The 57,019-nt window shown below is 63.2% G+C and carries 52 protein-coding genes and 1 pseudogene (2 of these 53 cut by a window edge); 34 read left to right on the top strand and 19 right to left on the bottom strand.

From position 1 onward, the window contains the following. The 3 genes from BMW49_RS06860 to adhP all read right to left on the bottom strand — a co-directional run. Positions 1 to 178, bottom strand: partial view of an AraC family transcriptional regulator gene (locus tag BMW49_RS06860; protein ID WP_069516586.1) — the 5' end (the start) only. Its footprint begins 815 nt before the window's first position; the window shows 178 of its 993 coding nt (coding positions 1–178); the start codon lies at positions 176 to 178; its stop codon lies off the left edge, out of view. 84 nt (positions 179 to 262) lie between these two features. Next, positions 263 to 1,057 carry a hypothetical protein gene (locus BMW49_RS06855; protein WP_069516585.1) on the bottom strand — a complete coding sequence of 265 codons (795 nt, stop codon included), beginning with the start codon at positions 1,055 to 1,057 and terminating at the stop codon, positions 263 to 265. A gap of 399 nt (positions 1,058 to 1,456) precedes the next feature. Continuing rightward, positions 1,457 to 2,479: an alcohol dehydrogenase AdhP gene (adhP, locus tag BMW49_RS06850; protein ID WP_069516584.1), complete on the bottom strand. Its 1,023-nt coding sequence runs from the start codon at positions 2,477 to 2,479 to the stop codon at positions 1,457 to 1,459. A gap of 253 nt (positions 2,480 to 2,732) precedes the next feature. Here adhP and purE point away from each other — a divergent pair, with 253 nt between their 5' ends. The 6 genes from purE (at position 2,733) to BMW49_RS06820 (ending at position 6,672) form a co-directional block, all read left to right on the top strand. After that, positions 2,733 to 3,221 (top strand): 5-(carboxyamino)imidazole ribonucleotide mutase, encoded by a 489-nt coding sequence (purE, locus tag BMW49_RS06845; protein ID WP_069516583.1) that lies wholly within the window; start codon positions 2,733 to 2,735, stop codon positions 3,219 to 3,221. 44 nt (positions 3,222 to 3,265) lie between these two features. After that, complete coding sequence (locus BMW49_RS06840) at positions 3,266 to 4,351, top strand: 5-(carboxyamino)imidazole ribonucleotide synthase (RefSeq protein ID WP_069516582.1); 1,086 nt, start codon at positions 3,266 to 3,268, stop codon at positions 4,349 to 4,351. A 68-nt stretch (positions 4,352 to 4,419) separates the two neighbouring features. Beyond that, on the top strand, positions 4,420 to 5,184 hold the full coding sequence (locus BMW49_RS06835; protein WP_069516581.1) for a substrate-binding periplasmic protein: 765 nt from the start codon (positions 4,420 to 4,422) through the stop codon (positions 5,182 to 5,184). A gap of 123 nt (positions 5,185 to 5,307) precedes the next feature. Next, entirely contained in the window at positions 5,308 to 5,556 is a 249-nt protein-coding gene (locus BMW49_RS06830; RefSeq protein ID WP_069516580.1) for a GlsB/YeaQ/YmgE family stress response membrane protein, read from the top strand. 76 nt (positions 5,557 to 5,632) lie between these two features. Further along, positions 5,633 to 6,166: a DUF3299 domain-containing protein gene (locus BMW49_RS06825; RefSeq protein WP_069516579.1), complete on the top strand. Its 534-nt coding sequence runs from the start codon at positions 5,633 to 5,635 to the stop codon at positions 6,164 to 6,166. 35 nt (positions 6,167 to 6,201) lie between these two features. Further along, entirely contained in the window at positions 6,202 to 6,672 is a 471-nt protein-coding gene (locus BMW49_RS06820; RefSeq protein WP_244168312.1) for an FAD/FMN-containing dehydrogenase, read from the top strand. Here BMW49_RS06820 and BMW49_RS25560 read toward each other — a convergent pair. The 4 genes and pseudogenes from BMW49_RS25560 to BMW49_RS06805 all read right to left on the bottom strand — a co-directional run. Beyond that, positions 6,672 to 6,970: pseudogene (locus BMW49_RS25560) on the bottom strand (type VI secretion system tip protein VgrG); the annotation flags it as partial. The gene BMW49_RS06820 and the pseudogene BMW49_RS25560 sit on opposite strands and share 1 nt — an antisense overlap. Next, positions 6,971 to 7,873: a D-hexose-6-phosphate mutarotase gene (locus BMW49_RS06815; protein WP_069516578.1), complete on the bottom strand. Its 903-nt coding sequence runs from the start codon at positions 7,871 to 7,873 to the stop codon at positions 6,971 to 6,973. Positions 7,874 to 7,990: 117 nt separating this feature from the next. Then, positions 7,991 to 9,367 (bottom strand): TRAP transporter large permease, encoded by a 1,377-nt coding sequence (locus tag BMW49_RS06810; RefSeq protein ID WP_069516577.1) that lies wholly within the window; start codon positions 9,365 to 9,367, stop codon positions 7,991 to 7,993. Next, positions 9,360 to 9,905: a TRAP transporter small permease subunit gene (locus BMW49_RS06805; protein WP_069516576.1), complete on the bottom strand. Its 546-nt coding sequence runs from the start codon at positions 9,903 to 9,905 to the stop codon at positions 9,360 to 9,362. The genes BMW49_RS06810 and BMW49_RS06805 overlap by 8 nt, the downstream gene beginning before the upstream one ends. Before the next feature lie 459 nt (positions 9,906 to 10,364). Between BMW49_RS06805 and BMW49_RS06800 the strand changes: the two genes are divergently transcribed. Further along, positions 10,365 to 11,468: a TRAP transporter substrate-binding protein gene (locus BMW49_RS06800; RefSeq protein WP_069516575.1), complete on the top strand. Its 1,104-nt coding sequence runs from the start codon at positions 10,365 to 10,367 to the stop codon at positions 11,466 to 11,468. 75 nt (positions 11,469 to 11,543) lie between these two features. On the opposite strand, the gene BMW49_RS06795 is transcribed toward BMW49_RS06800, so the two are convergent. After that, complete coding sequence (locus tag BMW49_RS06795; RefSeq protein ID WP_069516574.1) at positions 11,544 to 11,945, bottom strand: acyl-CoA thioesterase; 402 nt, start codon at positions 11,943 to 11,945, stop codon at positions 11,544 to 11,546. Between the two features lie 277 nt (positions 11,946 to 12,222). Here BMW49_RS06795 and BMW49_RS06790 point away from each other — a divergent pair, with 277 nt between their 5' ends. The 14 genes from BMW49_RS06790 (at position 12,223) to BMW49_RS06725 (ending at position 28,125) form a co-directional block, all read left to right on the top strand. Continuing rightward, positions 12,223 to 13,191: a PstS family phosphate ABC transporter substrate-binding protein gene (locus tag BMW49_RS06790; RefSeq protein WP_069516573.1), complete on the top strand. Its 969-nt coding sequence runs from the start codon at positions 12,223 to 12,225 to the stop codon at positions 13,189 to 13,191. 193 nt (positions 13,192 to 13,384) lie between these two features. After that, on the top strand, positions 13,385 to 15,673 hold the full coding sequence (locus tag BMW49_RS06785; protein WP_069516572.1) for an ABC transporter permease subunit: 2,289 nt from the start codon (positions 13,385 to 13,387) through the stop codon (positions 15,671 to 15,673). 15 nt (positions 15,674 to 15,688) lie between these two features. Then, the gene (gene pstA, locus BMW49_RS06780; RefSeq protein WP_167362780.1) at positions 15,689 to 17,365 is read left to right on the top strand and encodes a phosphate ABC transporter permease PstA; all 1,677 of its coding nucleotides are present in this window, start codon (positions 15,689 to 15,691) and stop codon (positions 17,363 to 17,365) included. Between the two features lie 89 nt (positions 17,366 to 17,454). Further along, on the top strand, positions 17,455 to 18,288 hold the full coding sequence (pstB, locus tag BMW49_RS06775) for a phosphate ABC transporter ATP-binding protein PstB (protein ID WP_069516571.1): 834 nt from the start codon (positions 17,455 to 17,457) through the stop codon (positions 18,286 to 18,288). A gap of 100 nt (positions 18,289 to 18,388) precedes the next feature. Next, positions 18,389 to 19,120, top strand: coding sequence for a phosphate signaling complex protein PhoU (gene phoU / locus BMW49_RS06770; RefSeq protein ID WP_069516570.1), 732 nt, complete (start codon positions 18,389 to 18,391; stop codon positions 19,118 to 19,120). A gap of 87 nt (positions 19,121 to 19,207) precedes the next feature. Beyond that, on the top strand, positions 19,208 to 20,116 hold the full coding sequence (locus BMW49_RS06765; RefSeq protein WP_069516569.1) for a response regulator: 909 nt from the start codon (positions 19,208 to 19,210) through the stop codon (positions 20,114 to 20,116). Next, the gene (locus BMW49_RS06760; protein ID WP_279627079.1) at positions 20,109 to 21,230 is read left to right on the top strand and encodes a DUF1615 domain-containing protein; all 1,122 of its coding nucleotides are present in this window, start codon (positions 20,109 to 20,111) and stop codon (positions 21,228 to 21,230) included. The genes BMW49_RS06765 and BMW49_RS06760 overlap by 8 nt, the downstream gene beginning before the upstream one ends. A gap of 328 nt (positions 21,231 to 21,558) precedes the next feature. Then, a complete protein-coding gene (locus BMW49_RS06755; RefSeq protein WP_256539300.1) occupies positions 21,559 to 22,443 on the top strand; it encodes a peptidoglycan DD-metalloendopeptidase family protein in 885 nt (294 codons plus the stop codon). A gap of 186 nt (positions 22,444 to 22,629) precedes the next feature. After that, complete coding sequence (locus tag BMW49_RS06750) at positions 22,630 to 23,988, top strand: flavin-containing monooxygenase (protein WP_069516568.1); 1,359 nt, start codon at positions 22,630 to 22,632, stop codon at positions 23,986 to 23,988. After that, positions 23,988 to 24,422 (top strand): RidA family protein, encoded by a 435-nt coding sequence (locus tag BMW49_RS06745; protein ID WP_069516567.1) that lies wholly within the window; start codon positions 23,988 to 23,990, stop codon positions 24,420 to 24,422. Before BMW49_RS06750 ends, BMW49_RS06745 begins: the two co-directional genes overlap by 1 nt. Beyond that, the gene (locus tag BMW49_RS06740; protein ID WP_069516566.1) at positions 24,419 to 25,093 is read left to right on the top strand and encodes a DUF1028 domain-containing protein; all 675 of its coding nucleotides are present in this window, start codon (positions 24,419 to 24,421) and stop codon (positions 25,091 to 25,093) included. The genes BMW49_RS06745 and BMW49_RS06740 overlap by 4 nt, the downstream gene beginning before the upstream one ends. A gap of 156 nt (positions 25,094 to 25,249) precedes the next feature. Next, positions 25,250 to 26,407 carry an acetylornithine deacetylase gene (argE, locus tag BMW49_RS06735; RefSeq protein ID WP_069516565.1) on the top strand — a complete coding sequence of 386 codons (1,158 nt, stop codon included), beginning with the start codon at positions 25,250 to 25,252 and terminating at the stop codon, positions 26,405 to 26,407. A gap of 440 nt (positions 26,408 to 26,847) precedes the next feature. Further along, complete coding sequence (locus tag BMW49_RS06730) at positions 26,848 to 27,402, top strand: cysteine hydrolase family protein (RefSeq protein ID WP_069516564.1); 555 nt, start codon at positions 26,848 to 26,850, stop codon at positions 27,400 to 27,402. Positions 27,403 to 27,492: 90 nt separating this feature from the next. Next, entirely contained in the window at positions 27,493 to 28,125 is a 633-nt protein-coding gene (locus BMW49_RS06725; RefSeq protein ID WP_069516563.1) for a LysE family translocator, read from the top strand. 88 nt (positions 28,126 to 28,213) lie between these two features. On the opposite strand, the gene BMW49_RS06720 is transcribed toward BMW49_RS06725, so the two are convergent. The 4 genes from BMW49_RS06720 to BMW49_RS06710 form a co-directional block, all read right to left on the bottom strand. Beyond that, positions 28,214 to 28,981, bottom strand: coding sequence for an endonuclease/exonuclease/phosphatase family protein (locus tag BMW49_RS06720; protein ID WP_167362779.1), 768 nt, complete (start codon positions 28,979 to 28,981; stop codon positions 28,214 to 28,216). Positions 28,982 to 29,243: 262 nt separating this feature from the next. Next, complete coding sequence (locus BMW49_RS24460; RefSeq protein ID WP_139133787.1) at positions 29,244 to 29,903, bottom strand: hypothetical protein; 660 nt, start codon at positions 29,901 to 29,903, stop codon at positions 29,244 to 29,246. 324 nt (positions 29,904 to 30,227) lie between these two features. Further along, a complete protein-coding gene (locus BMW49_RS06715) occupies positions 30,228 to 30,971 on the bottom strand; it encodes an AAA family ATPase (protein ID WP_069516561.1) in 744 nt (247 codons plus the stop codon). 1,183 nt (positions 30,972 to 32,154) lie between these two features. Then, on the bottom strand, positions 32,155 to 33,102 hold the full coding sequence (locus BMW49_RS06710; RefSeq protein ID WP_069516560.1) for a LysR family transcriptional regulator: 948 nt from the start codon (positions 33,100 to 33,102) through the stop codon (positions 32,155 to 32,157). 170 nt (positions 33,103 to 33,272) lie between these two features. Here BMW49_RS06710 and BMW49_RS06705 point away from each other — a divergent pair, with 170 nt between their 5' ends. The 7 genes from BMW49_RS06705 to BMW49_RS06675 all read left to right on the top strand — a co-directional run bounded on the left by BMW49_RS06705 (position 33,273) and on the right by BMW49_RS06675 (position 41,800). Next, the gene (locus BMW49_RS06705) at positions 33,273 to 34,073 is read left to right on the top strand and encodes a carbon-nitrogen hydrolase family protein (RefSeq protein ID WP_069516559.1); all 801 of its coding nucleotides are present in this window, start codon (positions 33,273 to 33,275) and stop codon (positions 34,071 to 34,073) included. 223 nt (positions 34,074 to 34,296) lie between these two features. Continuing rightward, complete coding sequence (locus tag BMW49_RS06700) at positions 34,297 to 35,787, top strand: aldehyde dehydrogenase (RefSeq protein ID WP_069516558.1); 1,491 nt, start codon at positions 34,297 to 34,299, stop codon at positions 35,785 to 35,787. Between the two features lie 57 nt (positions 35,788 to 35,844). Then, entirely contained in the window at positions 35,845 to 37,218 is a 1,374-nt protein-coding gene (locus tag BMW49_RS06695) for an aspartate aminotransferase family protein (RefSeq protein ID WP_069516557.1), read from the top strand. 225 nt (positions 37,219 to 37,443) lie between these two features. Next, positions 37,444 to 38,430 carry an ABC transporter substrate-binding protein gene (locus tag BMW49_RS06690; RefSeq protein WP_069516556.1) on the top strand — a complete coding sequence of 329 codons (987 nt, stop codon included), beginning with the start codon at positions 37,444 to 37,446 and terminating at the stop codon, positions 38,428 to 38,430. A 148-nt stretch (positions 38,431 to 38,578) separates the two neighbouring features. Continuing rightward, positions 38,579 to 39,382, top strand: a complete 804-nt coding sequence (locus BMW49_RS06685; protein ID WP_069516555.1) for an ABC transporter permease — start codon at positions 38,579 to 38,581, stop codon at positions 39,380 to 39,382. Then, complete coding sequence (locus BMW49_RS06680) at positions 39,370 to 40,203, top strand: ABC transporter ATP-binding protein (protein WP_069516554.1); 834 nt, start codon at positions 39,370 to 39,372, stop codon at positions 40,201 to 40,203. Before BMW49_RS06685 ends, BMW49_RS06680 begins: the two co-directional genes overlap by 13 nt. A 1-nt stretch (position 40,204) precedes the next feature. Next, positions 40,205 to 41,800, top strand: a complete 1,596-nt coding sequence (locus BMW49_RS06675; protein ID WP_069516553.1) for a GMC family oxidoreductase — start codon at positions 40,205 to 40,207, stop codon at positions 41,798 to 41,800. Between the two features lie 19 nt (positions 41,801 to 41,819). On the opposite strand, the gene BMW49_RS06670 is transcribed toward BMW49_RS06675, so the two are convergent. From BMW49_RS06670 to glcC, 7 genes are all read right to left on the bottom strand, one after another. Further along, positions 41,820 to 42,581 carry an outer membrane protein gene (locus tag BMW49_RS06670; RefSeq protein ID WP_069516552.1) on the bottom strand — a complete coding sequence of 254 codons (762 nt, stop codon included), beginning with the start codon at positions 42,579 to 42,581 and terminating at the stop codon, positions 41,820 to 41,822. 323 nt (positions 42,582 to 42,904) lie between these two features. Further along, complete coding sequence (locus BMW49_RS06665) at positions 42,905 to 44,245, bottom strand: hemolysin family protein (RefSeq protein ID WP_069516551.1); 1,341 nt, start codon at positions 44,243 to 44,245, stop codon at positions 42,905 to 42,907. A 177-nt stretch (positions 44,246 to 44,422) separates the two neighbouring features. After that, positions 44,423 to 45,727: a phosphate regulon sensor histidine kinase PhoR gene (phoR, locus tag BMW49_RS06660; protein ID WP_069516550.1), complete on the bottom strand. Its 1,305-nt coding sequence runs from the start codon at positions 45,725 to 45,727 to the stop codon at positions 44,423 to 44,425. 76 nt (positions 45,728 to 45,803) lie between these two features. Then, positions 45,804 to 46,493 carry a phosphate regulon transcriptional regulator PhoB gene (gene phoB / locus BMW49_RS06655; RefSeq protein ID WP_069516549.1) on the bottom strand — a complete coding sequence of 230 codons (690 nt, stop codon included), beginning with the start codon at positions 46,491 to 46,493 and terminating at the stop codon, positions 45,804 to 45,806. A 232-nt stretch (positions 46,494 to 46,725) separates the two neighbouring features. Further along, positions 46,726 to 47,619 (bottom strand): 4-hydroxybenzoate octaprenyltransferase, encoded by an 894-nt coding sequence (gene ubiA / locus BMW49_RS06650; RefSeq protein ID WP_069516548.1) that lies wholly within the window; start codon positions 47,617 to 47,619, stop codon positions 46,726 to 46,728. Between the two features lie 200 nt (positions 47,620 to 47,819). Further along, positions 47,820 to 48,371, bottom strand: a complete 552-nt coding sequence (locus BMW49_RS06645) for a chorismate--pyruvate lyase family protein (RefSeq protein ID WP_069516547.1) — start codon at positions 48,369 to 48,371, stop codon at positions 47,820 to 47,822. Between the two features lie 107 nt (positions 48,372 to 48,478). Then, positions 48,479 to 49,252 carry a transcriptional regulator GlcC gene (glcC, locus tag BMW49_RS06640; protein WP_069516546.1) on the bottom strand — a complete coding sequence of 258 codons (774 nt, stop codon included), beginning with the start codon at positions 49,250 to 49,252 and terminating at the stop codon, positions 48,479 to 48,481. Positions 49,253 to 49,501: 249 nt separating this feature from the next. Between glcC and glcD the strand changes: the two genes are divergently transcribed. From glcD to BMW49_RS06610, 6 genes are all read left to right on the top strand, one after another. Continuing rightward, positions 49,502 to 51,001: a glycolate oxidase subunit GlcD gene (gene glcD / locus BMW49_RS06635; protein WP_069516545.1), complete on the top strand. Its 1,500-nt coding sequence runs from the start codon at positions 49,502 to 49,504 to the stop codon at positions 50,999 to 51,001. Continuing rightward, positions 51,001 to 52,077 (top strand): glycolate oxidase subunit GlcE, encoded by a 1,077-nt coding sequence (glcE, locus tag BMW49_RS06630; RefSeq protein ID WP_069516544.1) that lies wholly within the window; start codon positions 51,001 to 51,003, stop codon positions 52,075 to 52,077. Before glcD ends, glcE begins: the two co-directional genes overlap by 1 nt. Before the next feature lie 3 nt (positions 52,078 to 52,080). Beyond that, the gene (glcF, locus tag BMW49_RS06625) at positions 52,081 to 53,298 is read left to right on the top strand and encodes a glycolate oxidase subunit GlcF (protein WP_069516543.1); all 1,218 of its coding nucleotides are present in this window, start codon (positions 52,081 to 52,083) and stop codon (positions 53,296 to 53,298) included. Positions 53,299 to 53,325: 27 nt separating this feature from the next. Further along, positions 53,326 to 53,724, top strand: a complete 399-nt coding sequence (locus BMW49_RS06620) for a heme-binding protein (protein WP_069516542.1) — start codon at positions 53,326 to 53,328, stop codon at positions 53,722 to 53,724. 222 nt (positions 53,725 to 53,946) lie between these two features. Continuing rightward, positions 53,947 to 56,124, top strand: a complete 2,178-nt coding sequence (locus BMW49_RS06615) for a malate synthase G (protein WP_069516541.1) — start codon at positions 53,947 to 53,949, stop codon at positions 56,122 to 56,124. 347 nt (positions 56,125 to 56,471) lie between these two features. Beyond that, positions 56,472 to 57,019, top strand: the 5' portion of a protein-coding gene (locus BMW49_RS06610; RefSeq protein ID WP_069516540.1) for an L-lactate permease. 1,153 nt of this gene lie beyond the right edge of the window; 548 of the gene's 1,701 nt are visible here — the first part of the coding sequence; its start codon is at positions 56,472 to 56,474; its stop codon lies off the right edge, out of view.

Below are 57,019 nucleotides of genomic sequence, written 5' to 3'. Positions count from 1 at the left end.
GGGCATTGGCACACACCTGCAGCTCCTGCTCGCGGGTGATGCGGGTATCGGGGCACGTCAGGTCAGCGCTGCTGATGCCGCTCGCGGCGAGCAATTGTGGCCTGAGCGCCGGCTGCTCGGCGAAGCGTTGCAGGATCAGCGTCACCACATGCAGGGTGGTCAGAGGGGCGTGCAACATGGGGCGTTCCGGTTGGTCCAGGTGGCCGTTAGAACGCAAGAAATATGCCGCGGCGCGCAGGTTCTGCGGCCGCGGCAACAGCCATCAGCGATTGCGCAGGATGGCGTTGATGAAATCGCCCTGATTGGCTTCATCCTGGCGCGTGCTGAAGCGCAGGGTGCCGTCTTTCTCGTGCAGTTTCATGGCATCGCCGAACTGGCAGTCGACGCCCTTGATGGTGCGGGCCTCGGCTTTGTAGGTGTCGGCACGCCCACAGAGGTTGGCCATCTGGCTGACCACTTCGCCGCAGAAGCTCGGCACGCTCAGGCTGATCAGTTGCTCGTCGGTGACGGCGCTCCAATCCACGCGGGTGACCAGGGGCGTGTCGCAAGCCTCGGAGGCTTCGCTGTCCATCTGGTGCAGGCGGCTGCTGTACTGCGCCACGCGTTTCTCGCGGTCAAAGGTGGCCAGCCGTGCTTGTACGCCGGCACTTTCCTGGCGTTGATAGAGCGCCAGCAGATCGCTTTGCTTGAGTGCCTTGGTCTTTTCTTCGTTGTAGCCCAACTCAACCCCTTGGGTATCTGGCAGGTTGAGCTGGAAGCTCTCGCCACTCCACGCACGGCGCTTGTTCAGCAGGTTGTAGGCGCGGCCGTCGAGCAGGATGCTGTAGTCGCGCTGTTCGTTACCCAATTCGCGAACCTGGGTGAGGAACACCACTTCGTCGAGCGGATGGTTGATGCCGCTGACCTGGACTAAGGCCTGGCTACCATCGGCGGTGGGCGCAAGGGCCAGGCTGACGCCCTGACCGGCATCGAATACTTGCGAGTGTTTGGCCAGCTCCACGGCAGCGGCCTGAAAGGAGAGCAGGGCAAGAGCGGCGAGCGAAAGGTATTGTTTCATGACAACACGTCCTTGTTTGGATGAAGACCGCAGAGTATAGACCGCAGCCAGGCTGCGGTCTGTGGTGTGGTCCTCGGTTCATTAGGGTCTGTTGCCGTTTCGGCGCGGCCGCGAACGAAATGGCAGCAGACCCTAGGGTCTGTTCCCGTTTCGTCGCAAGCCGCGTTGCCGCGAAAAATCTCGCCAGGCTAGGCGGAGGACGCCGGTAATGGTTGTTCCCTTGCCAAGTCCTCCAACAACGCATGGCGAGATTTTGCGCGCAACCCGAAGGGCCGGGCCCGTTTTAGCGCGATGCGGCGTTTCTCGATGGCTCATTTAGCCCACTAAACTTCGCATCTCGTGCCTTGCTCCGCGCTAAAACTGGCTCCGGCGCGGCCGCGAACGAAATGGCAACAGACCCTAGAGCTGCATGACCACCCGACCTTCGATCTGCCCGGCGCGCATCTGGTCAAGGATGCTGTTGATATTCTCCAGTTTGTCGGTGTGGTAGGTGGTCTTGACCAGGCCCTCGGCGGCGAAGTCCAGCGCCTCCTGCAGGTCGGCGCGGGTGCCGACGATGGAGCCGGTGATGCTGATGGCCTTGAGCACCACGTCGAAGATCGGCGTAGGGAAATCACCTGGCGGCAGGCCGACCAGGGCCACGGTGCCATGCCGGCGCGCCATGCCGATGGCCTGGCCGAACGCGCTGTTGGACACCGCAGTGACCAACACGCCATGGGCGCCGCCGATGTCGCGCTGGATCACCTCGACCGGGTTTTCCTTCAGGGCGTTGATGGTCAGGCTGGCGCCGAGCTTTTTCGCCAGGGCCAGTTTGCTGTCATCGACGTCGATGGCCGCCACGTGCAGGCCCATGGCCTTGGCGTACTGCACCGCAACATGACCCAGCCCGCCGATGCCGGAGATCGCCACCCACTGGCCGGGGCGTGCGCCTGTGACTTTCAGGCCTTTGTAGACGGTGACGCCGGCACAGAGAATCGGCGCAATCTCGGCGAATTCGATATTTTTCGGCAGGATGCCGACGAAGTTCGGGTCAGCCAGCACGTATTCGGCGTAGCCGCCGTTGATCGAGTAGCCGGTGTTCTGCTGGTCTGCGCAGAGGGTTTCCCAGCCGGTCAGGCAGTGCTCGCAGCAGCCGCAGGCGGTGTACAGCCAGGGCACACCGACGCGGTCGCCTTCCTTGACGCGGGTTACGCCGCTGCCGACTGCGGCGACATAGCCGACACCTTCATGACCGGGAATAAACGGCAGGCTCGGTTTGACCGGCCAGTCGCCTTCGGCGGCGTGCAGGTCGGTGTGGCACACGCCACTGGCTTCGATCTTCACCAGAATCTGGCCGTGGCCGGGCAGCGGCACCTTGACCTCTTCGATGCGCAGCGGCTGGCCAAAGGCGTGAACGACGGCGGCTTTCATGGTCCGGTGCATGGGGTGATCCTCGCAGTGGATGAACACCCACTGTGCGCTTATGCGCGCGGCCGGTGTTGTCGCAGGTCAACCTCAGCGCAGATGCTGGACGAACGGTGCAGGGGGCTGCGCGTCTTACGTAGCTTTACGGTATACTGCGCGGCCTTTTTCGCACACAAGCCACGCCGGTCCTCCCGCGTGGCTTGTTGGTTTTTGCCGCGCCCGCAGGCGCATGATCGAGATGGCGCCCTGCGCCCCACAGAGAGGCACGACGATGAGCGTACTGGTTGGCGTGATCATGGGCTCCAAGTCCGATTGGTCCACCCTGAGTCACACCGCGGAGATGCTCGACAAGCTCGGCATCCCCCACGAGGTCAAGGTGGTCTCGGCGCACCGCACCCCGGACCTGCTCTTTCAGTATGCCGAAGAGGCCGAAGGCCGCGGCATTCAGGTGATCATCGCGGGTGCCGGCGGCGCCGCGCACCTGCCGGGTATGTGCGCCGCCAAGACCCACCTGCCGGTGCTCGGCGTGCCGGTGCAGTCGTCCATGCTCTCGGGCGTCGACTCGCTGCTGTCGATCGTGCAGATGCCGGCCGGTATTCCGGTCGCCACCCTGGCCATCGGCAAGGCCGGTGCGATCAACGCGGCCCTGCTGGCCGCCAGTATCCTCGGCCACCAGCACCCGCAGTTCCACGCCGCGCTCAAACAGTTCCGCCAGGAGCAAACCGAGACCGTGCTGGATAACCCGGACCCGCGCGGCTGAGCGCGCTCGCCGCAGCCCCCCGTGCATCAGGAGCAGATCGACCCATGAAAATCGGTGTAATCGGTGGCGGCCAACTGGGCCGCATGCTGGCCCTGGCGGGTACTCCGCTGGGCATGGACTTCGCCTTTCTCGACCCGGCGCCGGATGCCTGCGCCCAGGCGTTGGGTGAGCATATCCGCGCCGATTACGGCGACCAGGCGCACCTGCGCCAACTGGCTGATGAAGTCGACCTGGTGACCTTCGAGTTCGAGAGCGTGCCGGCCGAGACGGTGGCATTCCTCTCGCAGTTCGTGCCGGTCTATCCGTCGGCTGAAGCCCTGCGCATCGCTCGTGACCGCTGGTTCGAGAAGTCGATGTTCAAGGCCCTGGGCATTCCCACGCCGGAATTCGCTGACATCCAGTCCCAGGCCGACCTGGACGCCGCGGTGGCCAGCATCGGCCTGCCGGCGGTGATGAAGACCCGTACCCTGGGCTATGACGGCAAGGGCCAGAAGGTCCTGCGCAAGCCCGAAGACGTGACCGGCGCCTTCGCCGAGCTGGGCAGCGTGCCCTGCATTCTTGAAGGCTTCGTGCCCTTTAGTGGTGAAGTGTCGCTGATCGCCGTGCGTGGCCGTAATGGCGAAACGCGCTTCTACCCGCTGGTGCACAACACCCACGACAGCGGCATTCTCAGCCTGTCCGTGGCCAGCACCGCGCACCCGCTGCAGGGCCTGGCCGAAGACTACGTTGGCCGGGTGCTGCGCGAGCTCGACTATGTCGGCGTGCTGGCGTTCGAGTTCTTCGAGGTCGACGGTGGCCTGAAGGCCAACGAGATCGCCCCGCGTGTGCACAACTCCGGGCACTGGACCATCGAAGGCGCGGTCTGCAGTCAGTTCGACAATCACCTGCGTGCCATCGCCGGCTTGCCGCTGGGCTCCACGGCCAAGGTGGGCGAGAGCGCCATGCTCAACTTCATCGGCAGTGTGCCACCAGTGAATCAGGTGGTGGCCATCGAGGATTGCTACCTGCACCACTACGGCAAGGCCTTCAAGGCTGGACGCAAGGTCGGCCACGCCACCCTGCGCTGTGCTGACCGGGCCACCCTGGATAGCCGTATTGCCGCTGTGCAAGCGTTGATCGCTTCCACTTAAGTTCAGCATCACGGGGGACGAATTGCAGCTACGCTCTAGCCTATGGGCCACCACAAGAGCCTACTGCCATGAGTCCTCTGTTTGCTCTGCCACTACTGCTGGTTGTCGCCTGGGCCAATGCCGAGACCGTTCTGCGCGCCGATTACCGTGATCGGCCACCGGAAATGCAAAGCGTCGACGGCACGCCCGTTGGCCCACTGATCGATATTCTCAACCAGGCCGCCCGGCATGTTGGTGCTCGCGTCGAATGGCGCCATGCGCCCTTTATCCGCAGTATCGAAGACCTCAAGAGCGGGCGCATCGACCTGGTGCCGCGGGTGCTCGATACGGCAGAGCGGCATGCCTATATCCACTACTTGCCGAGCATCGGTGTGCAACAGCTGTCCGTGCGCTTTATCGTGCCGCCGGGGCAAGAGCAGCGTATTGGTGACTATGCCGATCTGCAGGGCCTGACCATCGGTACCAAGCGGGGTACTGCCTACTTCGAGCCGTTTGACAGCGATGGGCTGCTCAGCAAGGTCGTCGTGACCGACGATTACCTGCTCGCTGGGATGTTCCGCGCCGGGCGCCTGGATGTGATGGCCGTGCTCGACGCACCGGCGATAGAAGTACAGTTCAAGGCCCTGGGTTTCGACGACTATCGTTACGCGGCCTATCGGCACGATCAGTCGATCCTCAATTACTACGGCGCATCCCTGGCGCTGTACCAAGGCGAGCGCGGCCTACTCTACGAGCGCCTGGGGCAAGAGCTGGCGCGTATGCGCGACAGTGGCGAAATCGCGGCCATCTACCGCCAGCATGAGCTGCCATCCCCTGTGCCCTCGGTACCTTGAAGGCTGTCACCGGCACGGCTTGTTACAGCCCGCCGAATATCCCAGGCGAACCCTTGGGCACTTTGCCAGTCCGATAAACCAGGCGTTTTTGCCTGTCCCATTCGTATTCAAGGAGTCATACCCATGGGCATTATCGGAACTATCTTCATCGGCCTGATCGTCGGCCTGCTGGCGCGCTTTCTCAAACCCGGCGATGACAGCATGGGCTGGATCATGACCATCCTGCTCGGCATCGGCGGCTCCATTGCAGCCACCTACGGCGGCCAGGCGTTGGGTATCTACGAGGCCGGCGAAGCCGCCGGTTTCATCGGCGCAGTGATCGGCGCCATCGTCCTGCTGGTACTCTATGGCCTGATCGCCAAGAAGGCCTGATCCGTCAGGGGCGAGGTGCACACCGCACCTCGTCGCGCGTATCGGCCTGCCGTTTTTCTTCTCTGCGAGTGTGCCGATGCGTTACTGGTTGTTGTCCCTGTGCTTGCTGTGCGGCCTGGCCCGCGCCGAATTACCCGAAACCGACTGGCTCGAACTGATGCCCGAAGAGGACCGCCAGGCCCTCGAAGCCATGCCGGAAATCAGCCACGACACCCCCGAGCAGGACAGCGGCTTCTACTCCCCCGGCGGCCTGCGCCAGCAAGATGCCGACTTGCCGGCGGTGATGTACTCAAGCAAGACCGTTCCCGGCCTGGATGGCAAACAACTGCGCCTGGGCGGCTACCCGGTGCCGCTGGAAACCGACAACAGTGGCCGCAGTACGCTGTTCTTTCTGGTGCCCTATCCCGGTGCCTGCATCCACGTCCCACCACCGCCGCCGAACCAGCTGGTGCTGGTGCGCTACCCCAAGGGCCTGGCCATCGATGACATCTACACGCCGCTGTGGGTCAGTGGTCAGCTCAAGGTCGAGCCCGTAAGCAACGACCTCGCCGACGCCGCCTATGCCCTCGATGCCGCCGACGTGCGTGTGGTGACCGAGGACGATCTCTAAGTCGCCGTTAGCCTGTTTACCCTGGAGCCTTAGCCGTGAAGAAAACCCTGACTGCCTTGCTGCTCTGCCTGCTGGCCAGCAGCGCTTTGGCTCTGGAACCAGGCGAACGCCTGGCACCCTGGACCTTGCTCGACCAGTACGATCAGCCCTACACCCTGGACAACCAACTGCAGGTCCTGCTGGTAGCCCGCGACATGGACGGCGCCAAACTGCTCGACGCCGCCCTGCAAGGCAAACCCAAGGGCTACCTGGAACAACGCCAGGCCATCTTTCTCGCCGATATCAGCCGCATGCCGAGCCTCATCGGCAAACTCTTCGCCCTCCCCAAAATGCGCGACTACAACTACCGCGTCCTGCTCGACCGCGATGCGCGTATCGCACCGCGTTATGCGGCGGGTGAGGGGGAAGTGGTATGGCTGCAGTTGAAGGATGGGCGGTTGGAGCAGAAGCGCGTATTTACCGAGGCGGGGGATTTGGCGCGAGCTCTGGAGGCGCCGGGGCGTTAGGCGGTGAGCGTGCCGGGGTCGCCGAAGGCGCTCTGATCATCGCCGAAGATCAGCACATGGCCCTGAACGATGATTTGCGGCGCCGTCATGTACTGGAAGATGCGCTGAGTAGTTGCGGCACGATGCTCGGGGTGTAGCGGGTCAGGCGCTTGCCGAATTCGCCTTGGGCGACCTGGAAGATCAGCCCGTGAGTCTCCGGCCCATAGGGGCTGAAGGCGAGAAACGCCGACTGTTGCAACAGGCGTTGCAGGTCGAGGTCGGGGCGCTCGCCGACCAGCTCCGGCTCGAAGCGGTAGGGCTACTTAAGCGCCTCGCTCCACAGACTCACTTCCAGCCGATGCTGCTCACCTGGGGCGAGGCTGATGCAGTCGTCGAGCACATTGGCGTGCTCGATGCACAGCATGCCGGTCCAGGCGTCATCGGCGAACTGCGACAAGCGCTGCGCTTTGTCGATCCAGGGGTTCCACACTACCGCCGAGCGTGAGCCGCTGCTGTGCAGTTGCAGGCGGCGCTGCCAGAGGGGGTCGACGATGCTCAGGCTCGGCGGGGTGTCCAGGTAGATACGATCCGTTTCGCCACTGAAGGTCAGATCACCGTGCTGCTCGCGCTGCTGCCAGTCTTCGAGGGTTTCCACATAGCGGCAACCCGCTAGCCCCTCAACCTGTACCTGACGAATATCGCTGACGGCGAAGTAGCTGTGCAGTGCCTGGCTGAAGGGCAGCGGCTGATGGCCCGGATTATCAGTACACAGGCTCAGGTGCAGGCGGTCGTCCAGGCGCACGCGAAGGTTGAGCTGGGCCTCATGGGGCCAATCGGGTAGCGGTTGTTCGCGGGTGTCGAGGGCGAACTGGATAACCACGGCGTCGTCCTGGTTATCGATACCCAGCAGTTGCCAGTCGAGGCCGCGTACGCCGCCGTGGGCAGGGGCTGATGACGGCGAGTTGTGCAGCGCCTGCACGGCCTGCGGGTTGCGCTCCAGGGCGCCGAACCAGGGCCAGCAGATGGGGACACCGCCACGCACGCTTTGTCCGCGCGCGTAGGCAGCTTGTTCGCTGAGCCAGATCAGCGGTGGCTGGTCATCCTGACGGTAACTGAGCACCTGGGCGCCCTGCTGGGTGATCACCAGCTCATGGGCGCCACGGCGGATGCGCCAGGCGGTCAGGGCATCCAGGTCGATTCGTTCGATATGGGCAGTGGTCATGGGGCGGACTCTTGAAAAGGGGTTTCGCTATTGGAGCCTGTCAGGGGGAACAGTTCCATGGGGGCTAATGCAAAACGCCCGTCACAAGGACGGGCGTTTGCTTGGTTCACGGCAGTGTTACTTGCCGTACACCTGCTCCGGTAGCCAGGTAATCAACCCGGGGAACTGGTAGGCGATGACCAGCAAGGCCAGCTGGATCAGGATAAACGGCACCACGCCCTTGTAAATGGTGCTGGTGGGCACCGACTTGGGCGTTACGCCGCGCAAGTAGAACAGGGCGAAGCCGAATGGCGGTGTGAGAAAGGACGTCTGCAGGTTGAGTGCGATCATCACGCCCAGCCAGATCGGGTCCAGGCCCATGGCCAGCAGCACCGGCCCGACAATCGGCACCACCACGAAGGTGATCTCGATAAAGTCGAGGATAAAGCCGAGCAGGAAGATCACCAGCATCACCAGGAAGAACGCGCCGAGCACGCCGCCCGGCAACTGAGCGAATACGTCCTCGATCAGCACTTCACCGCCAAAACCACGGAACACCAAGGAGAACAGCGAGGCGCCAATCAGGATCATGAACACCATGGCGCTGATTTCAGTGGTGCCGTAAGCCACTTCGCGCAGTTGGCCGAAGTTCAGCTTGCGCTTGCTCAGGGCCAGCAGCATGGCGCCGAGGGCGCCGAGGGCTGCGGCTTCGGTCGGTGTGGCATAGCCGGCGAGAATCGAGCCGAGCACGGCGGCGATCAGGATCAGCGGCGGGATCAGGGCATTGAACAGCTTGCCCCATTCGATCGGTCCCAGCTCCTCTTGCGGCAGCGCCGGCAGTTTCTTCGGTTGGAAGATCGCCACGGCAATGATGTAGACGATGTACAGCCCAACCAGCAGCAAGCCCGGCAGTAAGGCGCCGACGAACAGGTCACCGACCGAGACGGTCTTGGGCGAGAAAATACCCATCTTCAACTGCGCCTGCTGATAGGCGCTGGACATCACGTCCCCCAGCAATACCAGCACGATGGACGGCGGAATGATCTGCCCCAGGGTGCCGGTGGCGGCCAGGGTACCGGTGGCGATAGCTGGGTCATAACCGCGGCGCAGCATGGTCGGCAGGGCCAGCAGGCCCATGGTCACCACAGTGGCGCCGACGATGCCGGTGGAGGCGGCGAGCAAGGCACCGACCACGCACACCGAGATTGCCAGGCCACCGCGCAGGGTGCCGAACAGTCGCGACATGGACTCGAGCAGGTCCTCGGCAACCCGGGATTTCTCCAGCATCACGCCCATGAACACGAACAGCGGCACCGCCAGCATGGTCTGGTTGTTCATGATGCCGAACAGGCGATTGGGCAGGGCGCTCAGGTAACCTGCATCGAAGGTATTGGTCAGAATCCCGATGCCGGCGAACAGCAGCGAGACGCCGCCCAGGGTGAAGGCAACGGGGAAGCCGGCCATAAGTGCGGCACAGATGCTGATAAACAGCAGGATCGCCATCAACTCAGCCATGCTTCACCTCCGGCTCGGGCAGGCGGCCGGTGAACAGCAGTACGGATTTGATCACGTCGGAGACCCCTTGCAAGACCAGGCTGACCACCAGCACCAGAATGATGCTTTTTTGCAGATAAACGAATTTAAGGCCGCCGGACTCGCTGGAGCCTTCCAGCGTGGACCAGGAGTTGGTCACGTAATCCCAGCTCGCCCAGCCCAGGAACAGGCACAGCGGCAGCAGGAAAAACAGGGTGCCGAGGATTTCGACCAGGGCCTGGCGGCGTGCGCTGAAGCCTTGGTAGAAAATGTCTACGCGGACATGCCCGTTACGTTGCAAGACCCAGGCAGCGGCGCCCATGAAAACCAAGGCGTGGGCATAGAGCACGGCCTCTTGCAGCGCGGTGGCGCCGATACCGAAGCCATAGCGCAGGACCACCACGACAGCGGTACCCAGGACCAGGAACAGCGTGAGCCAGGCGCAGGCCTGGCCGAACCGGGCATTGAGCGCATCGATCAGATGCGCAATGCTCAGGGCGATTGAAGGTTTGTCGGACATGGTGAGTCCTTTATCGTTATTTAGGGTCTGTTGACGTTTCGTCGCACGCCGCGTTGCTGCGAAAAATTTCGCCAGGCAAGGCGGAGGACGCCGGTAATGGTGTTCCCTTGCCAAGTCCTCCAACACCGCATGGCGAGATTTTGCGCGCAACCCGTAGGGCCGGGCCCGTTTTAGCGCGATGCAGCGTTTCTCGATGACTCATTTAGCCAGCTAAACTTCGCATCTCGTGCCTTGCCTCGCGCTAAAACTGGCTCCGGCGCGGCCGCGGACGAAGCGTCAGCAGACCCTACAGTGGCAGGCAAGCCGGCGATTTTAGGCAGGCCGTGTCAATTGCAGCAATGGCACTACAACTTTAGTCGTATCCGCTAGGCTTGGGAGTCACTTCCCCCTATGTTACGCAGGCACGGTTCGTCCGCAGTGATCCTGTGGTCAGACCAATACAACAAGAAGGAGCATTGCATGAAACGTCGTCAGATTCTCGCCGCAGCAGGTGTTGGCCTGGCTGCCACCGCACTGGCCGGCTGCAACAAGGAAGCCGAAACGGCCGCCAAGCCCCAACAGGGCGGAGGCGGTGGCGAAACCTTCAACTGGAAAATGGTCACCTCCTGGCCGAAGAACTTCCCGGGTGTGGGCGTGGGCGCCGAGCGCTTCGCTACCCTGGTCAACGAGATGAGCAATGGTCGTCTGAAGGTCAAGGTCTACGCCGCTGGGGAGCTGGTGCCGGCACTTGAGGTTTTCGACGCTGTCTCGCGCGGCACCGCTGAAATGGGCCACGGCGCGCCTTACTACTGGAAGGGCAAAGTGCCGGCGGCGCAGTTCTTCTGTGCCCTGCCGTTTGGCCCCAACGCCCAGGAAATGAACGCCTGGTTGCACCGTGGTGGTGGCATGCAGCTGTGGGAAGAGGTGTACAAACCCTTCGGCGTGCTGCCGATGGCTTGCGGCGCCACGGGCGTGCAGACCGCGGGTTGGTTCAACAAGGAAATCAACGGCGTTGACGACTTCAATGGCCTGAAGATGCGTACCCCGGGTCTGGGCGGTGAAGTACTGACCAAGATGGGCGGTACCGTGGTCAACATGCCAGCGGGTGAAATTTTCACTGCACTGCAGACTGGCGCGATCGATGCGACCGAGTGGATCGGCCCGTATAACGACCAGGCCCTGGGCCTGCACAAAGCCGCCAAGTATTACTACACCCCGGGCTGGCAAGAGCCGAACGTGACCTTCGAGTTGGACATCAATATCAAGGCCTGGGAAACCCTGCCGGCCGACCTGCAGGCTATCGTCCGCGCTGCGGCCCGCGACGTGAACGCCGACATGCTCGACGACTACAACGCGCGCAACATGGAAGCCATGGAGCAGCTCAAGGCCGAAGGCGTGGAAGTACGTCGCCTGCCGGACGAGGTGCTGACCAAACTCAAGGGTGTGGCTGCCGAGGTGGTCGATGCCGCCGCTGCTGCCGACCCGGCGGCAACCAAGGTATGGGCGCAGCAGCGTGCCTACCTCGATCGTCTCTATGAGTACGCAGAGATGAACGAGAAGGATATCTACAACATCCGCGGCTGATTCAAGCGCACAGCAAAACGCCGGCCCTTGGGCCGGCGTTTTTGTTTTTACGTCGCGCTGTTGGTTAGCTGCGCTCTAACGGCGTGCGGGCACCGGACGGGTGCGGCCGCTGCCGTCGATGGCGACAAACACGAACACCGCCTCGGTGACCTTGCGCCATTCGCTGGACAACGGATCATCGCTCCACACCTCGACCAGCATCTGGATCGAGCTGCGGCCCACTTCCACGGTTTGCGTATAGAACGACAGTTGCGCGCCGACCGGCACCGGCACCAGAAAGGCCATGCGGTCGATCGCCACCGTGGCCACACGCCCGCCGGCCACCTTGCTGGCCATGGCCGTGCCGGCCAGGTCCATCTGCGAGACCAGCCAGCCGCCGAAAATATCGCCAAAACCGTTGGTTTCACGCGGCAGTGCGGTGATCTGCAGGGCCAGATCGCCTTGAGGTATCGGGTCTTCCTGTTCGAATTCGTTCATCGGCTCTGAGCTCGCGGCGCGGTTGTTGTGGCGCGGGACCCGCAAGGGTGCGGGTTGCGGCGAGTATAGCGACTGAACGGTCGGCGGGCGACTATGGCGCTTTGCCCACCTAGGGTCTGTTGACGTTTCGCCGCGGCCGCGAACGAAACGTCAACAGACCCTACCTGGCAATGTGCCGGCGTTCATCGAACTGTCACATTGGTTTCATAGAGTGATCACAAGGGCCGACAATACTTGGCCTGTTCCATCCAACACTACATTCTGCTAGGAGCAAAGCATGAAACTTAAGCGTTTGATGGCGGCCATGACTTTTGTCGCCGCTGGCGTCGCCACTGCCAATGCGGTTGCCGCTGTCGACCCGGCTCTGCCGACCTACGAAAAGACCTCGGGCGTATCCGGTAACCTGTCCAGCGTCGGTTCCGACTCGCTGGCCAACCTGATGACCCTGTGGGCCGAAGAATTCAAGAAGAACTACCCGAACGTCAACATCCAGATTCAGGCCGCGGGTTCCTCCACTGCGCCACCCGCAATGACCGAGGGCACTGCCAACATGGGCCCGATGAGCCGCGCCATGAAGGACAGCGAAATCCAGGCGTTCGAGCAGAAGTACGGCTACAAGCCGACTGCCGTACCGGTCGCAATCGACGCCCTGGCCGTGTTCGTGCACAAGGACAACCCGATCAAGAGCCTGTCGATCGAGCAGGTTGACGCCATCTTCTCCAGCACCCGCCTGTGCGGTGGCGCTAGCGATATCAAAACCTGGGGCGATGTAGGCCTGACCGGTGAGTGGGCGAGCAAGCCGCTGCAGCTGTTCGGCCGTAACTCGGTATCCGGCACTTACGGCTACTTCAAAGAAGAAGCGCTGTGTAAGGGCGACTTCAAATCCAACGTCAACGAGCAGCCGGGTTCGGCTTCGGTTGTGCAGTCGATCTCCAGCACCCTGAACGCCATCGGCTACTCGGGTATTGGCTACCGCACCTCCAGCGTCAAGGCTGTTCCGCTGTCGAAGAAAGGCGGCGAAGCCTTTGAAGCGAACGAAGATAACGCCATCGCTGGCAAGTTCCCGCTGGCTCGCTTCTTCTACGTCTATGTCAACAAGGCGCCGAACAAGCCGCTGAGCCCGCTGGACACCGAGTTCCTCAAGCTGGTGCTGTCCAAGCAAGGCCAGGACGTGGTCGTGAAAGACGGCTACATCCCGCTGCCGAAGAAGGTCGTCGACAAGACCATGCAGGAACTGGGTCTCTAAACACCCGGCGCCCAACCGGGCGCCAACTGGCAGGGATGCCATGGGTTGGCCAAACCCGCTTCTCGTTGCGAGGGGCGGGTTTGGTTTTGTCAGCGTGCTGTAACTTTTCTGTCACATAGGCGTACTACAGTGGCCGCCTGAACCCGGACCTGAAAAACGGCGCGCGCATGGCCGTGCAGAGATGCCTTCTACTATGAACGACTTGGCTAGTGAAACCATGACCGCGTCTTCCAAATCCCTGGGGTTGGACTTCAACACGCCGGCCCTGCAACGCAAGCGGCGCATTCGTGCATTCAAGGATCGCCTGGCCCGCTGGTGCGTATCCGTGGGCGGCATGGCGGTGTTGGGTGCAATCACCCTGATTTTCTTTTACCTGGCCTACATCGTTTTTCCGATGTTCCAGGGCGCCGACCTGGAGGCGCGCGAGCCTGTGCAGCCGGCCTGGCTGGCAGACGCCGGCGCCCCGCTGCTGATGGCAGTGGAGGAGCAGAACGAAGTGGGCATGCGCCTCGATGCGCGTGGCCAGGTGCAATTTTTCAATGCTCAGGATATGAGCCTGATGAGCGCGGTGACCCTGCCGCTGCCAGCGGGCACGCAGATCGTCTCGGTCGGCCGCGATCAGCCGGGCAGCAACCGCGTGGCGGTGGGTTTGTCCAACGGTCAGGTGATGGTGTTCGAGCACCGCTATGCCGTGACTTACCCCAACGATGTGCGGGTCATCAGCCCGAGCCTGGCCTATCCCTTCGGTGAAACACCGATCACCCTCGATGAACAGGGTGCTGCGCTGGACCACATCGCCGTAAGCCTGAACAGCGGCACTTTGATGCTGACCGGCTCCACCGGCCGTGACCTGCACGTGCTGAGCCTGGGCCGCGAAGAAAACATGATGACCGGCGAGGTCACCCTTAGCGAAGAGCGCATTGCCCTGGCGCAGATCGCCGAGCCGATCAAAGAGCTGCTGATCGACCCGCGTCATCAGTGGTTGTACGTGATCAACGGGCGCGCCACCGCCGATGTGTTCAGCCTGCGTACCAAAGAGCTCAACGGCCGCTACAAACTGCTTGCCGACGGCGGCACCGAAGTCACCCATGCCTCGACGCTGCTGGGCGGCATTTCGCTGATGATCGGCGACAGCAAAGGCGGCATCCAGCAGTGGTTCATGGTGCGTGACGAAGACGGCAAGCAACTGCTCAAGTCGATCCGCAGCTTCCAGATGGGCAACAGCCCGATCACCCAGATTCTCCCGGAAGAGCGTCGCAAGGGCTTTATTGCGTTGGACGCCAGCGGCCAGCTTGGCGTGTTCCACAGCACCGCTCACCGCACGCTGCTCGTGCAGTCGGTCAGCGATGGCGCGGCAAGCCAGATTGCCATGTCGCCGCGTGCCGACCAGATTCTGGTGCAGGCCAACGGGCAACTGCAGGGCTGGACACTCGACAACCCGCACCCGGAAGTATCCTGGAGCTCGCTGTGGAGCAAGGTCTGGTACGAGAACTATGACCAGCCGGATTACATCTGGCAGTCCACCTCCGCCAATACCGATGCCGAGCCCAAGCTGAGCCTCGCACCACTGGCGTTCGGTACACTCAAGGCGGCGTTCTACGCCATGCTGCTGGCTGCCCCGTTGGCGATTGCGGCGGCCATCTACACCGCTTACTTCATGGCGCCGGCGATGCGCGGCAAGATCAAACCAGTGATCGAGCTGATGGAGGCATTGCCGACGGTGATCCTCGGCTTCTTCGCCGGTCTGTTCCTCGCGCCTTATGTCGAAGGGCATTTGCCGGGCATCTTCAGCCTGCTGATATTCACGCCTGTCGGCATTCTGTTGGCCGGTTTCGCCTGGAGCCGCCTGCCTGAGTCGATCCGCCTGATGGTGCCGGATGGTTGGGAAGCGGCGCTGCTGATCCCGGTGATCCTGCTGGTGGGCTTTGTCTCCCTGAGCATGAGTGGCCACCTGGAAGTCTGGTTGTTCGACGGCAACATGCGCGCCTGGCTGAGCAATGACCTGGGCATTCCCTTCGACCAGCGCAACGCTCTGGTGGTTGGCCTGGCCATGGGCTTTGCGGTGATCCCGAACATCTACTCGATTGCCGAAGACGCCGTGTTCAGCGTGCCCAAGAGCCTGACCTTTGGCTCTCTGGCGCTCGGTGCCACGCCCTGGCAGACGCTGACCCGCGTGGTCATCCTGACTGCCAGCCCAGGCATCTTCTCGGCGGTGATGATCGGCATGGGCCGTGCTGTCGGCGAGACCATGATCGTGCTGATGGCCACCGGTAACACCGCGATCATGGACATGAACATCTTCGAGGGCCTGCGCACCCTGGCTGCCAACGTGGCGGTGGAAATGCCCGAGTCGGCAGTGGGCGGTACGCACTACCGCGTGCTGTTCCTCTCGGCCCTGGTGTTGCTGTCCTTCACCTTCGTCATGAACACGCTCGCGGAGCTGGTGCGCCAGCGTCTGCGCGTCAAGTACGCGTCGCTCTAAGGGCCTGGAAGGTATATGTCCGTGAAAAAGAATTCCGTTAAAGCCTGGTTCAAAAGCGGTTCGCCGTGGATCTGGATGAACGCCGGGGCGGTCTCCATTGCGGTGATCATGACCCTGGGTCTGCTGGCGGTGATCGCTACCCGTGGTCTGGGGCACTTCTGGCCGGCTGACATCATCGAAGCCGACTACCAGGTGCCTGGCCAGGAAGTCCGCGTCATGGCCGGCGAAGTCACCCAGATCGAGGAAATCCCTCGTGCTCGTCTGGCTGCCTCCGGTTTGCCGGTTGCCGCCGAAGGTGGCGAGTTCATGACCCGCGAGCTGCTCAAGGTCGGTAACCGTGATCTCTACGGTGCCGACTTCAGCTGGGTCGTCGGCGAGTGGCTGAGCAACCCGCGCACCCCGGAAACCCTGACCGCTTTCGAGCGCCGCGAGTGGGGCAACCTTTATGGTTACCTGCTCAACGTCAAAGAGAATGGCCAGCTGGTTGCCGAGGGTGACGCTGCCTGGCCTGCACTGCAGGAGCGCCTGGAGCGCGTCGATGAGCTGCATGCTCAGGTGGTGCGTCTCGAGAAGCGTGACATCGGCCGCATCAACGCCGGCCTGGAGCGTATCCGTCTGCAAACCCGCAAGCTGGAACTGCAGGGCAAGCTGGACGCCGTTGCCCAGGCTGATCTGGACGCCGAGCGCGCCCGCTGGGACGCTGAATACAAGGTCCTGGAAACCGAGCTGAATGGTCTGTACCAGGCCTTCAACCGCGACAGCATCACCGTGCGCTCGGTCGACGGCCGCGAAGTGGACGTAACCCTGGGCAAGGTGGTCCGTGCCTATCGGCCGAACGCCATGTCGACCATGGGCAAGCTGCAGTTCTACGGCGCCAAGCTGTGGGAGTTCGTCAGCGACGAGCCGCGTGAAGCGAACACCGAGGGCGGGATCTTCCCGGCGATCTTCGGTACCGTGATGATGACCCTGATCATGGCTGTGATCGTCACCCCGTTCGGTGTCATCGCCGCTATCTACCTGCGTGAGTACGCCAAGCAGGGGCCGCTGACGCGGGTCATCCGCATCGCGGTGAACAACCTGGCTGGTGTACCGGCGATCGTTTACGGCGTATTCGGCCTGGGCTTCTTCGTCTATGTACTGGGTGGCTCGATCGATGCGCTGTTCTTCCCGGAAGCCGCACCGGCGCCCACCTTTGGTACGCCAGGCCTGCTCTGGGCCTCGCTGACCCTGGCGATCCTCGCCGTACCTGTGGTCATCGTTGCCACCGAAGAAGGCCTGGCGCGGATTCCGCGGGCCCTGCGTGAAGGCTCTTTGGCGCTTGGCGCGACCAAGATCGAGACGCTCTGGCGCGTGGTGCTGCCGATGGCCAGCCCAGCGATGATGACCGGGCTGATCCTCGCCGTAGCCCGTGCTGCCGGTGAAGTGGCGCCGCTGATGCTGGTGGGCGTGGTCAAGCTGGCGCCGAGCCTGCCGGTAGACGGTAACTACCCCTACCTGCACCTGGACCAGAAGATCATGCACCTGGGCTTCCATATCTACGACGTCGGCTTCCAGAGCCCCAACGTCGAGGCGGCGCGGCCGTTGGTATACGCCACTGCGTTGTTGCTGGTGCTGGTAATTGCGGTGCTCAACCTCACCGCCGTTTACCTGCGTAACCGCCTGCGGGAAAAGTACAAAGCCCTGGATCATTGAATCTGAGCCGCACGCCTGCAACACAGGCGTGCGATTCTTGACTTATAGCCTGTAGCTTGCAGCTTGCAGCTGTGAACGGGAGTGAAGCCATGCAACATGAAGCACATACCCACGGCATCGATATTTCGGCCCTGGGCCGCGAAAAGCAGAGCCTGGACCTGAGTACCGAAACGGTGGCGATCCAGGTGCCCGGCCTGAACCTGTATTACGGTGAAAAGCAGGCGCTGTTCGACGTCAAACTGAACATCCCCAAGCAGCGCGTGACCGCCTTTATCGGCCCGTCCGGCTGTGGCAAGTCGACCCTGCTGCGTACCTTCAACCGGATGAACGATCTGGTCGACGGTTGCCGCGTGGACGGCGAAATCAACATCGACGGCACCAACATCTACCGCAAGGGCGAAGACGTCGCCGAGCTGCGTCGCCGCGTGGGCATGGTGTTCCAGAAGCCCAACCCGTTCCCCAAGAGCATCTACGAGAACGTGGTGTACGGCCTGCGCATCCAGGGCATCAACCAGAAGCGCGTGCTTGATGAGGCCGTGGAATGGGGCCTGAAAAGCGCGGCCCTGTGGGATGAGGTCAAGGACCGTCTGCACGAGTCAGCCCTGGGCCTGTCCGGCGGTCAGCAGCAGCGTCTGGTGATTGCCCGTACCGTGGCGGTGCAGCCTGAAGTGCTGCTGCTCGACGAACCCTGCTCGGCACTCGACCCGATCTCCACGCTGAAAGTCGAAGAGCTGATCTACGAACTGAAATCCAAATACACCATCGTGATCGTGACCCACAACATGCAGCAGGCGGCACGGGTCTCCGACTACACCGCGTTCATGTATATGGGCAAACTGATCGAGTTCGGTGACACCGATACGCTGTTCACCAACCCGGCGATGAAGCAGACCGAAGACTACATCACTGGCCGCTACGGTTGATCAAACTTCGTAGGGTGTCGCGGGGCCGCCTAGGCCGCGCGCACCAAAGGGCCGGTGCGCATGGCGCACCCTACATGCAGCGTTCGCGGAGCGAATTGGAATGATCAACAAAGATAACCTTACCCAGCACATCTCCCAGCAGTTCAATGCCGAGCTTGAAGAGGTGCGCAGCCACCTTCTGGCCATGGGCGGCCTGGTCGAGAAGCAGGTCAACGACGCCGTGACGGCGCTGATCGACGCCGACTCCGGTCTGGCCCAGCAAGTGCGTGAGATCGACGACCAGATCAACCAGATGGAGCGCAACATCGACGAGGAGTGCGTGCGCATTCTTGCCCGTCGTCAGCCGGCTGCCTCCGACCTGCGCCTGATCATCAGCATCTCCAAATCGGTGATCGACCTGGAGCGCATCGGCGACGAAGCGACCAAGATCGCCAAGCGTGCCATCCTCCTTACCGAAGAAGGTGAAGCGCCGCGTGGTTACGTCGAAGTGCGGCATATCGGCGACCAGGTACGCAAGATGGTGCAACAGGCGCTGGACGCCTTCGCCCGCTTTGACGCCGATCTGGCGCTGTCGGTGGCGCAGTACGACAAGACCGTCGACCGCGAATACAAAACCGCTCTGCGTGAGTTGGTGACCTTCATGATGGAAGACCCGCGTTCGATCTCGCGCGTGCTGAACATCATCTGGGCCCTGCGCTCGCTGGAGCGCATTGGCGATCATGCACGCAACATCGCCGAACTGGTGATCTACCTCGTGCGTGGCACCGATGTTAAGCACATCGGCCTGACCCGCATGCAGGAAGAAGTGCAGGGTGGCAACAAGGCCGAGTGATCGGTTTTAACGCCGGGTTGATGCATTTCGGTTGGCCTTTGCCCGGGTGCCGCGACTATGCTTATGGCCATTCGAGGGGAGTGGCCGATGAGTAAAGTCAGTGTGTTGGTGGTGGATGACGCGAACTTTATCCGGGACCTGGTGAAAAAGGGCCTGCGTGATAATTTTCCCGGCGTGCAGATCGAAGAAGCCATCAACGGGCGCAAGGCCCAGCAGTTGTTAGGCAAGCAGAGCATCGACCTGATTCTCTGCGACTGGGAAATGCCCGAGATGTCGGGGCTGGAGCTGCTCAGCTGGTGCCGCTCTCAGGACGCGCTCAAAACAGTGCCCTTCATCATGGTCACCAGCCGCGGTGACAAGGAAAACGTCGTCCAGGCCATCCAGGCCGGCGTTTCCGACTTTATCGGCAAGCCGTTTTCCAACGAACAACTGGTCACCAAGGTCAAAAAGGCCCTGAGCCGTGCAGGCAAGCTGCAGGCGCTGATGTCCGGTGCGCCACCAAAAATGCTCAGCAGCGGTGGTTTTGCCAACGACTCGCTGGCCGCGTTGACCGGCGGTAAACCCCAGGTACATGCGCCCGCTGCCGCCGTTAGCTCGCCACTGTTCGCGGCGCCTGCAGCGAGTGCTGCTCCGGCCGCTGCGGCCAAACCGCCGGCTGGCCGAGGCCAGGGTCAACTGCGCCTGCCGGGCGGTAGCATGGCCTGCATCATCAAGGCGCTGAGCCTCAAAGAGGCGCTACTGGTGGTCAAGCGCGGCGAGCTGCTGCCCCAGGTGCTGGAAAGCGCCGTGCTCGACCTGGAACAAGGCGAGGGCGGTGAGGAAGTCGCACGGCTCAATGGCTACCTGCATTCCGTTGCCGCCTTCGAGCCCAAACCCGACAGCGAGTGGCTGCAACTGAGCTTCCGCTTTGTCGACCGCGACCCGCAAAAACTCGATTACCTGTCCCGGCTGATCGCCCGCGGCACGGCGCAAAAGCACTTCAGCCCCGGTGCTTGAGCTCCAGGCTAACGCCATACGCGTACGTTCGGCGATTGTCGCCGGCCTGCTCCTGGCGTTACTCGCCGGTTGCAGTGGGCGGGTGCAGGAACAACCTCCGACCCGCCATCCTGATGTGGTCCGCGCGCAACTGCTGCGCCTGATGCCAGCGACGGTGACAGACCGCCAGGGCTGGGCCAACGATATCTATGTAGCCTTTGCCGACCGCGAGCTGGAGGCCAGCGACAGCCAGCTCTGTGCGGTGCTGGCGGTGATCGAGCAAGAGTCCACTTATCGCGCCGATCCCCCGGTGGCCGGCCTGGCGACCCTGGCCCGACGCGAGATCGACCAGCGTGCCGAGAAGCTGCATATCCCGGCCTTTCTCGTCGATACCGCGTTGCGGCTCAAGTCGCCGACCGGCGAGCGCTATGCCGAGCGCCTGGCTAAGGTGCGCACGGAAAAAGCCCTGAGCGCGATCTTCGACGATTTCATCGGCATGGTGCCCATGGGGCAGCAACTGTTCGGTGGCCTCAACCCGGTGCGTACCGGCGGGCCGATGCAGGTCAGCATCGAGTTTGCCGAACGCCTGGCCGACGACTATCCCTACGTGATCGACGGCAGCCTGCGCCAGGAGGTGTTCACCCGCCGAGGTGGTCTGTATTTCGGCATCGCCCACCTGCTCGATTACCCGGCGTCCTACAGCAGCCCGGTGTATCGCTTCGCCGACTTCAATGCCGGCTGGTACGCCAGCCGCAACGCCGCGTTTCAGCATGCGGTAAGCCGGTTGTCGGGCATCACCCTGGCTCTGGACGGCGACCTGATCATCCACGGCTCGCGCCAGGCCGGGCAGACCGAACGGGCAGTGCGCAGCCTGAGCGCTCGCCTGGACCTCAGTGATGTGGCCATCCGCCGAGATCTGGAGCGCGGTGACCGCCAGGACTTTGAGGACAGTCGACTATACGATCGCGTCTTCGCCCTGGCCGACCAGCTTGAAGGCCGCAGCGTGCCGCGTGCGCGGCTACCGGGCATCGTCCTGAAGAGCCCGAAAATCACCCGCAACCTCACCACCGCCTGGTTTGCCGAGCGGGTCGAGGCGCGCTGGAAAAACTGCCTAGGCCGCGCCAAGACCGGCTAAAAGAATCGCGACACGAATCTCTGTCGCTCTTTTGTAGGAGCGAAGGGGGCGCCTAGCCTTTATTCGCGATAGATCTTGAGAACGCTGCAGAAGCCGCGGCTAAAACGGGCACCGCCCGCCCCCCTTGATGCTTGAGATGCCCACAGGCTCTGTGTCTCCAGTCGCAAAGCCGAGAAGCGCGACTCGCCTGCCTGTGCACAGGCTGCTACGCTGACTCTCCCGGATACTCATAAACCCATAAATCCGAATGAACAGGCTAGGGCTCGCTTCTACTCCATTCACCATTGCGCAGGCCTGCGCCGTGTTGCTTCGCCACGCCGGTACCAACCTGGCGCTGCTGCTGGGCCTGCTCTGCACCGCGCCTGCGGCCATGGCGCTGACCATCTACAAATACACCGATGCCAACGGCGTGGTCACCTACACCGACCAGGCGGCGCCTGGTGCGCAGGTCTTCGTGTTTCGTGATCGCATGGTCGAGCGCCTGGATACCCAGGTGAAGCTGGAAACCAAAAAGCATGAAGCCGGCGAAACCCTGCTGGTGCGCAACGACCTGTTCGCGCCTGTGCAGGTGGAGCTGCGCCTGGAGCAACTGAGCAACGTCAGTGGCGCGCCGAGCAAACCGATCACCTGGGTGCTGCCACCGCGCAGCCAGATTCGCCTCGCCACCCTGGCTCCGCGCGACCCTTCACAGCCCCTGAGTTACACGCCCAAGCTGCGCTACGCCCTGGGTGACCCGCGCCTGGTGCCGACGCAGAAGCGCTACCCGCTGCCATGGCGCGGCGGCCCGTTCCGCCTGACCCAGGGCGCCAACGGCCAGTACAGCCACTTCACCCCCAAGGGCCGCTACGCGGTGGATATCGCCATGCCCGAAGGCACGCCCATAGTCGCGGCGCGCGGCGGCGTGGTGGTCAAGACCGAGAACAGCCAGAACGGCCGGGGCAACAACCCCTCGGGCAACTACGTGCGCATCCTACACGACGACGGCACCATGGGCGTCTACCTGCACCTGATGCAGGGCTCGGTCAGCGTCGCCGAGGGCCAGCACGTGGCCGCCGGCAGCCAGATCGCCCGCTCCGGCAACACCGGCAACAGCACCGGCCCGCACCTGCACTTCGTCGTCCAGCGCAACGTTGGCCTGGCCCTGGAATCGATTCCGTTCGACTTCTCCCAGCCGGTCAACAGCCTGCCGAACTTTGCCGTGGGCGGCGAGTAAGCCGCAACAGCTTCTGCGGCAATACCAGGGCCGATCCACCGCGCCCTGGTCAGGCAGCTTTTTCCTAGCCTGCGACTACAAAAATCATAATTTCGCGAAAGCCCCGCTCTGCACAGAATGCGCCGAACACCGCCCGCCTTGTTGCGACTGCGGATTCGCCATGATCAGAAGCAGAGTAGGCACGCCATGACCGACCTTAAGCAACCCGCTTTCCCGCCACGCTCGGCCAGCGCGGTGGGGCCCCTCGAAATCGATACCCTGGTGGTCGGCGCCGGCCAGGCCGGGGTGGCCACCAGCGAGCACCTGAGCCGGCATGGCGTGCCGCACCTGGTGCTGGAGAAGAGCCGCATCGCTGAAGCCTGGCGCAGCGGCCGCTGGGACTCGCTGGTGACCAATGGCCCGGTCTGGCATGACCGTTTCCCGGGTATGGAATTTCCCGACTTGGCGCCCGATGCCTTCGCCCACAAGGACCAGGTAGCCGACTACTTCGAGGCCTATGCCCGGCAGATCGCCGCACCGATCCGCACCGGCGTGGAGGTGCGGCGGGTGGTGCGCAATAGCGGGCGCGCCGGCTTTAGCGTGGAAACCTCCGAAGGGGTGATCCTGGCCAATCGCGTGGTGGTGGCCACCGGGCCGTTTCAGCAGCCGGTGATCCCGGCCATCGCCCCGCAGGATTCGGCGCTGTATCAAATCCACTCCGCCGCCTACCGCAACCCTGAACAACTGCCCGAGGGCGCGGTGCTGGTGGTCGGCGCCGGCTCATCCGGGGTGCAGATCGCCGACGAGTTGCAGCGCGCCGGCAAACAGGTCTACCTCTCGGTTGGTCCCCACGACCGCCCGCCGCGCGCCTACCGCAACCGCGATTTCGTCTGGTGGCTGGGCGTGCTTGGCCTGTGGGATGCGCAGGCCATGCAGCCGGGCAAGGAGCACGTCACCATTGCCGTCAGCGGCGCCCACGGTGGCCGCACCATCGATTTCCGCGAGCTGGCAGGGCAGGGCATCACCCTGGTCGGCCTGACCCAGGCGTTCAGTGAGGGCGTGGTGCGCTTCCAGGCCGACCTGGCCGACAACATCGCCCGTGGCGACGAGAACTACCTGGCGCTGCTCGATGCTGCCGACGCCTACATTGCCCGCAACGGCCTCGACCTGCCGGAAGAGCCCAGTGCGCGCCGGTGCCTGCCTGATCCGGACTGCGTAACGCAGCCGCTCCTCGAACTCGACCTGGCTGCTGCCGGCATCAGCGCGATCATCTGGGCTACCGGCTACGCCAATGATTTCAACTGGCTGCAGGTCGACGCCTTCGACGCCAATGGCAAACCGCGGCACCAGCGCGGCGTCGCCAGTGAGCCGGGCATCTACTTTGTCGGTCTGCCGTGGCTGTCGCGGCGGGGCTCCACCTTTATCTGGGGCGTGTGGCACGACGCCAAACATATCGCCGACCACATCGCCACCCAGCGCACCTACACCGCCTACCGTGACGCCCAGCAGCGTCAGGCCGAAGCCCAGGCCGGCGCGGCGCCCGTCAGCCTCACCGGAGTTCGCTGATGCCCACCCATACCCGCATCCGCATGTTCAACACTAAAGACACTTACCCCAATCAAACCCTGGACAACGACCTGTGCCAGGCCGTGCGCGCTGGCAACACGGTGTACGTGCGCGGCCAGGTCGGCACCGATTTCGCTGGCAATCTGGTGGGTCTGGGCGACCCACGGGCGCAAACCGAACAGGCGATGAAGAACCTCAAGCAACTGCTCGAAGAGGCCGGCAGCGACCTGTCGCACATCGTCAAAACCACCACCTACCTGACCGACCCACGCTACCGCGAGCCGGTATACCAGGAGGTCGGCAAATGGCTCAAAGGCGTGTTCCCGATCTCCACCGGTCTAGTGGTCGCGGCCCTCGGCCAGCCGCAATGGCTGATGGAAATCGACGTGATCGCGGTAATCCCGGACGACTGGCAAGCGGAGCCGCGCCCATGACCTTCTCCATCGTCGGCCGCTGCGCCGAAACCGGCCAGCTCGGTATTGCCATCAGCTCCTCCAGCATCGCCGTCGGCGCCCGTTGCCCCTGGCTGCGTGCCGGAGTGGGCGCAGTGTCAACGCAGAACATCACCCTGCCGGCCCTCGGTCCGCAGATTCTTACCCTGCTGGAAGCCGGAGAAAGCCCCAGCGCAGCCCTGAGCCAGGCCCTGGACAGCAACGGCTACGGTCAGTATCGCCAGGTCACGGTGATCGACAGCCACGGCGCCAGCGCGCATTTCACCGGCAGCGAAGCCCTCGGTGTGCACCATGCGCGGGCTGGCGAGAAATGCGTGGCGGCCGGCAATTTGTTGTCCTCGCCGGCGGTGATCGACGCCATGGTCGAGGCCTTCGAGCACGTCGCCGGCGGCCTGCCGGATCGGCTGCTGGCCGCCATGCACGCGGCCATGGCGGCCGGCGGCGAGGCTGGGCCGGTGCACTCGGCGGCGCTTTCGGTGGTGGGTGATCTGGTCTGGCCGGTGGTCGACCTGCGCGTCGACTGGGCTGACGACCACCCCATCGGCGAACTGGACGCACTCTGGCGCGCGTACGAGCCGCAACTGCACGACTACATCACCCGTGCTCTCGACCCGACCCAGGCACCGCGCTACGGCGTGCCTGGGGACGAGTAGTGACGTCCGTGGGAGGGGCTTTCGGCTCTGGCATCCTGCTTTGCTCTACCTCCTGCATCCATGCAGTCGTAGCCGCGACTTCGGAGCTGTCGCCGCTGAAGCGCCTCCCACAGCGATACCCGCGCCACCGATCAGCCATTGCCCCGGAATTGTCCCATGCCCACCAGCCGTGACCTGCTCGCCGACCTGATCGCCTTCGACACCACCAGCCGCGACTCCAACCTGGCGCTGATCGACTACGTGCGCCGTTATCTGAGCGACCTCGGTATCGACAGCCAACTGCTGTTCAACGATGAGCGCAGCAAAGCCAACCTGTACGCGCGCCTCGGCCCGCCCGGCCCTGGCGGGGTGATGCTCTCCGGCCACAGCGATGTGGTGCCGGTCGATGGCCAGGCCTGGACGGTGCCGGCCTTCACCCTTAGCGAGCGCGACGGCCGCCTGTACGGCCGTGGCACGGCGGACATGAAAGGCTTTATCGCCTGCGTGCTGGCCAGCCTGCCGACGTTTCTGCAACAGCCGCTGCGTCTGCCGCTGCATATCGCCATTTCCTACGACGAGGAGATTGGCTGCCTTGGCGTGCGCAGCCTGGTCGAACAGCTGCGCTCCAGCCCCGAGCGCCCGGCCATCTGCCTGATCGGCGAACCCACCGAGATGCGCCCGGTGCTCGGCCACAAGGGCAAGCTGGCGATGCGCTGCGAGGTCCACGGTGCAGCCTGCCACTCGGCCTATGCGCCGCAGGGCGTCAACGCCATTGAATACGCGGCCAAGTTGATCGGCCGCCTTGGCGAAATCGGCGCGCAGCTGGCCGCGCCCGAGCGCCATGACAGCCGCTTTGACCCACCGTACTCCACCGTGCAAACCGGCGTGATCAGTGGCGGCCGGGCACTCAATATCGTCCCCGGCGAATGCCGCTTCGACTTCGAGATGCGCGTCCTGCCAGCCGACGACCCCAGGCAGGTTGCCGCTGAGCTGCAGGCCTACGCCGAGCACGAACTGCTGCCGCGCATGCGCGCGGTCAGCGCCGCCAGCGACATTCGTTTCAGCGAGCTATCCAGCTACCCCGGCCTGCTCACTGACCCCGCCAGCGACGCCGCCCACCTGCTGGCGCTGCTCTGCGAGCGGGAAGACTTCAGCACCGTCGCCTTCGGCACCGAAGGTGGCCTGTTCGACGCCGCTGGCATCGCCACCGTCATCTGCGGCCCCGGCAGCATGGAGCAGGGGCACAAGCCGGATGAGTTCGTCACGCTCGAGCAGCTCGAGCGCTGCGATGCATTACTGGCTCGGCTTGCGGGGTGGGTGCAGCAACAGCACTAAGCGCTACCATTTTGTAGGAGCGAATTTATTCGCGATAGGCCTTGAGAGTGCTGAAAGCGTCGCAGCCAAAGCGGAGCACCGCCTAGCCCACGGCCGCTTACCGACATTTATTGCCGACGCGACACGGGCACTTCTTGATGCTTCAGGCGTTGTCGGCTGTTGATTAACCGATTGGGCTTGTGTGGGCGCGAAGGGCGCGCCTATTGTTTTGGCTATGTCCTCGTTATGTGTTGCACGGCGTCGATGCTTGTCGGGCGATGCTCTTGGTAGGAGCCGCGCCTCGCGGCGAATAGCGGCCATTCAGCGGTATCGCAGATAGCCCAAAGAGCTTCGCGCCGGGGCGGCGCTCCTACGGGTGTTGCGTTATAGCCTGCATAGGGCTGCTACAGCCAATTGGGGCATAGCCATTGTTTTTCAGCCCTTCACCTTAGAGCCATGACATGCACAACGAGCCAACCGCCCTGATCGTTATCGACATGCAGCAGTGCATGCAATCGCCCGCTGCTGGGGTGCGGAATAATCCTGAGGCTGAGCAAAATATCCACACGCTGCTCCACGCATGGCGGGATGCCGGCGGGCCTGTGGTCCATGTGCGGCACATGTCGCGCAGCCCAACTTCGCTGTTCTCGCCGGGGCAGCCGGGGGCCGCGTTTCAGCCTGCGCTGGCGCCGTTAGACGATGAGTATGTTGTCGAGAAGAATGTCCCCGACGCTTTCATTCACACAGGGCTGGAGCGTTGGCTGCATGTTCGTGGCATTCGTCAGTTAGTCATTGTCGGCGTCAGCACCAACAACTCCGTGGAAGCAAGCGCGCGCACGGCGGGCAACCTCGGCTTCCGAACAGTAGTCGTGTCCGATGCGACCTTTGCCTTTGGCCAAAAAGATTATGCCGGCGTGCCCCGGTCCGCTGATGAGGTGCATGCCATGTCGCTGGCGAACCTGAACGGTGAGTATGCGAGCATTATGGCGACTGCGGATGCTCTTAACCTGCTCTAGCGCGACAACCGTTGCGGCTAAAGCAGAGCGCCGCCCGACCCCTGCCGCTGACCGACACTTTATGCTTAAGGCGACACGAGGAGGTTCTCCATGCATGAGTTGCTTGCACTCGTCGGCATCACAATGGCCCTGGGCCTGGGGGCCGCCAGCCCTGGCCCCAGTTTCGTGATGGTGGCCAGGGAGGCGGTGGCTGCCTCGCGGCTCAACGCGTTCGCTGCTGCGCTCGGCATGGGCCTGGGTGGTGTACTTTTCGCCGCGGCGGCCCTGCTCGGGTTGCAGGCGATGTTTCAGGCCGTGCCGCTGGCTTATCTGCTGCTCAAGGTGCTCGGTGGCCTCTATCTGACCTATCTCGGCTACCGCATTTACCGGGGCGCCTGCGCGCCGCTGGCGGTTACGCTCACAGGCGCAGCCGCTGCCCGGCCACTGCGGCGCTCGTTCCTGCTGGGGCTGACGACCCAGCTCAGCAACCCGAAAACCGCCATCGTCTACGCCAGCGTGTTCGCCTCCTTTCTCCCAGCGGCGGTGTCCTGGTCATTGGCAGTAGGGCTGGTGCTCTGCGTTTTTGTCGTCGAGTTTGGTTGGTACGCCATAGTCGCGGCCCTGCTGTCCGCCCCTGCTCCACGACGCGCTTACCTGCACTACAAAAGCGCCATCGACCGACTGGCCGGCGCCATCATGATCGGGCTCGGTATCCGCCTCGTTAATAGTGCTGCGCAGTCTTAGACCTGGGAAAAGGGCGTGGATTTATTTTTGCGTCAGCTGTATTCGAGCAACCAATAAGTCTGTCTCTGTTTGTTCTTTTGTTGCCAGTTCAGGCTTTGCTCAAGCGGCAACTGAGCGCGCAATGGTCGGATACGCCGGTACTCAGGTGGACGTTTTCCAGCCGGTAGCCCGGTGTGTGGAATAGCCCGTCGACCATAAACGGAATGTCTCCGGCGCGGTGCAGCGAGCCGTCAATGCTGCTGGTGTGGTGCGCCGGTATGCCATCGATAAAGTGCGCGGCGATCAGGTCGAAGGTGGCGCGGCCGCGCGGGGCGTTGAAGTCGCCTACCAAAAGTAGGTCGCCAGCCTGCTGGGCTTGCGCCTGAGCCAGGCGAATCAGCTTGCCGGCACTTTCCCGCTGGTACGCCGTGGATGTGCCAAGTGGGGTCACGTTGAGGTGGGTGACGGCGATGCGTAAGCCCTGCAGGGTGGCACTCAGCATGACTTCGGCGATGCTCAATGGATCGGCTGCGCGATGACCCTGCGTGTCGAAGAAGGTGATTTCGCGAATGTCCTGCGCGCTGCCGGAGTAGTAGTCGGCAGCCACGTCCGTCAATGTGTCTGCGCGGGCGATCATACCTACGCCGACCAAATCCGTAGACCCTTCCCCCGGATGGCGCATCATTGGCGCGAAGTGCAGGCGACCGCCCATCAGCGCTTCGAAGAAGCCAATGTCGCTCTCGCAGAGCTCCTGCAGGCACAGCAGATCCGGGCGTTCACGCTTGATGAAGGCTGCGACGCGCGGCAGGTGCCTGGAGCGTTCGATGTTGATAGACGCGATGTTGAGCGGCATGGGATCAGTAGAGGACGACGGCACGGGGGGCTTCGCGAGCGATGAAAAACCGCTGCGCTGGAGTTGCCGAAGTGTACCAGAGGCCCGCGCCATCATTGTTACAGGACTGCTTCAGAGCATCCTTAGACCTACTATTTTCTAAATAGAATTGCGGCAATCAATAGGCTCAGAGGAAAAGGGTGGCAGATTTATTTTTAGGCCAGTCGGATTAGGCCAATAAATAAATCTGTCCCCTTCTTGTTCAAGGCAGGCACCGACTTAGCCGATGACTAGAAGTTTTATGCAATTACAAATCAAAATTTTTGATGCCGTAGTAGTCCAGTCTTACCTGGCAGGTCGTGCATGGACAAACATAGAAAGTACCATCTGTCCTTTTTCGCATATAGCTATGCAAGCTTTTGTCCGGGGAGTCTGGATCAGGAAACGACGTATTGCTGATGCCTAACAAACCACCGTCGCCCACTTCCATCACGTCATACATAATTTGCTTTTCAGCACACCCCGCGTTGCCTACATGGCTCCCGCCGATAAATGATACATGGTCGTCTTTATGTCGAGGGCCCGCGGGTCTTGGTTGGGCAGGGCAAAAGATTACTGGTGCGATAGGGCTCAAGGAACTCTCAATAAAATTTTTAAATGCTTGTGAGCTCGCTCCGTATTTAAGCCTCTCTCCCCGTCCATTGCCATATGTGAAATTTTGAGTCATTCCTGGCGACATCCCCAAATACAGAACAATCCCTTCTGCTTTAAGGTATTCAGAAAGTGTCAAAGGTTTCACCGGGTCACTTTTGATTATTGGTCTGTTACGAGCGAGTCCTACACCTACACTGATCACGCCGGGTTTTAAGTATCCTTCAGGATGAGCCACCGTTTTCAGCAAGCCAGCGGATCTTAGTCCTACTGACCTTATAATTGCACCATGTGCTTCTTGGAGTACTTGCCTCATTTCTGGGCTCCCTTAGAGATTTGATCCGTTTTTCTAAGATTTAAAAATTCTCACTGCATGATCTATCCAAATTTTCAATTTTTTATTGCATGGTCTTTCTTGGCGGAGGGTATTGGAGGGCAGGCCACGGTTTCCTGAGGCGTTATTCGTGGTCTGTCCCCTATTATTATGTATTTGATCAGAACTCTTGCCTTCTTCATCACGTTCGTACTGGACGCCGCCTGAACTCAACCATTATCAGGCTCTTGCGTTCAAGTAACCAATGACTCATCAAAATCTGCTGCCTTTTTTGGCGGTCCCCTTTTTACTTTTTCGAAACAAGGGTTAGGCGTCAGTGTCATCGCGGAGTAGCCGTTTTAGACGGTTGGGATAGTTGTTGAGAAAGTCCCGCGTTACCACAAAGTGCTCAGTGTCCTCAAAAGCCACCTCGCTGACCCCCGAGTCGTCAAACTGAATGATCTTTGCATGTGGGTACGAGAGCAATACAGGTGAATGAGTCGCGATGACAAATTGCGACGAGTCTTCTACCAACTGATGGATCGCGCTGAGTGCCGCAAGCTGGCGGCTGGGTGATAACGCCGCTTCCGGTTCGTCAAGGAGGTAGATGCCATCACCGCGTAGCTTGTTTACGAGCACTGCCATAAACGACTCGCCATGGGACTGGGTGTGCAATGACTTTCCACCGTATCCCCCGAGGTAGCCTGTCTCATCCATATAGGTTGCAACATTGAAGAAGCTCTCTGCCCGAAGGAAGTACCCGTCGCGAGGCTTTGGAACGCCGCGAGCCAGCCTCAGGCTGTTGTGAAGAGGCGAGATCGTTTCGGCGGTTCGGAATTGAACGCTCTTCGTTCCACCTTCAGCACCAAAGCCTAACGCTACGGCAAGTCCTTCCATGACCGTTGACTTCCCGGAGCCATTCTCACCGACAAAGAAGGTCACATTTGGGTGAAAGTCTATATTCCCGAGTTCTCGAACCGCCGGGATATTGAATGGATACGACCCGTAGTCGATTTCCGCGTCTGGACGGAAAGAGGCGTGGAGCAGATAGGGTTTTGTTCGCCGAGCCATAGCGTGAAGTGTTCCTGACGCCTAACGAATTTGTAGAAAAACTAGATAGCAAAATTTGCGCCAGAAGCTTTGGCTGTTTTAGCCAAAACCAGCATCTCTCTTGCAATATAACGTGTTCATCTCGCTCGACTCCTCCAAATTTCACATACGGCAAGGCTCTTGAATATGCCTTGAGGTTTTTCTACAGCCTCAACGTTTGGTTAAGGCGCGGGCTTTAGCCCGTCCCGGTGAGCGAAGCGAACGACTTGAACCACTAGTTAGAGCTTTTCGAGGTGGGTTTTTGCTTCGCGAAACGCACTAAAATTTTAACCGTTCGAATCGTTGCTATGAAAATAATTGCCAAGACTGATATATAAAAGGTTAATGTTGAAATTGTTATTGGCCAGAACGCTGCGCTAGCACCGTCCTTGTAGCAGTCTCCTAAGATTCTTGGGCACCCTATGTATAGATAATAAAGGCCGGCACAGAATCGTACTGATAGTGCTAGAAATGATATGGCTAACCACAGCCTTATGTTTTTCGGATGCATGTCTGGCTCTAACAGTGATTAGACCGAATTCCTCATTAATTCATTATGAGAGAATTTCATATAACGACGCCGCCTTCCCTAGCCGCTTTTATAAAGCCCTTTCCTATCAAGCAGTTACCACTCCCGCCAAAACCGACCCCGTATTCGCGTGACTTCCACATTTTGTGCAGCCATGACGACCACGCTCCATCCATGCCCGATAAAGAGTCGGCAAGCGATGTTGAGTCAGATCTATGACGTGGAGGGAGATACGAGCTTTCGAGAGGGTGTCGCGCATTCCAAGCTCCTTTTGGCTACGACGGGCCAGCGGTGCTGGCAATTGGCAGGATCCTTCGCTTCGACCTTAGCATTCGCCGCAAAAACGGCAAGCAATGCGTGAGGGTTATCCTCACACGCCTGATCCATGCCGATTGGCTTGAAGCTGCCGTGTTATCCGGCGCTAGTTTCGCGACACAAATAATTGGTCGCCATCTGTAGGCGCGAAGGGGACGCCTAGCCTTTATTCGCGATACTCCTCGAAAGCGCTGAAAGCGTCGCGGCTAAAGCGGAGCGCCGCCCGGCCCCTCCCACGTAGCCTGGCATTGACAGAGATTTGATTCATGTCACGGCACTGGGCTGAGCCGCTAGCTCATCACGCCCCAAGCCAGCGGCGTCTTACTTTTCCAGGCTCGCGGGCGTCTGTTCTGCCTCACCCTGCGGCGCGGGCGCCAATTGCTCCTTGCAGTAATCCACAAACAACTGCGCCGGCTTGGTCAGTTGTGCGCGCTTGAGCCAGGCGGCGACCAGGCCGGAGCCGGTAACGTCTTCGCTGATATTGACGCAGACCACGCGTTTGCCGTCGTAGGTGATGTCGCTGTGCGGACGGGTGACCAGGACGGAGAAGCCGAAACCTTGGCCGACCATGCCGCGGACCATTTCGATGGAGGGTGAGCTGAAGACGATATTCGGGCTCAGGCCCAGCTCTTCGAAGATGCTGACGAAGTAGGTGCGGCTCGGCAATACGTCGAGCAGGATCATCGGTTCCAGCGCCAGGTCGCGCAGCGAGACCTGGGTTTGCCCGGCAAAGCGATGGCCTTCAGGTAGCAGGGCGTAGGGGCGCTGCGGCGGCATCAGCGGTTCGGTTTCGATGGTGCTGTCGAGGTCGTGTTCGTAGAAGATCGTCAGGTCGAAGCGCCCGCCGGTCAGGCCCTGCACCAGTTCCTGTTGTTCGCCATCGTGCAGGCGTATTTCCACGCCGGGGTAGCGTTGGCCGAAGCCGGCGATCAGGCGCGGCAGGATCAGCGGGGCGACAGTTTCAAAGCAGCCGATATCGATTTGCCCGGCCACCACGTCGTTGTCGGCCAGGGCGTTTTGCTCGAACTCGTGGGCCATGCGCAGCAGCTTTTGCGCCTTGCGGTAGAAGCGCGCGCCGCTGGGCGTCAGCGAAACGCCCTGGGCGTGGTGGCGAATAAACAGTTGCACGCCGAAGCTTTCTTCCAGGCCCTTGATCGCCGTGGAGATCGACGGCTGGGCGATATACAGCTTGCGCGACGCCTCGGCGACGCTGCCGCACTCGACGGTGGTGACGAAGTACTTGAGTTGACGCAGGGTATAGGCAGCCACACGGAACCTCGGTAGAACGCTTGTTTATGCCTCACCTTACTCCCCACGGCCAGGTAACCGGGCAGCGGTGGGGTGAGGATTTTGCTGGGCAGCGGCGATAAATTTCCTGGCCGCTGCGGGCATGGCTTCTGCTTGCAAGACCCATACACGCTTATTCGAGGAACCGTCTTATGCGCCTGGCCCTCTGGCAAACCCAGGGTTTTCCCGCCGATGTCGATGCCAACCTCAAGGCCCTGGAACCGCAGATGCAGGCTGCCGCCGCCGCAGGTGCGCAGGTGTTGCTGTGCCCGGAGCTGTGGTTGGGCGGCTACCAGGTGCCCGAGCAGATGGCGGCGCTGGCCGAGGCCGCCGATGGCCCGGCGGCGCAACGCCTCGCGGACCTGTGTTGCGAACACGGGCTGGCGCTGTGTTACGGCTATGCCGAGCGTCACCCGGCCGGCGGCAAGCCGTACAACTCAGCGCAGTTGATCGACGCCCAGGGTCAGCGCCTGGCCAACTACCGCAAGGCGCATTTGTTCGGGGCGATGGAGCGCGAGTTGTTCACGCCTGGTGAGGGTTTTGAGGCGCCGGTGCTGCTCAATGGTTGGCGCGTGGCGTTGCTGATCTGCTTCGACGTGGAGTTCCCCGAGGCGGTGCGCAGCCACGCCCTGGCCGGCGCCGAGCTGGTGCTCATACCCACCGCGCTGACGCCCGAATACCGTGTTGTGCCGGAACTGATCGTGCCGACCCGGGCGGTGGAAAATCAGCTGTTCGTTGCCTACTGCAACCACAGCGGGGTGGAGAACGGCCTGGCCTTTCTCGGTGGCTCCTGCGTGGCCGCGCCGGATGGCGAGCGCCTCGGTGTCTTGGCTGGGGGCGAAGGCGTGCTGGTGGTCGACCTGGATCGCAGCCAGCGCGAAAGCTGGCGCGAGCGTTTTCCGTACCTCGAAGGGCGGCGCCCGGCACTGTACGGCGAGCTGCTCAAGCGCTGAAAAGGTGCGCCCTGAGCGCTGCGTTCTGCTGGATTGGTTCTTGCCTGGCCAGGCTTTTCGGGGGCTGGCCACAGGCGTGCACGCTTAACTGGCGTGCGGCACCGAAAGGGTGCGTGGGTGACCAGCTTTTTCGTATGTCCCGGCGACATTTTTAATATTTTTCCTATCCCCAGGCTTGCGCCACCATCACTGCGCAACGGCCAACCGGTACAAGGGGATAGTGGTGCATACACTCAGCGACTGGCAGCAACGCGCCCGGCAGCAAGCCTTTATCGCACAGGCCATCATTGGTGGTCGCCGTGTGGCGGCGCAGTCTGGCGCGACCTTCGCGGCCATCAACCCGGCCACCGGCCAGGTGCTGGCGCAGGTCGCCGCCTGTGGCGAGGCCGAGGTCGAGCTGGCCGTGCGCAGTGGCCGTCAGGCGTTCGCGGCTGGCGTCTGGTCGCAGCGCACACCGGTCGAGCGCAAGCAGGTGCTGCTGCGCCTGGCTGAGCTGATTCTTGAGCACCGCGACGAACTGGCGCTGCTCGACTCGCTGAATATGGGCAAGCCGGTGATGGATGCCTGGAACATCGACGTGCCCGGCGCCGCCGGCGTGTTCCGCTGGTATGCCGAGAGCCTCGACAAGCTCTATGACGAAGTCGCCCCCAGCGCGCGCAACGTGCTGGCCACCGTGACCCGCGAGGCCCTGGGTGTGGTCGCCGCTGTGGTGCCGTGGAACTTCCCGCTGGACATGGCCGCCTGGAAGCTCGCCCCGGCCCTGGCCGCCGGCAATTCGGTGGTGCTCAAACCCGCCGAGCAGTCGCCGTTCTCCGCCCTGCGCCTGGCCGAGCTGGCCCTGCAAGCCGGCTTGCCGGAGGGCGTGTTGAACGTGGTGCCGGGTCTCGGCGAGCAGGCCGGCAAGGCGCTCGGCTTGCACATGGATGTCGACTGCCTGGCCTTCACCGGCTCCACCGAGGTGGGCAAATACTTTATGGGTTATTCGGCGCAGTCCAACCTCAAGCAGGTCTGGCTGGAGTGCGGCGGCAAGAGCGCCAACCTGGTGTTCGCCGATTGCCAGGATCTCGACCTGGCTGCCGAGAAGGCCGCCTTTGGCATCTTCTTCAACCAGGGCGAGGTGTGCTCGGCCAACTCGCGCTTGCTGGTCGAGCGCTCGATTCACGATGAATTCGTTGAGCGCCTGCAGGCCAAGGCCCGCGACTGGCTGCCCGGCGACCCACTCGACCCAGCCAGCCGTGCTGGGGCCATCGTCGAGGCGCGGCAGACGGCGCGGATCATGGGGTTTATCCGCGGCGCCGAGGCCGACGGTGCGCGCCTGGTCTGCGGTGGTCAGCAGCTCACCTTCAATGGCTCGGACAATTTCATCGCGCCGAGCATTTTCACCGGCGTGAGCGCCGACAGCCGCCTGGCTCGCGAGGAAGTGTTCGGCCCGGTGCTGGCGGTGCTGCCCTTCGACAGTGAGGACGAGGCCGTGGCCCTGGCCAATGACAGCGTCTACGGCCTGGCCGCGTCGCTGTGGAGTGATGACCTCAACCGCGCCCATCGCGTGGCCCGCAACCTGCGCGCGGGCACCGTGTCGGTCAATACCGTGGACGCGCTGGACGTCAGCACGCCTTTCGGTGGCAGCAAGCAATCGGGCTTTGGCCGCGACCTGTCACTGCATGCGTTCGACAAGTACACCCAACTGAAAACCACATGGTTCCAGCTGCGCTAACGGCGCGGCGCACCCTACGGTTGGCGATCCACCCTAAGATTCCACGGAGACCTTGCGATGACTGCCCCGCAGCACACCACTTCGCAGTACCAGGCGCTGGATGCGGCGCACCACATCCACGCCTTTCTCGACCAGAAGGCGTTGAACGCCCAGGGCGCGCTGGTGATCGCCAAGGGCCAGGGCCTGCACCTGTGGGACACGGACGGCAAGCGTTACCTGGACGGCATGTCCGGCCTGTGGTGCACCGCCCTGGGTTATGGCCGCGCCGACCTCAACGCCGCCGCCACGCGCCAGTTGGCGGAGTTGCCGTACTACAACCTGTTTTTTCACACCACTCACCCACGGGTGATCGAGCTGTCCGAGCTGCTGTTCAGCCTGTTGCCCAAGCACTACAGCCACGCCATCTACACCAACTCCGGCTCCGAGGCCAACGAGGTGCTGATCCGCACCGTGCGGCGTTATTGGCAGATTCTTGGCCAACCGCAGAAGAAGGTGATGATCGGCCGCTGGAACGGTTACCACGGCTCCACCCTGGGCAGCACCGCGCTCGGCGGCATGGGCTTTATGCACGAGATGGGCGGCATGCTGCCGGATTTTGCGCATATCGGTGAGCCCTACTATTTCGCCGCAGGCGGCGAGCTGAGCGAGGCCGAGTTTGGCCTCAAGGCCGCCCGTGAGCTGGAGGCGAAGATCCTCGAACTGGGTGCCGAGAATGTCGCGGCCTTTGTCGCCGAGCCGTTCCAGGGTGCTGGCGGGATGATCTTCCCGCCAACCAGCTACTGGGCCGAGGTGCAGCGCATCTGCCGCCAGTACGACGTGCTGCTGTGCGCCGACGAGGTGATCGGCGGTTTTGGCCGCACCGGCGAGTGGTTCGCACATCAGCATTTTGGTTTCCAGCCGGACACCCTGACCATCGCCAAGGGCCTGACCAGCGGCTACATCCCCATGGGCGGGCTGGTGCTCAGTGCGCGCATGGCCGAGGTGCTGGTGCAGCAGGGCGGCCTGTTCGCCCACGGCCTGACCTATTCCGGGCACCCGGTGGCGGCGGCGGTGGCCATCGCCAACCTCACAGCGTTGCGCGACGAGAAGATCGTCGAGACGGTGAAGAACGACAGCGGCCCTTACCTGCAGAAGCTGCTGCGCGAGACCTTCGCCGAGCACCCGCTGATTGCTGAGATCCAGGGCTCCGGCCTGGTTGCCGCGTTGCAGTTCGCCGAGGACAAGGCCACTCGCAAGCGCTTCGCCAACGAGCACGACATCGCCTGGCACTGCCGCACGGTCGGCTTCGACGAGGGGCTGATCATCCGCTCGACCCTGGGCCGCATGATCATGGCGCCGGCCCTGGTGGCCAGCCACGCCGAGCTGGACGAACTGGTGGACAAGACCCGTCGTGCAGTGGACCGCACCGGGCGCGAGCTGAACCTGCTGTAAGCCGAAGGCGAGGAGTGGATTTATCCGCGAATTCGCGGCTGAAGCGGAATGCCGCCCAGCCGCTCCTACGAACGCGACAGGCATTACCCGAAACCGCCCCGCAGAGGGCGGCGAAGAACCAGGCGCCGATCCAACGAGGCCGGCCCATGCACATGCAATTCGGCCATTGGCCAAACCCTGCCCCACGCAAACCAACAACGAGCCAACAGGCTGTGGGAGTGCTTCATGAAATCGTCCTTGCGCCACCGTATCGCCCGCTCTTTTGCATGTTCCGCCCTGGCCGCCGGCATGGCTGCCAGTGCCCAGGCCGGCACCCTGACCCTGGGGCACACCACCTGGGTGGGCTACGGCACCCTGTACCTGGCCCGCGACCTCGGCTACTTCAAGGAGGCCGGTCTCGACCTGCAACTGACCACCATCGAGGAAGCCTCGATGTACATGGCCGCCCAGGCCTCGGGCAAGTTGTCCGGCTCGGCCTCGACCATCGACGAGATCCTCAAGTACCGCTCCAAGGACTTCTGCTTCAAGGCGGTCGCGGCGCTGGATGAGTCCCACGGCGGCGACGGCATCGTGGTGCAGAACAACATCGCCGATATCCAGGGCCTCAAGGGCAAGTCGGTGGCGGTCAACGAAGGCTCGGTGTCGCAGTTCTGGCTGAGCTACCTGCTCAAGCAGGCCGGCATGAGCATGGCCGACATCGAGGTGCAGAACATGACCGCCGATGACGCCGCCTCGGCCTTTATCGCCGGCCACGTACCGGCGGCGGTGACCTGGGAGCCGAACCTGACCATGGTCAAGCAGAAGGGCAACGGCAAGGTGCTGATCGACAGCGCGGCCACCCCGGGGGTGATTGTCGACGTGGTGGCGTTGTCCTGCGAGGTCATCGAGCAGCAGCCAGACGACGTCAAGGCGCTGGTCGCCGGGCTGTACAAGGCGGTGGAGTACACCAAGACCCACCCGCAGGAGGCCTACGCAATCATGGCCAAGGGTGTGGGCGGCTACCTGTCCAAGCCGCAAGACCTGGCCGAAGCGGCCAAGGGCGTGAAGTTCTACGACCAGGCCATGAGCGAGAAGCTGCTCGGCACGCCGGGTAAGCCGGGGGATATCGCCGGCATTATCGAACTGGCCAACGAGACCTGGAGCACCCTGCAGGGCAAGCCCTATGCGGTGAGTTACGAGGACCTGGTGGATACCGCGTTCGTTACGCCATAAGCGTTTCGCTCCCCTCTACGCAGAACTCGCCCTGTGGGAGGGGCTTCAGCCGCGACCGTCGCCGCTGAAGCGCCTCCCACGGATGCAGGTTGATGCCGAAGGGAGAGGGGCCTGACTGCACTTTTCTGCTCGCAACACGAGGTGGTTGATGGCCACGCAAAAAAATTGGGTGCAGCGCTGCCTGACCCCGAAAGTCGAATTGCCACGCAAGCTGGTGCTCAGCGCCGGCATGCTGTGCTGGCTGCTGGTGCTCGGCCTGTGGGCCGGATTTTCCTATGGCGGCGTGGTGCCGTCGATGTTTCTGCCGACGCCGGGCGATGTACTCGCTGCCGGCGTCCGCCTGACCCATGACGGCACCCTGGGCAAGCATGTGCTGGCCAGCCTGGAGGTGGTGCTGATCGGTTTCGTGGTTTCTTCCGTGGTTTCGGTGCCGCTGGGCCTGCTGATGGGCAGCTTCCGCATCGTCCAGGCGTTCCTCGAGCCGCTGGTGAACTTTATCCGCTACCTGCCGGTGACCTCGTTCGTGCCGCTGTTCATTCTGTGGATCGGCATTGGCCTGGAACAGCGCGTGGCGGTGATCATCTTCGGCGTGTTCTTCCAGCAACTGGTGATGATCGCCGACGTTTCCAAAGGCGTGCAAAAGGACCTGATCAACGCCAGCTACACCCTCGGTGCCAGCCGCCGCGACGTGGTGATGCACGTCCTCGGGCCAGCCTCGCTGCCGGGCATTCTCGACACCCTGCGGGTAACCATGGGCTGGGCCTGGACCTATCTCGTGGTGGCCGAGCTGGTCGCCGCCAGCAGTGGTCTGGGCTACATCAGCCTCAAGGCCATGCGCGGCTTTCAGGTCGACGTGATCTTCCTCGCCATCGCCATCATCGGCCTGCTCGGGCTGATTACCGACCAACTGTTCCGTCTGCTCCGACTGAGGATTGCCGCATGGGCGCAGTAGCCAAGAAGCCGTACATCATGCCGCCGCTCAGCGCCTACGCCGAGGTCGCCGCGCGGCTCAAGGTGGACAACGTCAGCCTGCGCTACCAGTCGCCCAAGGGCGAGACCTTTACCGCGCTGGATCGGGTCTCGTTCGAGGTGCCGGATCAGCAGTTCGCGGTGATCGTTGGCCCCTCCGGCTGTGGCAAGTCGAGCCTGCTCTACCTCACCGCCGGCCTGGCCGAGCCCAGTGATGGCGATATCTACGTCGGTGGACAGAAGGTCAACGGCCCCGGCGCCGACCGCGGCATGGTGTTCCAGGGCTACACCCTGTTCCCCTGGCTGACGGTGCGCCAGAACATCGAGTTCGGCCTCAAGCGGCGCAAGCTGCCATCGAACGAGATTCGCACCATCGTCGAGTTCTACCTCAATGAGGTGGGCCTGGCGAAGTTCGCCGAGCATTACCCCAAGCAGCTTTCCGGCGGCATGATGCAGCGCGTGGCCATCGCCCGCGCCCTGGCCAACGACCCGCAGATCCTGCTGATGGACGAGCCCTTCGGCGCCCTCGACAGCCAGACCCGTCTGCAGATGCAGCAACTGCTGTTGCAGGTGTGGGGCAACAGCAAGAAGACCGTGGTGTTCGTCACCCATGACATCGACGAGGCGATCCTGCTCGCCGACCGCATCTACGTGATGGGCGCCCGGCCTGGGCATATCAAGGAAATCCTCGACGTGCCCATCGAGCGCCCGCGCAACCTGGATGTGGTGATGGAGCCGGAGTTCATCCGCATGAAGCGGCATATTCTCGGCCTGCTGCACGACGACCTGGCCGAGGTGCACTGAGATGGGCGAATCCTTCGATTACCTGATCGTCGGTGCGGGCTCGGCCGGTTGCGTGCTGGCCAACCGCCTGAGCGCCGACCCGACGGTGCGCGTGTGCCTGATCGAGGCCGGTGGCAGCGACGCCAGCCCGCGGGTGCAGATCCCGGCCGGCACCATCACCCTGTACAAGAGCCGGGTGTTCAGCTGGAACTACTTCAGCGCGCCACAACCGCACCTCGCCGGGCGTAGCCTGCACACCCCGCGCGGCAAGGCCCTTGGCGGCTCCAGCGCGATGAACAGCATGATCTACATCCGCGGCGATGCCAGCGACTACGACCGCTGGGCCGCTGCCGGCTGCCCCGGCTGGGGCTGGCAGGACGTGCTGGCGTATTTCAAGCGGTCCGAAGGCAACCGCCTCGGCCAGTCGTTGCTCTACCACGGCACCCAGGGCGAACTGCTGGTGGATAAACCGCGCGACCCCAATCCGTTGTCGAACCTCTACATTCGCGCGGCCGAACACCTCGGCCTGAAGCGCAACGACGATTTCAACGGCGGCACCTTGGAAGGTGTCGGCCTGTATAACCTCACTCAGAAGAACGGAAAGCGCCTGTCCAGTTACCGCGCCTTCGTTCACCCGCTGCGCCGCGACAACCTGAGCGTGCTCAGCGGTTGCGAGGTGGAGCGGTTGCTGCTCGATGGCGAGCGGGTGAGCGGCGTGGAACTGCGCCAGAACGGCCAGTGGCGCACCCTGCAGTGCAGTCGCGAGACCATTCTCTGCGCCGGCGCCCTCGGCTCGCCGCATATCTTGCTCAAGTCCGGCATTGGCCCCAGGGCCGAGCTGGAAGCCGCTGGCGTCGCCTGCAAGGTCGATCTACCCGGCGTCGGCAAGAATCTGCAGGAGCATATCGACGGCCTGGTGACCGTGCGCTCGAAGAGCCCGCTGTCGCTGGGTTTCTCCCTCGGCGCGCTGCCGAAAATCCTCGCCTCGCCGTTGCAGTACCTGGCGCGCAAGACCGGCTGGCTGACCACCAATTACGTCGAGGCCGGCGGCTTTGCCCGCACGTCACTGGCCGAGGCGTTGCCGGATGTGCAGATGCACTTCGTACCCGGCTATCGCAGCCACCGCGGGCGTCTGTTCGAGTGGGGCCATGGCTACGCCATCCACACCTGCGTGCTGCGGCCGAAGAGCATCGGTGAAGTGCGTCTGGGGACAGGGCGCAGCCTGGAGATCGACTTCAATTTCTTCAGCGACGAAGCCGACGCGCGGGTGCTGGTGGAGGGCGTCAAGCTGGCGCGCAAGATCCTCGCGCAGCCGGAGTTCGACGCCATCCGCGGTGAGGAAATGTTGCCGGGGCCACAGGTGCAGAGCGACGAGCAACTGCTGGCGCATCTACGCGACTACGCCGCCACCGTGTTCCACCCGGTGGGCACCTGCAAGATGGGCACGGATGAGGCCGCCGTGGTCAGCCCGCAGCTGAAGGTGCGTGGCCTGGCCAACCTGCGCGTGGCCGATGCCTCGATCATGCCGACGCTGATCAGCGGCAATACCAACGCGCCGTGCATCATGATCGGCGAGAAAGCCGCCGACCTGATTCTGGCTCGTACGCGCCCGAGCTGACGCCGGGCGCGCGCGCTTTTTAGAAGGCCAGACCGACCTTCAGGCCGACTTGCTCTTGCTTGATCTTGGTGCGCTCGACCAGGTCGCTGTTGCTGTCGACCTGGTAGCGGGTCTGGGTGTAGTAGAGGCTGGTGCTGATGGGCAGGTTGTTGATGCCCTTGTTCCATAGCACGGTCAGTTCGCCGTATGGGTTGACCTTGTCCTTGAGGTCGACGGTGTCGCTCTCGCCGCCGACATGCAGTTTGCTCTCGCCCTCGATGGAGTAGCGCGCACCGACTTCCAGGCGCACGGTGTAGTCCGGCGTCAGGTAGTTGTAGCCCACGCCGGCTTTGGCGAATGGTGATTTGCTGGTCAGTTTGACGTCTTCCTCGAACAGGCCGAAGTCGACATTGTCCTGTTCCAGGCGGCCCCAGTCGTAGCCACCACCGATGCTCAGGTCGATGTAGTTGTTGGTGCTCAGCGCGGCGCGCAGGCCCAGGTCCAGCTCGGCCTTGGCCGATTTGAACTCGGTGTCATCCTTTTTGCCGTATTGGCCTTCGACACCGATCTGGTAGATCAGGCCTTCCTGGCCGGTCAGCTTGTTGCCGAAGGTGTAGAAGGCACCGCCCTGGTTGACGCGATCCTTGTCGCTGTCATCGTCGACCGAGAGTTTGTACTGGTTGTGCGAGCCGATCAGGCCGAAGGTGGAGATCGGGTCGGTGATGCTGTCGGCGTGGGCCGCAGTGGCACCGGCCAGGCTGAGACCGAGGAGGAGGCGTGAGGGCAGGTGAGTGCGCGACATGAGACGTCCTTATTGCAAAATTCAAAGGGGGTGACGCACCGCAATGGGGCAGTGCATCGGTGTGCCCTTGCATGGACTGGTGTGGCGCGTCGTTATTCGAGTCATCCGACGAACGGTAGGAGCCCTTTGGGGGCTATGTCCCTGGGCTGAATGGCGGCGTGGTTGCTTCTCGTAGGAGCCGCGCCTCGCGGCGAATAGTGGCCATACAGCGGCATAGCAGATGGTGCAAAAGCTTCGCGCCGGGGCGGCGCTCCTACGGAGTTGCGTATGGCCCCCATGCGGCTGCAACAGCCAAAGAGGGCGGTGCGCACTGAGGCCCTCGTTCAATCGAGCTTGAGCACCTTGGCCAGGATGATCTTCGGTCCCTTCATCTTTTTCACGATGATGCGCAGGCCGTCGACCTCCAGCACTTCCTCTTCGCTGGGCATGCGCTTGAGGGTGTCGTAGATCAGCCCGGCGAGGGTTTCCGCCTCGACATGGTCGAGGTCGACGCTGAGCAGGCGCTCGACCTTGGCCAGCGGCGTGTCGCCGCGCACCAGCAGTTTGCCCGGCTGGTAGGCGAGGATGCCGCGCTCGGCCTTGCGGTGCTCGTCCTGAATATCGCCGACCAGGGCCTCGAGCACGTCTTCCATGGTCAGGTAGCCGACCACTTTGTGATCGGCTTCTTCGACCAGGGCGAAGTGCGAGCCGCCCTGGCGGAACTGCTCCAGCAGGCTGGACAGCGGCATGTGCCGGCTGACCCGCTCGATGGGGTGCATCAGCTCGGCGAGTTTCAGCGCCGAGGGCAGCATCTCCAGCAGCGACAGGTGCAGCAGCAGGTCCTTGATGTGCAGTACACCGACGAACTCACCTGCGGTTTCGTCGAACACCGGGTAGCGGCTGTACTTGTGCCGGCGAAACACGCTGAAGACTTCATCGAGCTTGGCGTCCAGGGCCAGGTAGACCAGGTCCTCGCGCGAGTTGGCCCAGTCCACCACCTCCAGCTCGCCCAGCTCCACCGCCGAGGCCAGCACGCGCATGTCCTGGTCGCTCGGGTCGCTGGCGCGGCTGGAGTGGAGGATCAACTTGAGTTCGTCGCGGCTGTAGTGGTGGTCGTGGTGCGGCCCCGGCTCGCCCTGGCCGGCAATGCGCAGGATGGCGTTGGCGCTGGCGTTGAGCAGGAAGATCGCCGGGTACATGGCCCAGTAGAACAGGTACAGCGGCACAGCGGTCCACAGCGAGAGCAGCTCGGGTTTGCGGATGGCCCAGGACTTGGGCGCCAGCTCGCCGACCACGATATGCAGGTAGGAAATGATGAAGAACGCAGTGAAGAACGCCGCGCCATGCACCACGGCCGGCGACTGAATGCCGGCGGCGGCGAACAGCGGCTCGAGCAAATGGGCGAAGGCCGGCTCACCAACCCAACCCAGGCCCAGCGAAGCCAGGGTGATACCCAGCTGGCAGGCCGACAGGTAAGCGTCGAGCTGATTGTGCACAGTGCGCAGGATGTGCCCGCGCCAGCCATGTTGCTCGGCCAGGGCCTCGACCTTGGTGGCGCGCAGCTTGACCATGGCGAACTCGGCGGCCACGAAGAAACCGTTGAGCAGCACCAGGACAAAGGCGAATAGGATCAGGCCAAAGTCGGCAAAGTAAGTCGCAGCGGTGTAACCGGGGGAAGGGTCCATAGGGGTGTCGAGTAACCGAAGGTGGCTAAAGGGTGGGGGCAAGGCGACTACTTTGCAAGTTCCCTGCCGGCGCTAGGTGTGTGGGCTGCGTGATGCAGGGTGCGCCGCGCGCACCCCATAGGCGGCAACATGGCGTCCGGACATATCCTCGTCCCGTGAGCAAAACGCGATCAACCCCTAAGCGCGCCGAGCGATCTGCGCCGGGGCGAAGTGGCAGATAAAGGTGCTGCCATGGCCGGGCCGACTTTGCACCTGCAAGTGGCCGCGGTGGCGCATCAGCACGTGTTTGGCGATGGCCAGGCCCAGGCCGGTACCACCGGTGTGGCTGGCGCGGCTGGAGTCGACGCGGTAGAAGCGCTCGGTCAGGCGCGGCAGATGGCGGGCCTCGATGCCAGGGCCATTGTCGCGCACGCTGACATGCACGCCTTCGCCATCGCTCCAGCAACGGATATGGATGTCGCCGTCGTCCGGGGTGTACTTCACCGCGTTGAACACCAGGTTGGAGAGGGCGCTGCGCAGCTCGCTTTCGCTGCCCTTGATGCGCAGGCCAGGCTCGGCCTCCAGGCTCAGGTTGTGGGCATGGCTGCCTGATAGCACCTGAGCGTCGGCGACGATCGCCTGCAGCAGCGGTTCCAGTGCCACGGGCTGATTATCCGAGGGGTAGTCGGTGGCTTCCAGCTTGGCCAGCAGCAGCAGGTCGTTGAGCAGGCTTTGCATGCGCCCGCCCTGCTGCTGCATCTGTTGCAGTGGGCGCAGCCAGCGTGGGTTCACTGATTCGACGTTGTCGAGCAGGGTTTCCAGGTAGCCGGTAATCACCGTCAGCGGCGTGCGCAGCTCGTGGGAGACGTTGGCGACGAAGTCCTTGCGCATCTGCTCCAACTGGTGGAGGCGGGTGATGTCGCGCACCAGCATCAGATGCTCGCTGTTACCGTACTGGGTGATGTTGAACTGCAGTCGGCGGTTGCCGCCCATTGGCGAGGGCAGTTCAAGAGGCTCCTGATACTGGCTGCGCTCGAAATACTCGACGAAGCGCGGGTCGCGCACCAGGTTGGTGATGGCCTGGCCGCTGTCCTGCGGTGTCTTCAAGCCGAGCAGGGTTTCTGCAGCCTGGTTCCACCACTCCAGGTTGCCCTGGCTATCGAGCATGATCACCGCGTCGCGCAGCGCGGCGGTGGACTCCTGCACCCGGTCGATGACCGCTTGCAGGCGACCGCGCGCACGCTCGTTGCGCCGTTGCAGGTGGTAGATGCTGTCGAACACTTCGCCCCACAGGCCGTAGGCGTCGGGCGGCGCTTCATCGGGTTGGTGGTCCTGCAGCCAGCGGTGCAGGCGCAAGGACTGGCGCAGGGTCCAGCCAAGGTGTACGGCCAGGCCGATGACCAGGGCCCAGGCATATTCGCCGGTGATCAGGCCGAGCAGCAGACAGCCCGACACCAACAGCAGGAGGCGCCGTACGACGGCGCTGCGCGAATTACGGTTCACTCGAAGCTCATCCGCCAGTCATTCCTTGTGCGTTTGTGACGGCCCGCATCCTACCTGCAAGAGCGGGCGCAGTCGCTTAGCTCTTGGTCGAGAAGCGGTAGCCGGTGCCACGCACGGTCTGCACCAGGTTCTCGTACGCCTCGCCGAGGGCCTTGCGCAGCCGGCGGATATGCACATCGACGGTGCGCTCTTCAACGTAGACATTGCCGCCCCAGACCTGGTCCAGCAACTGGCCGCGGGTATAGGCGCGCTCCTGGTGGGTCATGAAGAATTGCAGCAGGCGGTACTCGGTCGGGCCCATCTCGGCGGGCTTGCCGTCGATGGTCACGCGATGGCTGATGGGGTCGAGCAGCAGGCCGCCGACTTCGATCGGCCCTTCGCTGTCGGCTGGGCCGGCGCGGCGCAATACGGCCTTGAGGCGAGCAACCAGTTCGCGGGGGGAAAACGGCTTGGTGATGTAGTCATCGGCGCCGACTTCCAGACCCTGGATCTTGTTGTCCTCTTCGCCTTTGGCGGTGAGCATGATGATTGGAATATCGTTGGTCAGCTCGTCACGCTTGAGGCGACGGGCCAGCTCGATGCCGCTGGTGCCCGGGAGCATCCAGTCGAGCAGGATCAGGTCGGGTTTGCGGTCGACGATGATGGCGTGGGCCTGCTGGGTGTTCTCCGCTTCCAGGCATTCGTAGCCGGCCATTTCCAGGGCCACCGCGATCATTTCGCGGATTGGGGCTTCGTCGTCGACGATCAGGATGCTCTTGCCAACCATGGTGTCCTGCCTCGGTTCATTTCATCGGTCTGGGGCGCATTAGATAACGGAATTATTGCAGCGATATGACAGATAGAGTCAGCGGCAGGCTTTGTAGGAGCGAAGGGGGCGCCTAGCCTTTATTCACGATTGGCCTTAGAAAGCGCGGAAAGGGCCGCGGCTAAATCAGAGTGCCGCCCAACCCCACCCAAGCAGCATGCTCTTGAGTCGACATCTCATTGTCGACGCGACACTAACCGCGCAGCGCATAGTCCAGCACGATGCCGACAAAGATCGCCAAACCTGCCCAGTGGTTGTGCAAAAAGGCATTGAAGCAAGCCATGGGTTTGCGGTTACGGGTCATCCGCCATTGCCAGGCAAAGCAGCCGGCGGCGCCGAGCAGGCCGAGGTAAAACGCCGCACCCAGCTCGAAGCGACTGCCAGCCAGCAGCAGGCAGAGCAGGGCCAACCCTTGCAGGGTGGCGATGATCAGGCGGTCGGCCTCGCCGAACAGGATGGCGGTGGATTTGACCCCGATTTTCAGGTCGTCCTCGCGGTCGGTCATCGCGTAATAAGTGTCGTAGGCCACTGTCCACAGCAGGTTGGCGATATACAGCAGCCAGGCTTCTGGCGGCAGGTTGCCGGTCTCGGCGGTGAAGGCCATCGGCATGCCCCAGGAGAATGCCGCGCCCAATACCACCTGCGGGTAATAGGTGTAGCGCTTCATAAAGGGGTAGCAGGCCGCCAGGGCCAGGCCGCCGAACGACAGCCAGATAGTCGTGGCATTAGTGAACAGCACCAGCACGAAACTGGCCGCCACCAGCACGGCGAACAGCACCAGCGCCTCGCGCGGGCTGATCCGCCCACTGGCCAGGGGGCGGGCGCGGGTGCGGCTGACATGGCCGTCGACCTTGCGGTCGGCGTAGTCATTGATCACACAGCCAGCGGCGCGCATCAGGATCACCCCGAAGACGAAGATGAAGAGGTTCTTCGCGCTCGGCACGCCTTCGGCGGCGATCCACAGCGCCCACAGCGTCGGCCACAGCAGCAGGTAAATGCCGATGGGTTTATCCAGGCGCATCAACTGAATGAAATCCCAGGCGCGAGGATTAAAGCGATTCAGCGATTTCAACAGGCGGGTGTACATCGGGCGCGTCTCCGTGCGGGTTGCGCGGATTATACGGAGCTTGGCGGTGTAGGGTGGATCGCTGTTTTCCCGGGTTACGGCGCCTCAGGCTGGGTGGCTGAGCCTGGCGTCCACACAGGCGCCTAACCCAGGCTACGGCTCTGATGCCGCTACAGGTAGCCTGGGTTGAGCGCAGCGATACCCGGGTTGGATGGCCTCGGTCAGGCGTCGATCCCGGCCGCTTGCCAAAAGGTCGGCAGAAATACTTCGGCCACCACCACCCCGAGGGCGTCGCGGCTAAAGCACGAACGCCTTGCCCAGAGCTGTTCGCTGCGCACCGCGGCCGGTAGCCACGCGGCCGGGTAGCGGCAGGCCTGCAACTCGCCGCGGTCGAAGGCGCTGTCGCTGAACAGCAGCTCGCCGAGGGAGCGGCTGCCCAGTTCGCCCAGGTTCAGCCCAGCACCTTCCAGTGCGCTGCGCGTGGCCACGCTGCGGGCGAATACCCAGGGCTGGCCATGCCCGCGTAAATACACCTCGCGCACCCAGCCCTCACTGCCATCGGCCACGCCGAGCAGGGCACATTCGTCGTGGCGCAGCGGCTGCCAGCCTTCTTGCAGTGGGGTCACGCTAAAGCCGTTCTGGGACAATGCGGTCAGGCGACGGGTCAGGGAGTCCTGGTTAAACAGCCATGCCTGTATGGCCGCGGCGGGGAGCGGCTGCAACTGGCTGGCGCTGAGCCAGTGCGGTGATTGAGCGAGGGCAGTATCGGACACGGCGGGTATTCGGGTTGGTGGCGAGCGGCGCAGTCTAATCGAAAGGTGCTGCTGCATGCATTGCACGGGTCCGCGTGGCCGTAGGGTGCGCCGTGCGCACCAAGGCTCTACGACCAGCCTTCCAAGCGCATGGTCGCGCGCACCAGGCGCAACTCTTCCTGCTCGATGTCCTTGAGGTTGTCGCGGATGCTGTGGATATGTTCACGCGCGGCGCGTTGCGCCTGCTCGGGCAGTCGCTCGATCACCGCGTGGTAGAGCCGCGCGTGCTGGCGGTCGATCTGGCGCTTCTGCAGCGGCCGGTGATAGAGGTTGTTCACCGAGGCGAACACCGAGTTGAGCATCAGGTCGGTCAACGATTGCAGGGTGTGCAGCAACACCGGGTTGTGCGACGCCTCGCAGATGGCCAGGTGGAAGGCGTGGTCCAGGCGCGCGTGCTCACGCGGCTCGAAGCCTTGCGGCTGGGCGTGGGCGGCGAGCATTTCTTCATAGCGCCGGGTCAGCAGCACGAAGTCTGCCTCGGTGCCGCGCAGGGCGGCCAGACGGGCGGACTCGGCTTCGAGCAGGGCGCGAACTTCGAGCAAATCGAAGAGCGTGCGCGGCTGCGAGCTGAACAGGTGCATCAGCGGGCTGGCATCGCGCGGGCCGGTGAGGTTGGCCACCCGTGAGTCGCGCCCCTGGGCGGTTTCAATGATGCCGCGACCACGCAGCACCTTGAGCCCCTCGCGCAGCGCCGAGCGGGAAATCCCCAGTTTTTCGCACAGCCGGCGCTCCGAGGGCAGTGGTTGGCCGACCTTGAGCACGCCGTCGACGATCAAGCGTTCGATGCGTTCGGCGACCACATCGCTGACCTGGCGGCGGGGGACTGGCTGGGTTATCTCCATGCGCTTCTCCACTGGTAGTACCAGTTTAGGCTGGCGCCTCAGTATGCCAGCCTTATCGAGCTTAATCCCAGTATCTGCGCAGGGTATAGCCGTGATTTTATGAAAGGCTGACGAAAGAAACTGGTACTACCAGTGCGATTTAAGCTAGACGTCAGGCGGGCGCAGGGCTACACCTTGGCCCCATAAGCAGGCTGGCGAGCGTTGCCGGCCTGCACAACAACAATAACGCTGCCTGAAAAAGAGCCTGCCATGAGCATTCTTTACGATGAGCGCGTCGACGGCGTACTGCCTACGGTCGATAAAGCTGCGCTGCTGGATGAGCTGCGCACGCGCCTGCCAGACCTGGACGTGTTGCACACCCAGGAAGACCTGACCCCTTACGAATGCGACGGCCTCTCGGCGTACCGCACGGCGCCCATGCTGGTGGTGCTGCCCGAACGCATCGAACAGGTCGAAACCCTGCTGAAAATCTGTCACCAGCGCGGTGTGCCGGTGGTCGCCCGTGGCGCCGGTACCGGGTTGTCCGGCGGTGCGCTGCCGCTGGAAAAGGGCATCCTGCTGGTGATGGCGCGCTTCAACAAGATTCTCGAAATCGACCCCGCCGGGCGCTTTGCCCGGGTGCAGCCGGGCGTGCGCAACCTGGCAATTTCCCAGGCGGCGGCGCCCTTCGATCTGTATTACGCCCCGGACCCGTCCTCGCAAATCGCCTGCTCGATTGGCGGCAACGTCGCCGAGAACGCCGGCGGCGTGCACTGCCTGAAGTACGGCCTGACCGTACACAACCTGCTCAAGGTGGAGATTCTCACCGCCTGCGGCGAGCGCATGACCCTGGGCAGCGACGCCCTGGACTCGCCGGGCTTCGACCTGCTGGCGCTGTTCACCGGCTCCGAAGGCATGCTCGGCATCGTCACCGAGGTCACGGTCAAGCTGCTGCCCAAGCCCCAGGTGGCCAAGGTGCTGCTGGCCAGTTTCGACTCGGTGGAGAAGGCCGGGCGCGCCGTGGGCGACATCATCGCGGCCGGGATCATCCCCGGTGGTCTGGAGATGATGGACAACCTGGCGATTCGCGCCGCCGAGGACTTTATCCACGCCGGCTACCCGGTCGAGGCTGAAGCCATCCTGCTCTGTGAGCTGGACGGGGTGGAAGCTGACGTGGCCGATGACTGCGAGCGCGTGCGCGAGGTGCTGGCCAAGGCCGGCGCCACCGAGGTGCGCCTGGCGCGGGACGAAGCCGAGCGGGTGAAGTTCTGGGCCGGACGCAAGAACGCCTTCCCGGCGGTCGGGCGGATCTCGCCGGACTACTACTGCATGGACGGCACCATCCCACGGCGCGAGCTGCCGGGCGTGCTCAAGGGCATCGCCGCGTTGTCCGAAGAGTACGGTCTGCGCGTGGCCAACGTGTTCCATGCCGGCGACGGCAATATGCACCCGCTGATCCTCTTCGATGCCAACCAGCCCGGCGAGCTGGAAAGGGCCGAGGCGGTGGGCGGCAAGATCCTCGAACTCTGCGTCAAGGTCGGCGGCAGCATCACCGGCGAACACGGCGTGGGCCGCGAGAAGATCAACCAGATGTGCAGCCAGTTCAACAGCGACGAAATCACCCTGTTCCATGCGGTGAAGGCGGCGTTCGATCCCGCCGGCCTGCTCAACCCCGGCAAGAACATCCCGACCCTGCACCGCTGCGCCGAGTTCGGCGCCATGCACGTACACCACGGCCAGCTGCCGTTCCCTGATCTGGAGCGTTTCTGATGCTTTCGCGCCCCGACGTCGACGCCAGCGCCGCGCTGCTGGAACAGGTCAACCACGCCCTTAATAGCGGCACGCCGCTGCGTATTCAGGGTGGCAACAGCAAGGCGTTTCTCGGCCGCAAAGTGGCCGGTGAAGTGCTCGATACTCGCAGCCACCGTGGCATCGTCAGTTACGACCCAACCGAGCTGGTGATCACCGCCCGCGCTGGCACGCCGCTCAGCGAACTGCAGACGGCCCTGGCCGATGCCGGGCAGATGCTTACCTGCGAGCCGCCGCGGTTTGCCCGCGAGGGCAGCGACGGCGCCACCGTTGGTGGCATGCTCGCGGCCGGCCTGGCCGGCCCGCGTAGGCCTTGGGCCGGTGGCGTGCGCGACCTGGTGCTGGGTACGCGGCTGATCACCGGCACCGGCAAGCACCTGCGTTTCGGTGGCGAGGTGATGAAGAACGTCGCCGGCTACGACCTGTCGCGCCTGCTCGCCGGCAGCTTTGGCTGCCTGGGCGTGGTCACCGAGGTCTCGCTCAAGGTCCTGCCGGTGCCGCGCCAGCGCCTTAGCCTGCGCCTGGATATGGACCTTGCCACGGCGCTGCGCAAGCTCGCCGAGTGGGGCCAACAGCCCGTGCCGTTGAGCGCCGCCTGCCACGATGGCCAGGCTTTGCACCTGCGCCTCGAAGGCGGCGAAGGCTCGGTGGCCGCCGCCCAGGCGCGCTTGGGCGGTGAACCGCTCGCGGAGGATTACTGGGACGCTCTCAACGAGCAGCAGCTCGCGTTCTTTGCTGACCCGCGCCCGCTGTGGCGCCTGTCGCTGCCCAACAACACCGGCGTGCTCGACCTGCCGGGCGAGCAACTGGTGGATTGGGGCGGCGCCCAGCGCTGGCTCAAAAGCGACGCTGACGCCGCAACTATTCGTCAGGCCGTCACGGCAGTCGGGGGCCATGCCAGCTGCTTTACCGCAGGCGTCTGCGACAGCCCCTTCGCGCCCTTGGCTGAGCCGCTGTTGCGCTATCACCGCCAGCTCAAAGCCCAACTCGACCCGCAAGGGATCTTCAACCCCGGCCGCCTGTACGCAGAGATCTGAACCATGCAAACCAACCTGAGCGAACAGGCCAAGCAGTTGCCGCGCGGCGAAGAAGCCGAACGCATCCTGCGCTCGTGCGTGCACTGCGGCTTTTGCAACGCCACCTGCCCGACCTATCAACTGCTGGGCGATGAACTCGATGGCCCGCGTGGGCGCATCTACCTGATCAAGCAGGTGCTGGAGGGCAACGAGGTCACTGCCAAGACCCAGCTGCACCTGGACCGCTGCCTGACTTGCCGCAACTGCGAAACCACCTGTCCATCGGGCGTGCAGTACCACAACCTGCTGGATATCGGCCGCGCAGTGGTCGATGCCGCCGTGCCACGGCCATTGGAGCAGCGCATGCTGCGTGAAGGCCTGCGCGCCGTGGTGCCGCGTCCGGCGCTGTTCAAGGGGCTGACCCAGCTCGGCCAGGTGTTCCGCCCGCTGCTGCCGGCGTCGCTCAAGGCCAAGTTGCCGCGCACTGCGCAGCCAGCCAAGGCGCGCCCCGCCGTGCAGCACGCCCGCCGCGTGCTGATGCTCGAAGGCTGCGTGCAGCCGGGGCTGTCGCCCAATACCAATGCCGCCACCGCGCGGGTGCTCGACCGCCTGGGGATCAGCGTCACGCCGATCCGCGAGGCCGGTTGCTGCGGCGCCGTGGACTATCACCTGAATGCGCAGGAGCAGGGCCTGGAACGCGCGCGGCGCAACATCGATGCCTGGTGGCCGGCGCTCGAAGCCGGTGCCGAGGCCATCGTGCAGACCGCCAGTGGCTGCGGTGCCTTCGTCAAGGAATACGGTCACCTGCTTAAGGATGATCCGGCCTACGCGGCCAAGGCCGCCCAGGTCAGCGCCCGGGCCAAGGACCTGGTCGAAGTGCTGCGCGGCGAACCCCTGGAAGCCCTGGGCGTGGCCAGCGATCTGCGCCTGGCCTTCCATTGCCCCTGCACCCTGCAACACGCGCAGAAGCTCGGTGGCGCCGTCGAAGACGTGCTCACCCGCCTGGGCTTCAGCCTCACCGCCGTGCCCGACAGTCACCTGTGCTGTGGTTCGGCCGGTACCTATTCGCTGACCCAGCCGGTGCTGTCACGGCAGCTGCGTGACAACAAACTTACCGCGCTGGAGAGCGGCAAACCCCAGGTCATCGCCACCGCCAATATCGGCTGCCAGACCCACCTCGACGGCGCGGGGCGCACCCCGGTGCGCCACTGGATCGAGCTGGTCGAAGACGCGATGGCTTGAACCCCCTTACTTATCAGAGGACAGAACATGCTCAGCAAAGCCGTACTCAGCCAGACCGAAGTGACCCGCATCCTCGCCGCCGCGCGCGCCGAGGCCCAGGCCAACAACTGGGCCGTGAGCATCGCCGTGGTCGATGACGGTGGCCACCCGCTGGCCCTGGAGCGTCTCGACGGTTGCGCCCCCATTGGCGCCTACATCGCCACCGAAAAGGCGCGCACCTCGGCCCTCGGCCGCCGTGATAGCAAAGGTTACGAAGACATGGTCAACGGCGGGCGCAGTGCGTTTCTCTCCGCGCCGCTGGTGACCTCGTTGGAAGGCGGTGTGCCGGTGCTGGTCGATGGCCAGGTGGTCGGGGCGGTGGGCGTGTCGGGCGTGAAGGCCGACCAGGACGCCCAGGTGGCCAAGGCCGGCGCTGCGGCGCTTTAACCCTAGCGACGGTTACGCCCATGTGCGCTTTTGTAGGAGCGAAGGGGGCGCCTAGCCTTTATTCGCGATGGTGTCGCGAATTTCGCGAATAAATTCGCTCCTACATTGATGCCATGGCTCGCTCAGAAACAGCGTTAAACGCGTAGAGGCCGGCTTGCCGGCTCCTACTCACGAATTTAGCCCCAGCCTTCGCAGCGCGGGCAGTCCAACAGGAGAACCATGATGACCGACCGCGTAAACTGCCAGCGCCTGCAAGTGGCCGCCAACCTGCAACGTTTCGTCGACGAAGAAGTGCTGCCTGGCACCGGCCTGGACCGCGAGGCTTTCTGGGCCGGCTTCGACGCCCTGGTGCATGACCTGGCGCCCGAGAACCGCGCGCTGCTGGCCGAACGCGATCGCCTGCAGGCCGAACTGGATGGCTGGCACCGCGCCAACCCCGGCCCGGTACGCGACATGCCGGCTTACCGCAGCTTCCTTGAGTCCATCGGCTATCTGCAGCCGCAGCCGGCCCAGGTGCGCGCCAGCACGGCGAATGTCGACAGCGAAATCACCAGCCAGGCCGGCCCGCAACTGGTGGTGCCGGTGATGAACGCGCGCTACGCGCTGAACGCCGCCAACGCCCGCTGGGGTTCGCTGTACGACGCGCTCTACGGCACCGATGCGATCAGCGAAGCCGATGGCGCCAGCAAAGGCCCCGGCTACAACCAGGTGCGCGGCGCCAAGGTTATCGCCTTCGCCCGTGCCTTCCTCGACCAGGCGGCGCCGCTGGCCAGTGGCAGCCACGCCGATGCGCGCAGCTATCAGATCGTCGATGGTCAGTTGCAGGTGGTGCTGGCAGGCGGGGCGCACAGCGGCCTCAAGCAGCCGGAAAAATTCATCGGGTTCCAGGGCGACAGCGCCCAGCCGAGTGCGATCCTGCTGAAGAACAATGGCCTGCACGTAGAGATCCAGATCGACCCGAGCAGCCTGATCGGCCAGACCGATACGGCCGGGGTCAAGGATCTGCTGATCGAAGCCGCGCTGTCGACCATCCTCGACTGTGAAGACTCGGTGGCGGCGGTGGATGCCGACGACAAGGTGGTGATCTACCGCAACTGGTTGGGCCTGATGAAGGGCGACCTGACCGAGGAACTGGACAAGGGCGGCAAGCGCATCACCCGTCGCCTCAACCCTGACCGCCTGTACACCGCCGCCGACGGCTCCAGCCTCAGCCTGCATGGTCGCTCGCTGTTGTTCGTGCGCAACGTCGGCCACTTGATGAGCAACCCGGCGATCCTCGATGGCGAAGGCCACGAAATCCCTGAAGGTATCCTCGATGGCGTAATGACCAGCCTGATCGCCCTGCACGACCTCAAGCGCCAGGGCAACTCGCGCACCGGCAGCGTCTACATCGTCAAGCCAAAGATGCACGGCCCGGCCGAAGTGGCCTTCGCCGACCAGCTGTTCGGCCGCGTCGAGGACCTGCTCAAGTTGCCACGCCACACCCTGAAAATGGGCATCATGGACGAGGAGCGGCGCACCAGCGTCAACCTCAAAGCCTGTATCGGCGCGGCGTCTGCACGGGTGGCGTTTATCAACACCGGTTTCCTCGACCGCACCGGCGACGAAATGCACACGGCCATGGAAGCTGGCGCGATGCTGCGCAAGGGCGACATGAAAACCACTAAGTGGATTCAGGCCTACGAGCGCAACAACGTGCTGGTCGGCCTCAATTGCGGCCTGCGTGGTCGTGCTCAGATCGGCAAGGGCATGTGGGCCATGCCCGACCTGATGGCCGACATGCTGGTGCAGAAGATCGGTCACCCCAAGGCCGGTGCCAACACCGCCTGGGTGCCGTCGCCGACCGCCGCCGTGTTGCACGCGCTGCACTACCACCAGGTCGATGTGCAGGCCGTGCAGCAGGAGCTGGAACTGATCGACCTCGATGCCCAGCGCGACAGCCTGCTCAATGACCTGCTCAGCGTGCCGGTCGCCGCCGAGCCGACCTGGGCCGCCGTGGATATCCAGCAGGAGCTGGACAACAACTGCCAGGGCATCCTCGGGTACGTGGTGCGCTGGGTGGAGCAGGGCGTCGGTTGCTCGAAGGTGCCGGATATCCACAACGTCGGCCTGATGGAAGACCGCGCGACCCTGCGTATTTCCAGCCAGCACATCGCCAACTGGCTGCACCACAGTGTGGTCAGCGAGGAGCAGGTGCGCGAAACCCTGGAGCGCATGGCCAAGGTGGTCGACCAGCAGAACGCCGGTGACCCGCTGTATCGCCCGATGGTTGCGAATTTTGCAGGCTCGGCCGCATTCCAGGCCGCCAGCGACCTGGTGTTCAAGGGCCGCGAGCAACCGTCCGGCTACACCGAACCGCTGCTGCACGCCTGGCGTCTGCGCTTTAAGCAGGAGGGCTGAGCAGGAAAGCAATAGCTGAGCCGGTGGCGAATCCTTGTAGGAGCGAAGGGGGCGCCCAGCCTTTATTCGCGATAGTCATTGAAAGCGCCGAAAGCGTCGCGGCTAAAGCCCCTCCCACGGGAAACAGTTGTCACCGTGGGCTTTAGCCGCGACAGCCTCCCGCCTGGTGGACGTACAGCAACATCAGCCCCGACGGCTTCTGGCCGTCGGGGCTTTCGAGCATGAGTGTGACGGTGGGTAACCCTCGCCGGCACGGCTCACGGGGCGCAGAGAACCTGCGTTCCAGATGCGTGGCGCCGGGATAACCCGGGAAACTGTGGTTCACAAAAAGAAAAAGGAACCAACCCATGAGTCAAACAATGCTGTCCATCCTGGCCTTTGTGCCACTGGTGCTGGCAGGCGTGCTACTGATCGGCTTCCGCTGGCCAGCCAAATACGCCATGCCGGTGGTCTTTCTGCTCACCGCCGTGATCGGCTTGACCGCCTGGGACATGTCCTTCAACCGGGTCATCGCATCCAGTTTGCAAGGTCTGATCCTCACCGCGGCAATCCTGTGGATCATCTTCGGGGCGATCCTGCTGCTCAACACCCTCAAGCACTCCGGTGGCATCAGCGCGATTCGTCGCGGCTTCGCCAATATCACTCCGGACCGCCGGGTGCAGGCGCTGATCGTGGCCTGGCTGTTCGGCTGCTTTATCGAAGGCGCATCAGGCTTCGGCACGCCCGCCGCTGTGGCCGCGCCGTTGCTGGTAGCGCTGGGGTTCCCGGCGTTGGCCGCGGTGGTACTGGGCATGATGGTGCAGTCCACGCCGGTGTCGTTCGGTGCGGTGGGCACGCCTATCCTGGTCGGCGTGGGGTCCGGCCTGGACAAGACCGGCATCAGTGAGCAACTGCT

This window comes from Pseudomonas cuatrocienegasensis (assembly GCF_900110925.1).
GTDB lineage: Bacteria > Pseudomonadota > Gammaproteobacteria > Pseudomonadales > Pseudomonadaceae > Aquipseudomonas > Aquipseudomonas cuatrocienegasensis.
The sequence above is the reverse complement of the archived record's forward strand: the minus strand, read 5'-3'. Positions and strand labels throughout refer to the sequence as shown.

Bases quoted from the DNA above. Each gene is read 5' to 3' on its own strand.
- BMW49_RS06855 (WP_069516585.1), bottom strand. From the start codon at position 1,057: ATGAAACAATACCTTTCGCTCGCCGCTCTTGCCCTGCTCTCCTTTCAG.
- adhP (WP_069516584.1), bottom strand. From the start codon at position 2,479: ATGCACCGGACCATGAAAGCCGCCGTCGTTCACGCCTTTGGCCAGCCG.
- purE (WP_069516583.1), top strand. From the start codon at position 2,733: ATGAGCGTACTGGTTGGCGTGATCATGGGCTCCAAGTCCGATTGGTCC.
- BMW49_RS06840 (WP_069516582.1), top strand. From the start codon at position 3,266: ATGAAAATCGGTGTAATCGGTGGCGGCCAACTGGGCCGCATGCTGGCC.
- BMW49_RS06835 (WP_069516581.1), top strand. From the start codon at position 4,420: ATGAGTCCTCTGTTTGCTCTGCCACTACTGCTGGTTGTCGCCTGGGCC.
- BMW49_RS06830 (WP_069516580.1), top strand. From the start codon at position 5,308: ATGGGCATTATCGGAACTATCTTCATCGGCCTGATCGTCGGCCTGCTG.
- BMW49_RS06825 (WP_069516579.1), top strand. From the start codon at position 5,633: ATGCGTTACTGGTTGTTGTCCCTGTGCTTGCTGTGCGGCCTGGCCCGC.
- BMW49_RS06815 (WP_069516578.1), bottom strand. From the start codon at position 7,873: ATGACCACTGCCCATATCGAACGAATCGACCTGGATGCCCTGACCGCC.
- BMW49_RS06810 (WP_069516577.1), bottom strand. From the start codon at position 9,367: ATGGCTGAGTTGATGGCGATCCTGCTGTTTATCAGCATCTGTGCCGCA.
- BMW49_RS06805 (WP_069516576.1), bottom strand. From the start codon at position 9,905: ATGTCCGACAAACCTTCAATCGCCCTGAGCATTGCGCATCTGATCGAT.
- BMW49_RS06800 (WP_069516575.1), top strand. From the start codon at position 10,365: ATGAAACGTCGTCAGATTCTCGCCGCAGCAGGTGTTGGCCTGGCTGCC.
- BMW49_RS06795 (WP_069516574.1), bottom strand. From the start codon at position 11,945: ATGAACGAATTCGAACAGGAAGACCCGATACCTCAAGGCGATCTGGCC.
- BMW49_RS06790 (WP_069516573.1), top strand. From the start codon at position 12,223: ATGAAACTTAAGCGTTTGATGGCGGCCATGACTTTTGTCGCCGCTGGC.
- BMW49_RS06785 (WP_069516572.1), top strand. From the start codon at position 13,385: ATGAACGACTTGGCTAGTGAAACCATGACCGCGTCTTCCAAATCCCTG.
- pstA (WP_167362780.1), top strand. From the start codon at position 15,689: ATGTCCGTGAAAAAGAATTCCGTTAAAGCCTGGTTCAAAAGCGGTTCG.
- pstB (WP_069516571.1), top strand. From the start codon at position 17,455: ATGCAACATGAAGCACATACCCACGGCATCGATATTTCGGCCCTGGGC.
- phoU (WP_069516570.1), top strand. From the start codon at position 18,389: ATGATCAACAAAGATAACCTTACCCAGCACATCTCCCAGCAGTTCAAT.
- BMW49_RS06765 (WP_069516569.1), top strand. From the start codon at position 19,208: ATGAGTAAAGTCAGTGTGTTGGTGGTGGATGACGCGAACTTTATCCGG.
- BMW49_RS06750 (WP_069516568.1), top strand. From the start codon at position 22,630: ATGACCGACCTTAAGCAACCCGCTTTCCCGCCACGCTCGGCCAGCGCG.
- BMW49_RS06745 (WP_069516567.1), top strand. From the start codon at position 23,988: ATGCCCACCCATACCCGCATCCGCATGTTCAACACTAAAGACACTTAC.
- BMW49_RS06740 (WP_069516566.1), top strand. From the start codon at position 24,419: ATGACCTTCTCCATCGTCGGCCGCTGCGCCGAAACCGGCCAGCTCGGT.
- argE (WP_069516565.1), top strand. From the start codon at position 25,250: ATGCCCACCAGCCGTGACCTGCTCGCCGACCTGATCGCCTTCGACACC.
- BMW49_RS06730 (WP_069516564.1), top strand. From the start codon at position 26,848: ATGCACAACGAGCCAACCGCCCTGATCGTTATCGACATGCAGCAGTGC.
- BMW49_RS06725 (WP_069516563.1), top strand. From the start codon at position 27,493: ATGCATGAGTTGCTTGCACTCGTCGGCATCACAATGGCCCTGGGCCTG.
- BMW49_RS24460 (WP_139133787.1), bottom strand. From the start codon at position 29,903: ATGAGGCAAGTACTCCAAGAAGCACATGGTGCAATTATAAGGTCAGTA.
- BMW49_RS06715 (WP_069516561.1), bottom strand. From the start codon at position 30,971: ATGGCTCGGCGAACAAAACCCTATCTGCTCCACGCCTCTTTCCGTCCA.
- BMW49_RS06705 (WP_069516559.1), top strand. From the start codon at position 33,273: ATGCGCCTGGCCCTCTGGCAAACCCAGGGTTTTCCCGCCGATGTCGAT.
- BMW49_RS06695 (WP_069516557.1), top strand. From the start codon at position 35,845: ATGACTGCCCCGCAGCACACCACTTCGCAGTACCAGGCGCTGGATGCG.
- BMW49_RS06690 (WP_069516556.1), top strand. From the start codon at position 37,444: ATGAAATCGTCCTTGCGCCACCGTATCGCCCGCTCTTTTGCATGTTCC.
- BMW49_RS06685 (WP_069516555.1), top strand. From the start codon at position 38,579: ATGGCCACGCAAAAAAATTGGGTGCAGCGCTGCCTGACCCCGAAAGTC.
- BMW49_RS06680 (WP_069516554.1), top strand. From the start codon at position 39,370: ATGGGCGCAGTAGCCAAGAAGCCGTACATCATGCCGCCGCTCAGCGCC.
- BMW49_RS06675 (WP_069516553.1), top strand. From the start codon at position 40,205: ATGGGCGAATCCTTCGATTACCTGATCGTCGGTGCGGGCTCGGCCGGT.
- BMW49_RS06670 (WP_069516552.1), bottom strand. From the start codon at position 42,581: ATGTCGCGCACTCACCTGCCCTCACGCCTCCTCCTCGGTCTCAGCCTG.
- BMW49_RS06665 (WP_069516551.1), bottom strand. From the start codon at position 44,245: ATGGACCCTTCCCCCGGTTACACCGCTGCGACTTACTTTGCCGACTTT.
- phoB (WP_069516549.1), bottom strand. From the start codon at position 46,493: ATGGTTGGCAAGAGCATCCTGATCGTCGACGACGAAGCCCCAATCCGC.
- ubiA (WP_069516548.1), bottom strand. From the start codon at position 47,619: ATGTACACCCGCCTGTTGAAATCGCTGAATCGCTTTAATCCTCGCGCC.
- glcC (WP_069516546.1), bottom strand. From the start codon at position 49,252: ATGGAGATAACCCAGCCAGTCCCCCGCCGCCAGGTCAGCGATGTGGTC.
- glcD (WP_069516545.1), top strand. From the start codon at position 49,502: ATGAGCATTCTTTACGATGAGCGCGTCGACGGCGTACTGCCTACGGTC.
- glcE (WP_069516544.1), top strand. From the start codon at position 51,001: ATGCTTTCGCGCCCCGACGTCGACGCCAGCGCCGCGCTGCTGGAACAG.
- glcF (WP_069516543.1), top strand. From the start codon at position 52,081: ATGCAAACCAACCTGAGCGAACAGGCCAAGCAGTTGCCGCGCGGCGAA.
- BMW49_RS06620 (WP_069516542.1), top strand. From the start codon at position 53,326: ATGCTCAGCAAAGCCGTACTCAGCCAGACCGAAGTGACCCGCATCCTC.
- BMW49_RS06615 (WP_069516541.1), top strand. From the start codon at position 53,947: ATGACCGACCGCGTAAACTGCCAGCGCCTGCAAGTGGCCGCCAACCTG.